This is a genomic window from Serratia sp. SA088 (assembly GCF_049065515.1).
Lineage (GTDB): Bacteria > Pseudomonadota > Gammaproteobacteria > Enterobacterales > Enterobacteriaceae > Serratia > Serratia nematodiphila.
The window spans coordinates 55,910-112,114 of the sequence record NZ_JBAKGW010000007.1 but is presented as its reverse complement, the minus strand read 5'-3'; the positions used below and the strand labels follow the sequence as shown (position 1 = coordinate 112,114).

Sequence of the window (56,205 nt, the reverse complement as noted above, 5' to 3'; positions counted from 1 at the left end):
ATCGATTCAGCGGTGAAAAAGTCCGGCGCGCCGTGCGGCCCGTACAGCACGCCGATGTGCCATTGATCGCCGTAGTGCGGGATCAGGCTGTCGTCCATCGCCTGCGGCGCGGCGATCGGCGCCGGGGTGGTGCTGGCCGCCAGCGCCGGTTGGGCGATCGCCAGCATGTCCGCCACGCGCAAGGTGCGCCCGGCGTGGCCGCCGAACTGCCCGAGCGCGAAGGTGGAGCGGCTGCCGAGATATACCGGCACGTCGAAGCCGTTACGCACCGCCAGATAGGTGCGGCAGCCGTGCGTAGCGCGCCCCAGCGTCAGCACCTGCCCGGCCCGCACCGTAATCGGCCGCCAATACGCAACCGCCTCGCCGTCCAGATCGGCCGGGCAGCTGGCGCCCGTCAGCGCGATGGTGGCGTCGCAGTGAAAGCGCAGCGTCGGCCCCTGCAGGGTAAACTCCAGCCCGGCCGCCGCCGGGTGGTTGCCGACGATGCGGTTGGCCAGCCGAAACGCGAAGTCGTCCATCGGGCCGGACGGCGGCACGCCGATGTCCCAATATCCGAGGCGGCCGGGATAATCCTGCACGCTGCTGTAGGTGCCGGGTTGCAGCACTTCGAGGCAGTGCGGCTGGAAACGCAAATCGTCCAGCAGGCGCGTCCAGACGTCGCCGCGCTGAAATTGCGGCGTGGCGATCACCTGCCGCAGATAGTCGAGGTTGGTGGCGATGCCGTGCAAACGGGTCGCCGCCAGCGCCACGCGCAGTTTTTCCAGCGCCTGCGCCCGGTCAGCGCCGTGCACGATCAGCTTGGCGATCATCGGGTCGTAAAACGCCGAAACTTCGCTGCCGGTCGCCACCCAGCCGTCGAGGCGCACGTCGTCAGGGAAATGCACCTCGGTCAGCACGCCGGGGCTGGGCTGGAAGTTTTTCAGCGGATCTTCGGCGTAGAGGCGCACCTCGATCGCCGCGCCCTGCGGCGCGCGTTGCAGCGCCGCCCAATCCAGCGCGTCGCCCGCCGCCACCTGCAGCATGCATGCGATCAAATCCAGGCCAGTGACCATTTCGGTAACCGGGTGCTCGACCTGTAAGCGGGTGTTCACTTCCAGGAAATAAAACTCGTCGCGCGCGGCGTCGTAAATGAACTCCACCGTGCCGGCGCTGCGGTAATTCACCGACTCGCCCAGCGCCACCGCCGCCCGATGCAGCGCCTGGCGGGTCGCCGCCGGCAGATGCGGCGCCGGGGTTTCCTCCACCACCTTTTGGTTGCGGCGCTGCAGCGAACAGTCGCGCTCGCCGAGCGCCGCCACCCGCCCCTGGCCATCGCCGAAAATCTGCACCTCGACGTGGCGCGCCCGATCGACGAAGCGTTCGATAAAGGCGCCGGCGTCGCGGAAGAACTGCTCCCCCAGCCGTTTGACGCTGTCGTACGCGTCGCGCAGCGCCGCCTCGTCGTCACAGCGCGTCAGGCCGATGCCGCCGCCGCCGGCGGTGCTTTTCAGCATCACCGGGTAGCCGATGCGCGCAGCGGCGGCGACCGCCTGCTCAACGCTCTCCAGCAAGCCGGTGCCCGGCGTCATCGGCACCCCGGCCAACGCCGCCAGCTCGCGCGCCCGGTGCTTGAGGCCGAACTCGCGCATCTGCGCCGCCGTCGGGCCGATAAAGGCGATGCCGGCCGCCTCGCAGGCTTCGGCAAACTCGGCGCTCTCGGACAAAAAGCCGTAGCCGGGGTAGATCGCCTGCGCGCCGGTGGCCGCTGCGACCGCGAGGATCTTGTCGATGCGCAGGTAACTGTCGGCGGCCTTGTCGCCGCCGAGCGCCACCGCCCTGTCGGCCTCGGTGACGTGCGGCGCATTGCGGTCGGCGTCGGAATAGACCGCCACGCTGGTGACGCCCAGGCGTTTCAGGGTGCGAATGGCGCGGCAGGCAATTTCGCCGCGGTTAGCGATCAGTACGGTAGTAAACATGTTCATGCCCCCTTAACGCTGGCGAGATAGTCGCGCCAGCCGCCAAACTCAGTGATATCCGTGGCGCCTTCCAGCGCCCAGGCTTCGCAGATAAATCCCTTCACCCGCCGGCCGTCCGCCAGCAGCAGCGTGCCGATGCCCAATGGCGCCGGGATTTCCGCCACAAACTCGCCGAAACGGGCCAGCGGGATGTCCCACAGCTCTACGCGGATCGCCGCCCCCTGCGCCGCGCGCGCCAGCCCCGGCTTCGGCGGATCGGTATCGGCCAGCGCGTAGAGGCGATAACAGGGGGCGGTGACGGTTTGCTCTACCCACACCGCGTCGCGCTGCGTCAGCTGGGCGTTGAGCGGCATGCCGCTAAGGTGAGCGCCTACTACCGCCAGACGCACGTGTCCCGAAGACGGGGCCGGCGCCGGCTGCGGCGGCAATGCCCGGCCGATAGCGCCGAGCGGCAAGGCGCTTTGCCGTTGCCAGCGCAGGCCAAACGCCGCCAGCGCCCGGTCATGCCAGGCGGGCGCAATCAGGGTGATGCCCGCCGGCAGACCGTCTTCGCGCAGCGGTCCCGGCAGCGCCAGCGCGCTCAGATCGGCCAGGTTGGTGAAATTGGTGTAAGTGCCGAACTGCGAATTGAACAGCACCGGTTCCTGCGCCATCTCCGCCAGGGTGCGGATAGTGGGCGCGGTCGGCACCACCAGCGCGTCGAACGGCGCCAGCCGCTGGGCGATCTGCCGCGCCAGCTCGGCGCGCAGGTATTCCGCCTTGTAGGCGTCGCAGGCGCTGTAGCCGAGGCCGTTACCAACGATGCCGCGCACCACCGGATCGATAGCCTGCGGGTTCGCTTCCAGCACCTGCTCAATGGCTACCGTGCGCTCCGCTACCCAGGGGCCGTAATACAGCTGTTCCGCCAGAGTGCGAAACGGCGCGAAATCGAGGGGTTCCAGCGTGGCGCCGCCCGCCTGCAGCTGCGCCAGCGCTCGGTGAAACGCCCGCTCGGCCTGCACGTCGCCGAAAAACTCCAGCTGGGCGGGAACGGCGAAACGCGGCGCGGCGGGGATATCCGCCGGCGCGGTATGCGGATCGGCGCGGGAATACGGATCTGCCGCGTCAAAGCCGCTCGCCAGCTCCGCCACCTGCGCGGCATCGGCCACCGTCAGCGCGAAGATCGAAACGGTGTCGTTCAACCGGCAGGCCGGCACCACGCCGCGATTGGACAACCGCCCTTTGGTCGGCTTCAGCCCGACGATGTTGTTGAACCCGGCGGGCACGCGCCCCGAACCGGCGGTATCGGTGCCCAGCGCGAACGGCACCAGGCCGCGCGCCACCACCGAAGCGGAGCCGGAACTGGAACCGCCGCTGACGTAGCGGCTGTCGAAGCTGTTGACCACCGCGCCATAAGGTGAGCGGGTGCCCACCAACCCGGTAGCGAACTGGTCGAGGTTGGTTTTACCGAGGGCGATCGCCCCGGCGGCGCGCAGGTGGGCGACCACGGTGGCGTCCGCCGCGGCCTGATAGGTGAACGCCGGGCAGGCGGCGCTGGTCGGCCAGCCGCCGACGTCGATATTGTCTTTGATGGCGAAGGGCACGCCGAACAGCGGCAGGCGGCTGAGATCGCCGGCGACAGCCTCGAGCCTCTGTGCCAACTGCCGATACTGCTGCTCGCGCTGCGCCGGCGTGGCGAGATACAGCCAGGCGTTATCGTCCGGGTTCAGGCCGGCGACCAGCGTTTCGATCGTCGCACTGACGCAGGCAAGGCGCTCGCCCGCCGGGCGGGTTTGATAATGGTGCTGCCATTCACTGAGGGTAAAACCGCACGCTTCAACAGGTTCGCTCATCGGCTGAATTCCATCTGGTACACAAGATGGGATCCAACAGAGCAACCGTCGTGCCAATTTTTAATCTCATGATTTCAATAAATTATAATTAAAACTTATGACAGCGGCGGCAAACGGGCTGCACCAGCGGTGCGCAGCGGGGGAACAAAAAGAGTGCAATGGCGGGATGACGCAGAGGAAAAAACGGGGCGGCGACACTCGCCGCCCCGGAAGGATGATATGGATAGGTCAGCCATCAGCCGCAAGTTCAGTACCTACCATGTGGTGAGCGCCACCCTTCTCCAGGTATTGGCCGCCGTGCAAACATAAAAGAATGCGGAGTCTGCCGACCATTGGCCTATTTTACCGGGCGCAACGGCCGAAGCGGGGACGGCAACTCTGACACCTACGGGATCTCCGTTCACATTCGCTGAATCATAAATATTCAACACTTTTATGTGGCCAGAGGAGAATTGGTTATTCGGCCCACCAATAGGGTAAGCGCCGTTACCGGCAGGATAAACGCCATTGTCAGCGACCGTTAACTGCTTAGTGTACAACCCGCTCCATTTGAATGAGGGCTGTCCTAAGGCGGTCGCGATATCCTTCTGCGGCGAAAAATCAGCAGGGGAGATGGATACGCCGCTGCTGGTCGTATTGTTATTCGCGCCAAGCGTAAACTTAGGTGCAAAACTAATGAAAGAAGCCCCGTCCTGAGCCAACCTGACGCCCGGTTCAAACCCCTGAAGGTTATTGCCTGGAGAAATACCGCCAAAGTAATGATAGTTGGTGCTTCCCCCTCTGGCTGCATAGAACAGGTTATCGGAGTCGCCCTTGATGCCATGGAAAATCGCCGGATAAGCGCCATTACTGGCCCTGTCCGCCAAGGACCACGGAAGCTGCCTTGGAGCCATATCGGCGATTGCCGCGTTGGCGAATCTTGTCGTATTGCTCATCATGTTATCAAACACAAATGCCGCCGCAATGCCGTTTACCGGTTCTGTCGCCACATTGTAAGTGGTAGTACTCACGTTATAGAAACCGCCTCGACATTCAAAAGTGCTTCCATCACTCTGAAGAATGGTTTCACCTTCGCAAGTAAACTGCCCCAGGATGTTATCGGTGTTGGTCCGGGTGAGTTTGATCGCCGTTGCGCCGACGCCGCCGAACAGGTGGATATAGCAGAAACCGTTGTACCAGGTTGCTCTGTTGGCGTTTCCTCTCAGCTCCAGCCCCACGCCGGCATCCATATTTGTGCCGCCATCGCCCGGATTGCCGGAAACTTTGATCTGACATTGAATTTCATGGAACCCCACGCCGTGGAAGGAGCTATCCCCGCCATTGCTTTCCATCAAGATGTTCGACAAGCCACGGTGGAACCGGCAAGAGTGAAAACTGACGAACTCGGTAAACGCACCGGCATAGCCGTTCAACAGATGTAGGTTCACAAAAAACTTCATAATAAGCAATCTTTCATGCCGCATGAAGCAGGAACCATTAATCCGATAGCCGGTGCCCGTATATAACGCGCCCTTGGCCGGCGTAATCGTCACGTCGCTGATATATCTGTTGGTATGGATCCCGGAACCGCCTTTCGACTCAAAACACGCATGATCATTAGACGTCGGCTTAAAGAAGAATTTTGTACTAATCCAATTTTCACCCTCTATCGCAATGCCTTTATCTCCGGTGTAGTTTTCCCCCCCTAAATTTAACGTATCCGTAATGTAATAGTTGCCGGCAGGCACATAGAGCTTCTTGCAGCCTTGGCTAATCGCATAAGCGATAGCCTGTTTAAACGCCTGCGTATCATCCGTACCAACGCCAGCGGTATCATTCCAATCACCCTTCGCGCCGAACATCTGCGGGGTAATGTGGGCCACGCCTTCATTCGGGAAGGTATACTGAATAAGTTGATTGCCCGTCACCCCAGCAATCGTAGAGAGAATAGGTTTAAAAGCGCAATCCCAGGCGTTCTTGCCAATGAGGGTCGTTTCGTCAAATTCCCCGCCTAACTCCAGCGCCCGAGCAGGCGCAGCCAGTTTAATCACATTCCCTTCAATAATGGCGTTTTTCCCATTCAAGAAACGGATATAACCAAACCCAGAGTCCGTCACCCGATTGCCGGAAAACACCGTACGGTCGCCATACAACTTGATCCATACCTGACTGGCGCCCCATCCGGAGTTGGTTATCTTATTGCCGGTCATCACGCAGCTATTAGCGAACAGGGCAACCTTGCAGTTATTGATAATATTGCCTGAAAGGGTCGCCTCCGTTGCGGCAATGCCATTGAAGGCCGACGTCGTGGAGGTACCACAGAAATTTAAAAAGTTATCTGCGATAACAGACTCCGTGACAGAAATATCATTGTTACCATGATAATCGATGCCATTCTCAACGGTATCTTCAACGTGATTCCCGATAATTCGGGAGTTATTCGTAGGAATTTTGGTGGGGTTATTTACTAAGGAATAGTCTATCTGAATGCCGAACCTTTCGATCGTCTTGATGTAGTTATTAGAGATATTAATGTCACTGATTCCACCCAGCGCGATGCCATAGCTGGTATTAACAATATGGTTATTGGCAACGGTCAGGTTAGTAAATGAATGAGGCGTGCCGGTCACCTCGTTATTGAGCGTCACCCCGCCCCCTCTTTGCGTGTGCCCCGCCCCTGCCGGTTTCGCAGGCTTGTGCCCATCGTGAATATGATTGTTCACGATTAAGATGTCATAAGCCTCTCTGTTCACACCCGTTTTAAGCAGGATCCCATCACCCTGGTGATTCGTCAGCTCGTTATTCTGGATCGTAATATGGCGGCCGCCACGAACCGCGATAGGTTCCTCTCCCAAATCTTTAAGTAAATTGTTCTCAAGGGTAACTGACGTACAGTCAGAAAGGCCCAAAGCATCAGTATGCATACTGATGACACAATTTCTCACGGTGAAGTTTTCACAACGGGTGAAAGCCATGCCGGTGCACGCGCGTGTGGCATACCACCAAATAGGATCTGTATCTTTCTGAGTCACCTTTCTCGTAATCCTCAGATCTTCCACGATGAAATTCGACTGTTCAACGGTATTAAAAATGTTGATTTGAGGCGTATCGTCATCCAGGTGAATTTCACCACCGCCATAAATATGGCAGTTGCTGGGGATCTGCAGAGGCTGCCAAGCCGAACCCAACGTCAACCGATAGACACTCGCTATTCTGACCTGGCGTTTTTTCATCGATTTACCGGCGTCAATCGCCACTTTAGCGAACATGGCGCTAACAGCATCTCGATCATCGGCCAGGCCATCGCCTACGGCGCCGAACTGTTCAGGGGTATATTCAGCGAATTCGCCACCGTCATTGACCTGAGCTGCGGCATTTTTTGTGTTGAACTGCGGATCTTCTTTTGACATTTGAGCCATTGAATTACTCCTCTGGATTTTACGTTTCAATCGACATTGAACGAACCCTGGAAAAGTAACCGGATAGGCGGCACGCCCTCCATCAATGGCGGATGGCTGAGGGCCAGTACAACAACGGCGGGCGGGAGAGCGGCAATAAAAAAGGCGCAACCTTGCGATTGCGCCTGATGTTCGGTGAACGCTGCGCGTTACTCGCCGCGAACGCGCTGCGCCAGCCCTTTGAGGAAGTAGCGCAGCATCTGATCGCCGCACGGGCGGTAGTTCTTGGTGCCCTCTTTGCGGAACAGCGCGCTCAGCTCCGGCTTGGAGATGCGGAAATCCACCGCGGTGAAAATCTGGTGCATGTCGGTGTCTTTCAGCTCGAACGCCACGCGCAGCTTTTTCAGCACCAGGTTGTTGGTGATTGGCAGCTCAACCGCCGGCGCCGGGAACTTGTCGTCCTTGCCGCGCTTGAAGAACACCAGGCCATTGAGGAAGTGCGCCATCACTTCGTCCGGGCACTTCTCGTAGCCCGGCTCGCCTTCTTTGATCACGTAAGCGTCCATCGCCGACACCGCCACCTCGAAATCGTCCAGTTTGATAATCTCGACCATTTTGGCGTTGTTAATGCTCAGCATATAGCGCACGCTGCGCAGCACGTCGTTGTTCATCATGGGATTGCATTGCCTTATTTGTCTAACGGGGACGTGCGCACATTGCGAAACGAAATGACTGCCACACACCTTGAATGTGCGGCAGTATAGGGATCGGCAAGGGGTTTCTCAATCGATTTGGCTTTTTTGCTGATACAGCGGGATGTCTTCGCCGATGATGTACTTGTTGCGCAGCAGCGACGAGACCTTGTCCATGATCATCACCACCACCACCAGGATCAGGGTGATGAACATCACCACGTCCCAGTTCCACAGCCGCATGTTCTCCGCGTACACCAGGCCGATGCCGCCGGCACCGACGAAGCCCAGCACCGCCGCAGAGCGGGTGTTGGATTCGATCTGGTACAGGCTGAGCGCCAGGAAGGTGGGGAACGACTGGGTGAAGATGCCGTAGCGGTGCTTCTGCAACCCGTTGGCGCCTACCGCCGTCAGGCCGCGGCTCGGGGACTTGTCCACCGCCTCGTGCCCTTCGGCGTACAGTTTGCCCAGCAGCCCGACATCCTGCATCACGATAGCCAACACCCCGGCCAGCGGCCCCATGCCGACGGCGCGCACGAAGATCAGCCCCCAGATCGCCATATCGATACCGCGCAGCACGTCCAGCATGCGGCGCACCAGCACGGAGATCGGCCGCAGCAGCGGCGTCGACATCACGTTGCGCGCGGCGAAGAACGACAGCGGCAGCGCGATCAGCGACGCGGTGATCGTCCCGGCGAATACGATGGCGATGGTGATGCCAATCTGCTGGAAGTAGTACATGAACGGCCAGTTGGCGAAGTCATGCCAGACGAACATGCGCAGGAAATAGCGCCCCAGCTGCTGGCAGCCGTTGATAAACTGCGGCCAGCTAATGCCGAAGACCAGGAAGAAGAACACGTAGTACAGCACGATCGCCAAGGCGATCAGGCCGACGGTGCGCAGGTAACGCCCCTGCTGCGCGAAGATCGCCGGATGCTGCTGTTTTAGCTGGCGCAGCGTTTCCGCCGACGCCGGAGTGCCCGCTGTCATTTTGCCCCCTCCACCACGCGCTTGCGCAGCTCGCCCGACACATAGTCGAGCACGGAAACCACCACGATGATCAGCAGCAGCGTCATGCTGACCTGATCGTAGCGGTCGAGTTTAATGTTGGTCATCAGCTCCTGGCCGATGCCGCCCGCCCCCACCAGCCCCAAAATGGTCGACTGGCGAAAGTTGATCTCCAGCCGCATGAAGCTGTAGGAGAGAAACACCGGCTTCACCTGCGGCCACAGGCCAAAGCGCATGCGCTGCAGCGGCGTGGCGCCGCAGGCCGCCAGCCCGCGCACCGGTTTGTTGGAGGCGGTTTCGATCGATTCGTAGAACAGCTTGGTCAGGCTGCCGATGGTGTGCAGCGCCAGCGCCAGGAAGCCGGGAATGGCGCCGATGCCGAACGCCATCACGAACATCACCGCCCACGCCAGCTCCGGCATGGTGCGCAGAAACGCCACCAGCGTGCGGATCGCCAGCCGCACCGAGGCCGGGGTATAGGTGTTGCCGGCCGCCAGAAACGCCAGCACGGTCGCCACCAGCACCGAAAAAATGGTCGCCGCCAGCGCCAGCTGCAGGGTCTCCCAGATCAGCGGCAACTGGATGTTCAGGCGATAGCCCCAATAGGCCAGCGAGCCTTCGGTGCGCCCGTCGGCGAACAGCAGGTGCCAGTGCAGCGTCGGAACGATTTCGGCCAGATAGTCGAAGAAGTGCGGAATAGACACCCAGACGGTGTGCAGGTTGAACTCGGCGAGGTTGCCGGCGCCCAGGTACAGCACCACCAGCCCGAGCGACCACAGCAGCGCTTCGCGCTTTTGCTTGCTGCGGATCCGTTGGTAATAGTGTGCGAAATCGGTATTCAAAACAGGTCTTCCATCGTTATGGAACAAGGGGTTCAGCATGCTGAACCCCTTCATTCGGGCGGCCGAGGCAGCCGGGAATCAACGGTCGCCTTTGGTCAGCTCGCGCTTCATATCGATGATGGTCTGGTATTCCGCCAGGGTGGTGTCGCCGATGTGCTGTTTGCCGCCCATCGCTTTGATAAAGCACGCGTGATCGTCTTTATCCAGCTTCTTGATGGCGGTGACCACTTTGGCCTTGAAGTCGGCCGGCAGCGAGTTGCTCACCAGGATCGGGCCGTTCGGGATCAGCGGCGACTGCCAGATGATGCGGATCTGCTTCATCAGGTCCGGGTGATCCATGCGGATCATGCGGGTGAACGCGCCGCTGGTGTAGCCGGTGTTGTAGTCGCCGATCATCGACGCCCAGGTCACCGCGCCTTCAAACTGGCCGTTCAGCACGCCGAGGATGTCCTGCTCGTGGCCGCCGGAGAAGGTGACGCTGGAGAAGGTGTTGTTGTATTTGTTGTCGACCGTGCCGCCGAACAGCTTTTTAAACGCCTGGTTCGGGATCAGGAAGCCGGAGGTGGAATCCGGATCGGCGAAGCCGATGGCTTTGCCCTTCAGGTCTTCCAGTTTCTGGTATGGGCTGCCGGCCTTCACCACCACCACCGAGTGGTAGCCGCGCGACTGGTCGACGTCATCGACCGCGATGCCGACGATGTCCACCGCTTTCGGATCCTTGATGTAGACCGAGGCGAACGACGACGGCGACATGCTCAGCACCAGGTCAATCTTGCCGCCCAGCAGGCCCTGGATCACGCCGGAATAGTCGGACGAGTTGCGCAGCTTGGTATCGACGTTCAGCTCTTTATCCAGGAACTGCTTCACGCACTGGTTATCGCCGATCTGCTGGGTGGCGTTCTGACCGCCGAGAATGCCCAGGTTCAGCTCTTTCGGCGCATCCGCTGCGGCAGCATTAAATACCATCATCGCGCCGGCCATCAGGGTGGTCAGACTCAATACTTTTTTCATTAGGTGTGCCTTGTGTGTAAAGGGTAAAGGTCAAAAGTGCTTCAATGGATCTGATTGGCTTCTTCGCCATACAGCTGGTGCAGGATCCGTTCGTTCAGTTGCGAAGGATGCCCGTCAAACACGATCTTCCCGTGGGCGATGCCGATCACCCGCGAGCAATACTCTTTCACCAGTTCGACCGAGTGCAGGTTCACCATCACCGCGATGCCGTCTTCGCTGATTTTCTGCAGCGCGTCCATGATGCGGCGGGTGTTTTTCGGATCGAGCGACGCCACCGGCTCATCGGCCAGCAGGATTTGCGGATTTTGCATCAGCGCGCGGCAGATGGCGACGCGCTGCATCTGGCCGCCGGAGAGGTGCTCGGCGCGCTGCAGCGCGTGCGGCAGCATGTTGAGCCACTGCAACAGCTCGATGGCGCGAGCGCGGTCGGCGTCATCGAACAGTTTGAAGAAGGATTTCAGGGTGGAGGTGTGGCTCAGGCGCCCCAGCAGCACGTTGGTCATCACGTCCAGCCGCGGCACCAGGCAGAAGTCCTGGAAGATCATGCCGCAGCGCGCGCGCCACTGGCGCATCTGGCGGCCGGCAAGCTGGGCGATATCCTGCGCCACGCCATCGTCTTCGAAGTGCAGCATCTCGCCGCAGCTGGAAGGAATAGTGCCGTTGAGGGTGTGCAGCAGCGTGGACTTGCCCGCGCCGGAACGGCCGATCACCGCCACGAACTCGCCGGCGTGCAGATCGAAATTGATGTCATCCAGCACGCGCTGCTGCGCTTTGTAGGCCTTGCCGAGCCCCTTTACCGATAACACTTTGCGGGATGCGGCGGCGTGCTGCCCTGGAAAGTCGTGCTGCGCCAATTTTAACAGTGCCTGAGCCATATGATTTCTCTGGTTTCAGTAGCTAATCATTATGGGCACCTATTAACGGATAAGTTTATGACAGTGGGATGATGGTTTTATGGCCGGGGCGTGACGCGTACCGCCCCGGCGTGCGCATCATTCCAGGCTAAAGAAGTCCAGCCCCAGCGCCGCCTTGACCTGCTGCAGCGTCTGCCGGCTGACCTGATGCGCGCGGCGGGTGCCATGCTGCAGGATGCGCGTCAGCTCGCCTTTATCGGCGATGAATTCGGCGCGGCGGGTGCGGATCGGCTCGAGCAGGCTCTGCAGGCAATCCTCCAGCAGCCGTTTGATTTTCACGTCCCCCAATCCGCCGCGCCGGTAGTGCGCCTTCAGCTCCGCCACCAGCGCGGCGTCGTCGCAGAAGGCGTCCAGATAGGTGAACACCATGTTGCCCTCCACCCGGCCGGGATCGCTGACGTTGAGATGACCGGGATCGGTGAACATGCTCATCACCGCCTTGTGCACCTCGTCGGCGCCGGCGCCAAGCGGGATGGCGTTGCCGCGCGATTTCGACATTTTGCCCTGCCCGTCCAGCCCCGGCAGACGCCCGACGTTGCTCAACAGCGGCTGGCACTCCGTCAGCACCGGTTGGCCGACGATGTGGTTGAAGCGCCGCACGATCTCGTTGGTTTGCTCCAGCATCGGCAACTGATCCTCGCCGACCGGCACGTGGGTGGCGCCAAAGGCGGTGATGTCCGCCGCCTGGCTGACCGGATAGATCAAAAAGCCGGCCGGCAGGCTGCGGGCGAAATCCTTCTCGGCGATTTCACTTTTCACCGTCGGGTTGCGTTCCAGCCGCGCCACGCTGACCAGATTGAGGTAGTACATCGTCAGCTCGGCCAACGCCGGCAGCGCCGACTGCAGGCAAATGGTGGTCTTGTGCGGATCGATGCCGACCGCCAGATAGTCAGCCACTACGTTGAGCACGTTGGCGCTGATTTTTTGCGGATTGTTGCCGTTGTCGGTCAGGCCCTGCAAATCCGCCACCATCACCGTTTGGTTATGCTGGTGCTGCAGTTCCACGCGCTGGCGCAGCGAGCCGACGAAGTGCCCTAAATGCAGTGGGCCGGTGGCGCGATCGCCGGTAAGAATGGTGTAGCTCATGACAGTGCTCCTGAAGGTCTGTAGACCGCCGGATCAACGCCACAAAAAATAATGCCGCCAAACCGGCGGCATTAAAAAGAGATGTGAATACTCGTGCCGCCTCAGAAGAGGCGCCACCATGACTGATTGTGGGTGGAGTGCATCGATATATTCATGGCATCAAGGTATACCCGCTGCGGCAGCGCGTCAATAACCCACCGCCGGTGCGTAAGACGACGTTACACTCCGGCATTTGCGTTCCTGGCCCGGCGCGCTAGGGTAAAACCTTCAACCTGAAAAAGGAGCGCATGATGAAGATCGGATTTGCCGGACTGGGTGGGATGGGCAGCGCCATGGCGGCCAACCTGTTGCAGGCGGGATTCGCCTTAACGGTATGGAACCGTTCGCCGCAGGCGGCGCAGCCGCTGGTGAGCGCCGGCGCGCGGCAGGCCGAACGGCCGGAACAGTTGGCCGATGCCGACGTGCTGATCACTATGCTGGCCGACGATGCCGCCACGCAACAGGTGGTGGTGAACAGCGGATTGCTGCAACAGATGAAACCGGGCGCGCTGCATATCAATATGGCGACCATCTCGGTCGAACTCGCCAAACGCCTGACGACGCTGCATGAGGAACACGGCATCGGCTATCTCGCCGCGCCGGTGCTGGGCCGGGTCGACGTGGCCGCCGCCGGCAAGCTGAATATTCTGGCGGCCGGCGATAGCGAGCGGCTGAAGCAAGCGCAGCCGCTGTTCGATGCCCTTGGCCAGAAAACCTGGCACTTCGGCGCCGATCCGGCGCAGGCCAACGTGGTCAAGATCGCCACCAACTTTACGCTGGCCAGCGCCATTGAAGCGATGGCGGAAGGCAGCGCGCTGGTGCGCAACTACGGCGTATCCGGCGCCGACTACCTGCAGATGCTGAGCAGCACCGTCTTCGCCGCCCCGGCCTATCAGGGCTATGGCGCGCTGATCGCCGCCGAGAAATATTCACCCGCCGGATTCCGGCTGGCGCTGGGGCTGAAGGACGTCGGGCTGGCGCTGGCCGCCGGCGCCGACAGCCATACGCCGATGCCGTTCGCCGGGGTGCTGAAAGACAACTTCCTCGACGCGATGGCGCAGGGGGATGCGGATCTGGACTGGGCGGCGCTGGCCAAGGTGGCGGCGCGGCGGGCGGGCCTGAAATAACGAACGGGGGCGTTGGCCCCCGTTTTCCGTTCTCAGAACACGATGTCCGCCGCGGGCACCGCGCGGATCGGCACGCCGAAGCTGTCGATGTTCGACAGCGTCTCGTTATGGTGGGTGCGGATCAGCAGGCCATCGGCATAGGATTTGTCGTGGCAGGTATGCGCATCCGCCGCCAGCGTCACCGGATAGCCGCGCGCCGCCGCGCTGCGCACCGTGGTATCGATGCAAAACGGCGTGGAGTAGCCGCACACCACCAGCTGCGATACGCCGTTGGCGATCAGTAACGCGCCGAGCGAGGTGCGCAGGAAGGAGTCCGGCGTGGTTTTCTCCACCCGATGGTCGCCCGGCGCCACCGTCAGCGCCGCGAGCACTTGCCAGGCGGCGCTGCCGTGCGGCAACTCATCGTCCGGCGTATGGTGCTGAATGACGACAACCGGCGCACCGGCCCGGCGGGCGCGCTCGCTCAGCTGATTGATGCGCGCAACGGTGCCCGCGGCATCCGCCGGCGGCGGCGTAAACAACCCTTCCTGCACATCGATAATCAACAGCGCGGTGGTCATGGCGGCTCCTGAAGAAAAGATAAGCGCGTCAGCACACCGGCTGGCGCGGGCGGAAAATATGGTCGACGCCCTGCTCGCGCAGCCTGTGCACCAGATCGTGCCCGCCATTCGGCGTGGCGTGCGCCAGCTGGCGCTCGGCGGTAAACACCGGGCTGGCCCAGAACAGGTTAACCGGATCGCCATACTGCTGCGGCAGAGCCAGGTGCGCGTGATGCGGGTAGAAGGACGACGATAAAATATAGCCCTCATAGCCCAGCGGCGCCACGTCGGACTCCAGCGTATGCCCTTCGCCGATCCAGGTCAGCCGCGCCCACGGCGCATGAGCGAAACCGGCCAGCGCGCTGGCCATCTGCACCGCGTTGTCTTCGGTCATGTATTGACTGTCGATGGCGATCGCCATCTCCATGCGGCGATAGCGCGAAGCCTCGTCGTTGAACAGGATCTCCACCCACGGCATCGGCCGGATGCTGACCCCCATGGTGAGGAAGTAATAGATGCCGTCGCGTTCGTGCTGGGTGATAGCCATCGGCGGCCACTTGCCCTGATCGATGGCGTAGTATTTTACCGAAGGGCCGAAATGCGGCTCATAGCGCGCCTGAAAATCGCGCTGCATCTTCGGCCACGGATTGCCCTCTTCACGCTGCCAGCTGCGCCAAAACTGGCGGGTGCTTTCCGCCAGCGCATATTGGGTGTTGGTCGAGGCCGAACCGAGCGGATAGGCCAGTGGGCTCTCCTTGATGCAGCTGGCCGAATAGCACACCGAATGATCGATATACAGGCTCCAGCCGGGGATCACCGCCAACAGTTGGCCGTAATACCACAGGGCCGCGCCGTCGTCGCTTTCACTCCACACCACCATCAGCCCTTCCGGGTTCAGCGGCGCTTCCCCTTCCAGGTTGCGGCAAAACTCCGCCGCCAGCATCGGCGGCTGCCCTTGTTCCAGCGCGGCGCGATCCTCCTGCAGCGGCGCGGCGGCCAGATTGCGCAGCCAACAGGCGCGCACCTGATAGCGATCGCTGTAGGCTTCGGCGGGATAGATGTAAAAATAGGCTGCCCGGTGATCTTGCTGAACCACCGCGACCAGCGTCTGGTTCTCATTGCTGACTTCAGCAAGTACGTATGACTCGTTCATATCACCTCAATAGGGTCAGGGCGCTGCAGAATCGGCTGCGCGCCAAAAATGGAATGTGGCTTTGCCCCAAGTGTAAAACGCATTACTGGCCGGATCACCCGTAAAAGTCTCAAAAACGGCCGTAAACGAAGATAAACAAAGGCTAATTATAGCGGCTGCGGCTCATGACGGCTGAGTGATGCGCCGCACCGCACGCTGATAGGAACCGTTGCGCATCGACGCGCCCAGCACCTTGCCCAAACCGGCGGCGCCCGTTCGCACCAGCCGCCGCCGCAGCGCGCCCGGATGAAAACCGAACTGCCGCTGCGCCCAATCGGGTAACAGATCGATGCCCGCCTGCATCACCAGCCCACCGAGGGGGCGCGCCAATGCGCTCGGCGCCGGCGCCTTCAGCAGAATGCGCGCCACCTCTTGCGTGCGTTCATCGCACACCAGCTGCGGCCGCATCGCCTGCAGGTATTCTTCGACCTCCGCGCAGGACTGAGGAATTGCCGTCGCCCCCAGCGCGGCGGCCACGCGCGCCGCTTCACGATAGTATTGATCCTGCAAATCGCGGGAAAGGTGCGGGTTGCGGTAGCGCAGGTGGCTGGCCAGAAAACGGCTGCTCTCCGCCACGTGCACCCAGGTCAGCAGCGCCGGATCGCTGGCGGCATAAGGCGTGCCGTCGCTGCCGACGCCGGTCACCCGCAGATGGATGGCTTTGACTTTGGCGATCAGCCGCTGCGCCTCGGCGGTCGGGCCGAAGGTGGTGACCGAAACGAACTGGCTGGTGCGGCGCAGGCGGCCGATCATATCTTCGCGAAAATTGGAGTGATCCCACACTCCGGCCAGCGCCAGCGGGTGCAGCATTTGCAGCAGCAAGGCGCTGACGCCGCCGCACAGCATCGGGGTGAAGTCGCGATGTACCTGCCAGATGACAGACTGCGGGCCGAACAAGCCCGGATCGCCCGGCGGGTTCTCAAAATCGACGCCGCCGAGCGCCAGCCCGGTCAGGCTGAGCACCTGTTTTTCTATCGCTGCGCGTACCGCTTCCATCCTGCCGCCCTCTTGCTGGTTCAGCGGCCAGTGTATCACGCGACGGGCGCCTCATTGCGCCCTGCGGCGGTTGAAAGCATTAACTTGCTGAATTACAGTTGTTATACCGCTTGCGAGAAGGCGGGCCTATTCGATCCACTGCAGAGGCGCTTTGCAGGGCGTTAACCCACGTTAATTCGGCACTAACCCCACAAAACCTCTATCTAGTTTCTTTTCCTTCAACTTAGATAGCAGAGAGTTCGATGATTACCATCAGAGCACGCGCGGCGGAAGACAACGCGCAATTGGCAGATATCTGGCTGCGTTCGGTGCGCGCCACCCACCATTTTTTAACCGAAGACAACATCGCGCAGCTGTTCCCGCTGGTGCTGAACGACTACCTGCCGGCGGTCAACGTTTGGGTGGCCGAAGACCGACCGGGGCATCCCTGCGGCTTTATCGGCCTGAACGGCAACAAGGTGGAGATGCTGTTTATCGACGCCGAACAGCGCGGCCAAGGCGTGGGCAAAGCGCTGTTGACCCACGCGGAAACGCTGCACGATGAGCTGCAGCTGGACGTGAACGAGCAAAATCCGCAGGCCAGCGGCTTCTACCGCCACTACGGGTTTGTCATCACCGGCCGCTCGCCGCTCGACGGCCAGGGCAACCCGTTCCCGCTGCTGCACATGAAGCTGGACAAACGTTAACCCTCCGCCGGCCGCCCTGCGGCTGGTCAGTCTATTGACAAAGAGGGGAAAAAGCGTGGTTTTTCCCCTCTTTGTGGTGATCAGCCGAAAATCAATAAATTGATTTTCCTTGTTTTTTATTCGGTGCTCTCTGCCAACCCGGCAAGGGTATAAGGTTTGTCATCAATCTCGCCGGCCACCCTGCGGCCGGTTTTCTTCCCCCCGCCTCCCCGGCCGCCTTATATATCAAATCAGAATAAGTAATAGATTTTACATTCTTCCTGTCACTATCAACCCTCGGTAGGATTGCCCGGTATTCACCCGCAACAGAGGTTCCGTCAGCCGAAAAGCCGAACGATCTCTGTCCGGCGCACCGCGCTCTGGACGGAATGCTGTGATGTATCGATAAGGATCCGCTTCGCTATGATCGTTCTTTCGAACGTTTGCAAAACTTTTGACAGCACACAGGGCCGCGTCGTAGCGGTAGACAACGTCAGCCTGGCGGTAGAGGCCGGGCAAATTTACGGCATCATCGGCTACAGCGGCGCCGGCAAAAGCACCCTCATCCGCCTGCTCAACGGCCTGGAAACGCCCACCAGCGGCCGCATCGACGTCGGTGGTTTCGATATCGCCCGCGCCAAAGGCAGCCATCTGCGCCAGGCACGGCTGAAAATCAGCATGGTGTTTCAGCACTTCAATCTGCTGTGGTCGCGCACCGTCAGCCAGAACATCGCGTTTTCCATGCAGATCGCCGGCGTGCCCAAGGCGCGGATTGCGCCGCGCGTGGCGGAACTGATCGCGCTGGTCGGTCTGCAGGGGCGCGAAAACGCCTACCCGTCGCAGCTCAGCGGCGGCCAAAAGCAGCGCGTCGGCATCGCCCGCGCGCTGGCCAATAACCCGAGCGTGCTGCTGTGCGACGAGGCCACCTCGGCGCTCGATCCGCAGACCACCGACGCCATTCTCGACCTGCTGTTGGACATCAACCGTCAGCTGAAATTGACCATCGTGCTGATCACTCACGAGATGCACGTGGTGCGCAAAATCTGCCACCGCGTGGCGGTGATGGAAAACGGCCGCATCGTCGAAGAAGGCCCGGTGCTCGATGTGTTCACCCGGCCGCAGCAGCCGATCACCCGGCAGTTCGTCAAACAGGTGTCGCAGTATGCGGACACCGAAGAGAGCTTCAACCCGCAGCTCACCGCCCACCTGCCGGGGGCGATTTTCAAGTTGACCTTCGTCGGCGTGCAAACCCATCAGGCGGTGATCTCTGAAGTGATCCGGCGCTACGCCCTGACCATCAACATTCTGCACGGCAAGATCAGCCACACCCTCAACGGTTCGTTCGGCGAACTGTACATCCACGCCGAAGGCAACGAACAACAAGTCGCCGACATGCTCAAGTTGCTGAACGAAAGAAACATCGCCGTCGAGGTTATCCAACATGATTGAATCCCTGTTCCCCCACCTGCGTCTGGACCAACTGTGGGACGCCACCTGGGAAACGCTGTACATGACCGGCATCGCCGGTTTGGCCACGCTGGTGCTGGGCATCGTGCTCGGCGTGCTGCTGTTTTTAACCTCGAAGGGCCAGCTGTTGCAGAACCGGGCGGTCTACTCGCTGATCTCCGTGTTGGTCAACGTCTTCCGCTCCATTCCGTTCATCATTCTGATCGTGCTGCTGATCCCGTTCACCAAGTCGCTTATCGGCACCATTCTCGGCGCAGATGCGGCCCTGCCGGCGCTGATCGTCGGCGCGGCGCCGTTCTATGCCCGGCTGGTGGAGATCGCGCTGCGCGAGGTCGACAAAGGAGTGATCGAAGCGGCGCGCTCGATGGGCGCCAAAAACCGCACCCTGATTTTCCGCGTATTGCTGCCGGAAAGCTCGCCGGCGCTGGTTTCCGGCATCACCGTCACCCTGATCGCGCTGGTGAGCTACACCGCGATGGCCGGGGTGATCGGCGCCGGCGGACTGGGCAACCTGGCCTATCTGGAAGGCTTCCAACGCAACCACAGTGACGTGACGCTGGTGGCGACGCTGACGATCCTGCTGATCGTTTTCGTCATTCAGTTCATTGGCGACACCCTGACAAGAACGCTCGATAAACGTTAATTAACCAAGGAAAACGATGATGAAAAAGCACCTACTGATGTTGGCTTTCGCCTCCGTCGCCACTCTGGCTTCTTTTGGCGCCGCCGCGGCGACCAAGCTGGTGGTCGGCGCCTCCAACGTGCCGCACGCCGAGATCCTCGAACAGGCTAAACCGATACTGGCGAAGGAAGGCATCGATCTGCAAATCAAGCGCTTCCAGGACTACATCCTGCCGAACACTGCGCTGGCCAGCCATGACATTGACGCCAACTATTTCCAGCACGTGCCTTACCTGAACTCGGTGCTGAAAGACCACGCCGACGACAAGAGCTACGACTTCGTCAGCGCCGGCGCGATCCATATTGAGCCTATCGGTATCTACTCGAAGAAGTACAAGAGCCTGAAAGATCTGCCGGAAAACGGCAAAATCATCATGCGCGACGCGGTGGCGGAAGAAGGCCGCATCCTGTCTATTTTTGAACGGGAAGGCGTGATCAAGCTGAAGCCGGGGGTGAGCAAAGTGGACGCGCGCATCACCGACGTGGTGGAAAACCCGAAACACCTGAAGTTCCAGGCCAACGTTGAGGGCGCGCTGCTGCCACAGATGTATAACAACAACGAAGGCGACGCGGTGGTGATCAACGCCAACTACGCCATCGACGCCGGGCTGAATCCGACCAAGGATCCGATCGCGGTCGAAAGCGGCGAAAACAACCCGTACGCCAACATTATCACCGTGCACAAAGCCGACGTGAACAAGCCGGAGATCGTGGCGCTGGTCAAAGTGCTGCACTCAAAACCGATTCAGGACTTTATTCGCGAGAAGTACCAGGGCGCGGTGATCCCGGTCAATCAGTAATGGGTTAAACGGCCCGGTAAAAGCCGGGCCGGTTGTCACACCTTATTGCCAATCTGGCTGAGCCGCGGCCACACCAGCATCAACGCCTCCAGCAACCGCAGCAGATCGCTGCGGCTTGCCCCTTCGCGCGCCTGCACCGACATGCCTTCAATGGTGCAAATGACGTATTTCGCCAGCAGCGCGGTGTCGGTCTTCGCCAGCAGTTCACCCTGCTGCACCTTGCGATCGAAACAGGCTTTCAGCGCCGCTTCCTGGGCATGATGTTTTTTGCGCAGCATCTGGGCGACGTCGTCGGACGCGGACGACAGCGCGGCGGAGGCGCACACCATAAAACAACCTGACGGCGTATCGGGATCGGTAAACACTTCGACGGAAGAACGCACGTAGGCCTCGACGATCTCGGCCACCGGCAACGCCTGTTCCAACAGTTGGTTGGTGCAGGTGGTGTATTTTTGCAGATAGCGTTCCACCGCCGCGCGGAACATCCCTTCCTTGTTGCCGAATTCCGCATACAGCGTCGGCGCTTTGGCGCCGGTCACTTCCACCAGATCGGCCAGCGAGGTGGCTTCATAGCCGTGCCGCCAGAACAGATCGAGCGCGCTTTCCAGCGCCCGGTCGCGATCAAATTGTTTCGGCCTGCCACGGCTCTTTTTGCCGCAGACCTCTTCATTGATGCTCATCATTCTCTCCTGTCCCGCTCCACAGCAGGGTTAGCACAAATAACTTAACGATCATTATAAAAAAATATTGCGCCCTCGTCGAGAACCGATTAGCATTTAGTTATCGATCGTTAAGATAATTTAGCGAAGCGGATTAAACCCCTCTATTCACCGTTATCGGAAAGGAATTAACATTATGAAAAACTTAAAATTAACCTTAGCAGTCCTCACTCTGGCCAGCATTTCCTTCGGCAGCTTCGCCGCTGATTTGGTCCAGAACCAACCGGCTGGCCAGCAGAAAGTGGGCGTCATTACCGTCAGCGGCGCATCCGATCTTACCTCGCTGGAAAGCAGCCTGGCCGCCAAAGCCGATCAGGCCGGTGCAAAATCCTTCCGTATCATCGGCGCCGGCGGTAACAACCAGCTGCACGGCACCGCAGAAATATATCAATAACAATGAATTAAACCAGCGGATCGCGATAAGTTTTGCTCCCGACGCCAGGGCGTCAAAAAAAATTAATTAACGAGTATTAAAAAAATACTTGCAATCCGTCAAACCGGCATCTAACATTAAATTATCGATCGTTAATTAATTTAACGACCTTACAAAACAAACATCGTAAAGAACAAAGATAGGAAATAAGACCATGAAAAACCTGAAAATGACCATCGCCGCCATCGCACTGGCTTCCGTCTCCTTCGGCAGCTTCGCCGCCGAACTGGTTAACGCACAACCCGCCGACCTGCAAAAAGCCGGCGTCGTCACCGTCAGCGGCGCGTCCGACCTGAGCAGCCTGGAAAACAAACTGGCGGCCAAAGCCGATGCGGCGGGCGCAAAATCCTTCCAGATCATCGCCACCACCGGTGACAATAAACTGCACGGCACCGCGATCATCTACAATTAATGGCCGGATCGGCAATCGTGCAAAAGGGCGGCTCAGGCCGCCTTTTGCTTGCTTTAACGCCAACGTTCTGTTGTAAGCTGTAGCGACCTTTTTCCGCTGAGCCGAGCAACGCCATGACTCCCCTGCTGTTCCACAAATATCACGGTCTGGGCAACGACTACCTGGTATGCCACCGTTCGGTCGCCGATCGGCTGAGCCATGAACAGATCCGCCTGCTGTGCCACCCGCATTACGGCATCGGTTCCGACGGCCTGCTGATCGACAGCGGCGACGCCGTCAATCCCACCCTGCGCATCATCAACCCGGACGGTTCCGAAGCGGAGAAGAGCGGCAACGGCCTGCGTATCTACGCGCGCTATCTGTTTGACAGCGGCCGCGTGGGCCATCAACCGTTTTTGGTGCACACCGCCGGCGGCGACGTGCGCTGCCAGGTGGCGCAAGACGCGCATCAAATAACGGTGGAAATGGGGCGCGCCAATTTCAGCCCGGCGGCGCTGCCGGCGTTGATCGATCTGCCGGAGGCGCTGAACTATCCGCTGCCCCTGAGGGAGGAGACGTTAAGCGTTTCGCTGGTGTCGATGGGCAACCCGCACTGCGTGGTGCCGGTGGAAAAACTGGATCTGGCGCAGGTGCATCGGCTCGGACCGCAGATTGAACGCCATCCGCTGTTCCCGAAACGCACCAATGTACAACTGGTGGAAGTGGTCGATCGCCAGACGCTGCGCATCGGCATCTGGGAGCGCGGCGCCGGTTTTACCCTCGCCTCCGGCAGCAGCAGCTGCGCCGCCGCCAGCGTGATGCGCAAGTTGGGACGAGTCGGCGATCGGGTTAGCGTGCGGATGCCGGGCGGCGAGCTGCAGATCGCCTTCAGCGGCGATTTTCAGGTCAGCATGCGCGGACCGGTGCATAAAATCGCCACTCTGACGCTGGACGAAGATTGTTTTGCCGGCGGCGCAGGGCTGTTTACGGGATCCACCCCAGCAGTCTGAACCACAGATAATCCAACGGCACCAGCAGCGCAAAGCTGAGCGCGGCCAACAGCAGGCACAGCTTCAGCCCCTCGCGCGCCGGCACTTTGCCCATCCCCATCGCCACCACGATCGGCGAAGCCTGATACGGCAGCAGCGGCGTGGCGTAACCGATTACCTGGGTCATCAGCACCGTCAGCAGCGGCAAGCCGCTGCCTGCGGACAACGCCTGCGCCAGCGGAGTAAACAGCGCCGGCACGCCGTTGGCGGTCACCACGAAATTCAGCAACGAGGTGATCCCCACCAGCGAACCGAACGCAGCGAACGGTTTGCCATGCAGATCCGGCATCATCGCCAGCAGCGCACCGCCCAACCGATCGCCGAGCCCCGAGTGGCTGACCAATGCGGTCAGCCCCAGGATCCCCGCCACGTAGATACAGGTGCGCACGTTAACCCCGGCGGCGAACTGCTCGCCGTTGAGAAACCCGATACGCGGCAACAGGCAGAAACACGCTGCCGCCAACCCCACCCAGGCGGGAGCGATGCCGTGCCAGCTGTCGGTCATCCACAACAGCACCGTGGCGCCCAACAGCGCGATCAGCCGCCATTCGGCGGCGCTGAGCGGGGTTTGCGCCGCCTCGGCCGCCACCGGCTGAGGTCGCGCACGGAACAGGCCGCAGATGCACAGCGTCAGCAGCGCGCCTTTGGCGATCCCGAGCACCGGGGCGTGCAACAGCAGGTAAGAAAGATAAGCGAAGTGGCTGCCATAGGCGCTTTCCGCCGCGCCGCTCATCACCAGATTGGGCACGTTGGCCGGCAGGATGCTGGCGGAGAGCTGGAAGGTGCCGAACCCCACCGCCAGCGCCAAACCGATGCGGCCGCGCGAGCCTTCCGCCAGACCGGCGCGATTGGCCAACGCCATAACGATCGGCATCAGCAGCGTAATCCGCCCCATATTGGATGGCATGACAAACGCCAGCGCGTAGCTTATCGCCACCACGCCGCCCACCAGCCGGGGCCAGGAACCGGCCAGATGCGGCAAGAGTCGGTTGGCCAGGCGATCCGCCAAACCGGTGCTGCGGATGGCGGAGCCCAGCACAAAACCGCTGAGCACCAGCCAGAATGCGGAAGACGCGAAACCGGAAAAGGTCACCGCGGCGGGCGCCAGCTGCAAGACCATCACCGCCGCAAAGAACAGCAGCGCGACCACATACTCCGGCAAGCGGGCGCTGGCCCATAGCGCGATGACCACCAGCGTGACCAGCGCGGGCAGCGCCATCGGATCCCCCAACATAGTTTCCTCCCTGATAAAACGTTGTGATTGTTATCAAACGGTTAACAGGGTGACACAAGGCGCGGGCGCTAACCTTGAAACCGCTCACATATCGTCGCTCTGGAGATTTTTCAGCATGCATACGTTGCAGCCGTGGTGGCCGGTATTGCCGCGCCGTTCCGTCAACAGCGTGAACCCCAGCGCATAGTACAACCCGATCGCCTCTTTCAACTGTTCGGTGGTTTCCAGGTAGCAGTAGCGATACCCCGCCGCCCGCGCCGCCTTCAGCGCCTGCACCACCATATGGCGCGCCATGCCCAGCCCGCGCGCGCCGGGTTTGAAAAACAGTTTTTGCAGCTCGCAATAGCCGGGCTCTTCGCCGGCCAGCGGCGCCATGCCGACGCCCCCCACCACCTGTCCGTCCCGCTCCAGCACCCAGTAGTGGCCGCCGTTGTCGCGATACAGACCGGTCAGCCGATCGAGATCCGGATCGTGCAGACTGACCCCTTCCATTTTGTCCATGCCGTACTCGCGAAACACGTCGCGAATGATCGCCGCCATCGCCGCATCGTCGCGCTCGGCGATCGGCCGCACCCGCAGATTGGCGTCGCGCTGTTTGCGCGCGCTGCGCAGCGCCGCGGTCATCTTTTTCATCGCCGCAGTGGTGCTCGCCAGCTCATCGTCGTCCAACTGCGCCAGCGCCGCCTGCATAAAACCGTCGGCGTCGCTCTCGATGCCGGCCAGCGTCTTGCCGCCCTGTTTACTCAGCCGATGCAGGTTGTGCCGCTTGTCATCAGGATGATCCACCGTTTCTATCACGCCGGCGGCCACCAGGCTGCGCAGCGCCCGGCTGGCGCTGGCCTTGTCGATGCAAAGCCGGGCCGCCAGTTCGGTGACGCCCAGCGGCTGCTCGCTGACTTCGATCATCAGATGGATCTGCAGCGGCGAAAAGCGCGAGCCGTTGCTCTGCTTGTTCAACATGCCGAACTCTCTGACCAAATTGCGCGCCAATGCTCTGAAATCCCTGATGTTCACGGCGTTATGCTCCCCTGTTCTCCCACCTTCAGGCTACGTTGGATGGGTTATTGGTTGATAGTGTTATCTAATTTTGAACATAACGATAACGCATAAACAATTGCGAATGAATAACCAATCCGGCACCTGAATATGTCAAAATATTTCATATGACAGCATTTAAATCCAATTTAAAACAAATTAATAAAATTAAAAATCATACTAAGATTTAAAGTTGAAATAAAAACCCAATAAAAGTGAGCATAAAAACGGCAAAAGTGGGTAAAACAAAAAATAAAATAAATATCCATTTGAAATTTAAAAGATAAAATTTAAAACGTAAAAACTTGATAGCAACAATTCAAGCGCTACCTCGTCAACGTCGGTTACATATTTACGCCTGCCTTCGCGCGCTTCCCTGCACCATTGTCCCTTTTGCCAAAAGTAGCCCATGCTTTAACTGCTTCTCTCCTTCTGGCTAACCGGGACGCTGGCTCATGACGAAAAAAACCACCCTGCTGCAATTCTTCCACTGGTACTACCCCGACGGCGGCAAACTGTGGCAGGAGGCCGCCGAGCGCGCCCCGCACCTGGCCAAACTGGGCATCACCGATCTGTGGCTGCCGCCCGCCTGCAAGGGCGCTTCCGGCGGCTACTCCGTCGGCTACGATACTTACGATCTGTTCGATCTGGGCGAGTTTGACCAGAAAGGCAGCGTGGCGACCAAATACGGCGACAAGGCGGCGCTGGAACATGCCGCCAATACGCTGCGCGAACACGGCGTGGGCGTGCTTTACGATGTGGTGTTCAACCACAAGCTCGGCGCGGACGAGAAAGAACGGGTGCACGTGTTCAAGGTGGACGCCAACAACCGCAACGACATTGACGATCAGGGCTTCGACGCGCTGGCCTACACCCGCTTCACCTTCCCCGGCCGCCAGGGCGTGCATTCCGAATTTATCTGGGATTACAAATGCTTCAGCGGCGTCGACTATGTTGAGCAGCCGGACGACAAAGGGGTGTTCAAAATCGCCAACGATTATGGCGACGACGGCTGGAACGATCAGGTCGACGACGAGAAAGGCAACTACGACTATCTGATGGGCGCCGACGTGGAGTTCCGCAATACCGCCGTGACGGAGGAGCTCAAATACTGGGCGCGCTGGCTGTTGGAAACCTTGCCGTGCGACGGCTTCCGCCTGGACGCCGCCAAACACATTCCCGCCTGGTTCTTCAAAGAGTGGGCGGATCACGTGCGCGGCAGCGCGCAACGCGACCTGTTTATCGTTGCCGAATACTGGTCGCACGATCTCGGCGCGCTGCAACAATACATCGAGTTGGTGGACGGCAAGGTGATGCTGTTCGACGTGGCGCTGCACCTGAAGTTTCATCAGGCGTCGAAACAGGGCGACGGCTTCGACATGGCGCAGATCTTCACCAATACCCTGACCGCCGCCGATCCGGCCCACGCGGTGACGCTGGTCGCCAACCACGATACCCAGCCGCTGCAATCGCTGGAAGCGCCGGTGGAACCCTGGTTCAAACCGCTGGCCTACGCGCTGATCCTGCTGCGCGAACAGGGCGTGCCCTGCGTGTTTTACCCCGACCTGTATGGCGCCAGCTACCGCGACAAGGGGCGCGACGGCGGTGAATACCAGATCGACATGCCGGCGATCCCGGAGCTGGAGAAGCTGATCGCCGCGCGCCAGCGCTTCGCCAACGGCCCGCAAACCGACTACTTCGACGACAGCCACTGCGTGGCCTTCAGCCGCGCCGGCACTGCCGAGGCCCCCGGCTGCGTAGTGGTGCTGACCAACGGCGGCGAGAGCGGCAAGACGGTCACGCTCGGCGCCGATCTCGCGCACACCGTCTGGCGCGATTTCCTCGGCAACCGCCCGGAGGAAATCACCGCCGACGACCAGGGCAGCGCCCATTTCCCGGTTAACGCCGGCAGCGTCAGCGTCTGGGTGCCGGCCGCCAGCCTCTGATCGCCCGCCGCCGCGTAATGATGACGCGGCGGCAAAACTAATGTTTGCCTTTCGGGTCTAACTTACGCTATCAACTGCGCAAGCCATTCACACCGGAGCCTAAATAGGGTACAAGGCTGCATGAAAATTCCAAAACGACTCCAGCCGCTGGTGGATGACGGGTTAATCGACGACGTCATCCGCCGGTTGAAAAGCGGCAAAGAAGCCGACGTGTTTATCGTGCGCTGCGGCGATGAGATCCGCTGCGCCAAAGTGTACAAAGAGGCCGAGAAGCGCAACTTCAAGCAGGCCGTCCACTATCAGGAAGGGCGCAAGGTGCGCAACAGCCGCGACGCGCGCGCCATGAGCAAAGGCTCCAAATTCGGCCGCCAGCAGCAGGAAGAAGCCTGGCAAAACACCGAAGTGGACGCGCTGTATCTGCTGGCCAAGGCCGGGGTGCGGGTGCCGCAGCCGGATATCTGCCTGGACGGCGTGCTGCTGATGGAGCTGATCACCGACGAAGAAGGCCTGGTGGCGCCGCGCCTGAGCGATGTCATCCTGACGCCGGAACAGGCGCGCGCCGATCACGCCCTGATGATGAACTACGCGGTGCGCATGCTGTGCGCCGGGCTGGTGCACGGCGACCTGTCGGAATTCAACGTGCTGATGGATAAAGACGGACCGGTGATCATCGATCTGCCGCAGGTGGTGGACGCCGCCGCCAACAACCACGCCAAAAGCATGTTCGAGCGCGATATCGGCAATCTGGCCGAATATTACGGCCAGTTCGCGCCGGAACTGCGCGACAGCCAATACGCCAAAGAGATTTGGGCGCTGTATCAGGAAGGCAACCTGACGCCGGACAGCGCCCTCAGCGGCCGGTTCAACGAAATCCAGAAGCGCGCCGACGTCGGCTCGGTGCTGGAAGAGATCCAGGCCGCCAGCGAGGAACACCAGCGCCGCCTCATGGCGCGCAACGCGGAAGAGTAACGGCCGCGCTATTCGACGCGAAACACCTCCGGCCGCTGCGGCGTGGCGGCCTCGTGATAAATATCCCCCAGATAGCCGGCGATCTCCTCTTCGCGCAGATCCGCCGGCAGCACGATATCGTAGCTGGGAGCATATTTGCGCTCCGGCAGCGTCACGCGGAACAGCCGCCATTCGTCCCCGATGCGCTTCACGCCCAGCAGACGGCCGAACACGTTAAAAATCATCATCCGCCATTCCCCCACTCGTCGCTTTCAGGCTATAACACTGTGATGCCGCCGCAGTGAAAAGGAAAGCGTATGAGTGAAAAAACGCCGCAGTTCTGGCGCGATCCGCAGTTGCCGTTCGTCGAAGCCCGCGCCATCGCGGATGGCCGCCAGGTGTGCTACAGCCTGCACAGCCACGAATTCTTTTCCATCGGCGCCATCACCGGCGGCGTCAGCACCTATGTCAACGGCGAACGACGCATGCAGGTCAGCGCCGGCGATCTGGTTGTCATCAACCCGCAGCAGGCGCACGCCTGCAACCCCATCGCCGATCGCCGTTGGTCGTACGTCATGTTCTATCTCGATCTCGCCTGGCTCGGCGCGCTGCAGCAGGAGCTGCTCGGCGGCGAGGGCGACCGTTTTGTTCCGTTCAGCCAGCCGCTCAGCCGCGATCCGGCGCTGTTCCACGGGCTGAACCGGCTTTATGCGCTGCTGACGGATCCGCTGTGCAGCACGCTGGAAAAACAGATCGCCATGGTGGAGTATTTCAGCGCCCTGCAGCTCGGGCTGGGCGATGTCCGCCAGCCGGAGACGCCACCGCATACCCGGCTGGAGGCGGCAGCGGCGTTTATCGACGCGCACTGCACCCGGCCGCTGACGCTGGACGACATTTGCCGCGCCGCCGCGCTGTCCCCTTCTTACCTGATCCGTGCCTTCCGCCAGCGTTACGGCATGACGCCGCACGCCTATCTGGTCAACCGCCGCGTACAGCACGGCCATCGGCTCTTGAAAAGCGGCCTGCCGATCGCTGCGGCCGCCAGCGAAAGCGGCTTTGCCGATCAGGCGCACTTTCAGCGCACCTTCAAACAGCTGTTGGCCGCCACGCCCGGCCAGTATCAAAAACCCTCTGCCAACAGATAGCAAGCGCTGGCCGCCAGCAACGCCGCCATCGCGCGATTAAAGCGCTGCACGTTGCGCGCCTGCCTGAGCAGGCCGCGCAGCATCGCGCCGACATAGGCCCAGCAGGCTACCGAGGCATAGCAAATCACGAAGTAGAGCCCGGCGAACTGCCACAGCAGCCGAATGTCACCGTCGCCGACAAAGGCGCCGAGGCTGGCCACCGACGCCAGCCATGCCTTGGGATTCAGCCATTGCATCAGCGCGCCGTACCAACAGGAAGGCGCCTGCGCCGCGCCGTTGCCCAGTCTGCCGTCGTCAAACGCCAGCCGATAGGCCATAAACAGCAGAAAGGCCACGCCGGCCCACTGGATCAAGCGGGTCAGCCCCGGCCACAGGATCAGCAGTTGGTGCATGCCCAATCCCAGCAGCACCAGCAACAGGGTAAACCCCAGCGTGGCGCCGAACACATGGCGCTGGGTTGCGCCAAAGCCGAATTGCGCCCCGGCGCTCAATGCGACGATGTTGACCGGGCCGGGAGTGATGGAGGCCGCCAGCGCAAACGCGGCCATGGAAAGGTAGATATTCATGATGGACACCTGAGAAAATATTCACAGGCACCAGAATGCCGACCGCCGCCGACAGCGTATTGAACAGAATTACCCTATTCGGTTTAGCGCACGGCGACGGCCCGGCGGCGCGGCAGCCCGAAGGTGTTGACCGCCATGCCGGCCAGCACCAGCAATGCGCCGCCGAACTGCGCCGGCGACAACGCTTCGTCCAGCAACAGCCAGGCGGCGAACAGCCCGACCAGCGGCACCAGCAGCGTCAGCGGCGCAACGCGCCAGGTTTCATAGCGCCCCAGCAGGCTGCCCCACACCGAATAACCGAACAGCGTGGCGGCGAACGCCAGATAGGCCACCGCCAGCCAGGTGCCAACCTGCACATGGCTCAGGCTGCTCAGCACCACCTCAGGGCCGTCGAACAGCCAGCTGCAGGCCAGGAACGGCACGACCGGGATCGGCGCGCTCCACACCACCAGCGATAAGATATTACGCTGCGGGAAACCGGCCAGGATCTTCTTGTTGGTCAGGTTGCCCAGCGCCCAGGAAAACGCCGCCGCCAGCGTCAACAGCAGGCCCGCCAGAGGGACCGCGCCGCTGCCCGGCTTATGCAGGCTGGCCTGCGCCAGCACCAGCATGCCGCCGCTGGCGATAGCGATGCCGACGAAATGGTTGATCCGCAGCTTTTCTCCCATCAGCACAACGCCCAACAGCAGGGTGAAGAACACCTGCGCCTGCAGCACCAGCGAGGCCAGCCCCGCCGGCATGCCCACCTTGATGGCGACGAACAAAAACGCGAACTGCGCGAAGCTCATGGTCATGCCGTACAGCAGCAGCCATTTCCACGGAATAGTCGGGCGCGGGATAAAGAAGATCGCCGGCAACGCCACCAGTAAAAAACGCATCCCGGCCAGCAGAAACGGCGGCATACCCAGTAAACCGAACTTGATCACGACGAAATTCACGCCCCAGATCACCACCACCAACAGCGCCAACAGCCGATCGCGCAATGTCATCCTCGCCCCGCTTATCCCATTGAAAATTCGCTTTGCCTTGCAGGTTACAACCAAACCGGGCGCATGGACACCGGCAAACGCCGGCGATTATTCAGGCATCAGGCCGATAAAGGTGGTCTTCTTGCGCGGGCCGGTCATCAGCGCTTCCAGCTTCTCCACGCACTGCAGGTAGTGCGGGGTCTGCTTGTGCGCCGCCACCGCCTGCTCGTCGCGATAGGCTTCGTAGATGTAAAACCGCGTCGGGATCTGTTCATCCTGCAGCACATCGAAGCGCAGGTTGCCCGGCTCTTCGATCGCGCCCAGGTGATTGGCGCGGAAAACATCGATAAATTCGTCGATTTTGTCTTGTTTAACGTTGATCTCAACCAATGTGACGTGCATGGCAACTCCTTGTTTAAACGGCGCGCCGTAACATGGCGCTTTCCAACCATAGGTTTATTCCCGTCGATTGCCCTGCCGCAACGGCAATTTTGCCGCCTGGCTCACAAATCGCGTCGGCGACGCCCACTCCTCCCCCGGCGGGGTAAGGCGGCGGCATCTATAGTTAACATTCCTCCCCCTGAGAGCATAGGCTATGGATAACTACTTGATGGCGCTGGACGCAGGAACGGGCAGCATTCGCGCGGTGATCTTCGATCTGGCGGGTAACCAGATCGCGCACGGCCAGGCGGAGTGGCAACACCTCGCGGTGCCGGGCGTGCCCGGCTCGATGGAGTTTGACCTCAGCCGCAACTGGCAGTTGGCCTGCCAGTGCATCCGCCAGGCGATGCAACGTGCAGGATTGAGCGCTCAGGCGATCCGCGCGGTGGCCTGCTGCTCGATGCGTGAAGGCATCGTGCTGTACGACCGCAACGGCGTGCCGATCTGGGCCTGCGCCAACGTCGACGCACGCGCCAGCCACGAAGTCAGCGAGCTGAAAGAGCTGCACAACCACGGCTTCGAACGCGAGGTGTACCAGCACTCCGGCCAGACGCTGGCGCTGAGCGCCATGCCGCGTCTGCTGTGGCTGGCGCACCATCGGCCGGACATCTACCGCCAGGCGGCGACGCTGACCATGATCAGCGACTGGCTGGCCAACATGCTGAGCGGCGAACTGGCGGTCGATCCTTCCAACGCCGGCACTACCGGCATGCTGGATCTGACCAGCCGCGACTGGCGGCCGGCGTTGCTCGACATGGCCGGCCTGCGCGCCGATATTCTGTCGCCGGTGAAAGAGACCGGCAGCGTGCTGGGGCGCGTCACCGAACAGGCGGCGCAGGAGAGCGGGCTGCTGCGCGGCACCCCGGTGGTGATGGGCGGCGGCGACGTGCAGCTCGGCAGCCTGGGGCTCGGCATCGTGCGCGCCGGGCAGACGGCGGTGCTCGGCGGCACCTTCTGGCAGCAAATCGTCAACCTGCCGGAGCCGGCCATCGATCCGGAGATGAACATCCGCATCAACCCCCACGTCATTCCCGGCATGGCGCAGGCAGAATCCATCAGCTTCTTTACCGGCCTGACCATGCGCTGGTTCCGCGACGCCTTCTGCGCGGAAGAAAAACTGCTGGCGGAGCGGCTGGGGGTCGACGCCTACAGCCTGCTGGAAGAGATGGCGGCCAGAGTGCCGCCGGGCGCCTACGGCGTGATGCCGATTTTCTCCGACGCCATGCATTTCAAAACCTGGTATCACGCAGCGCCGTCGTTCATCAACATGTCGATCGACCCGGAGCGTTGCAACAAACAGACGCTGTTCCGTGCGCTGGAGGAGAATGCCGCCATCGTCTCCGCCTGCAATCTGGAACAGATCGCCGCCTTCTCCGGCGTGCAGGCCCGTTCGCTGGTGTTCGCCGGCGGCGGGGCCAAGGGCAAGCTGTGGAGCCAGATCCTCAGCGACGTCACCGGGCTGACGGTGCGGGTGCCGGTGGTGAAAGAGGCCACCGCGCTGGGCTGCGCGATCGCCGCCGGCGTCGGCGCCGGGCTGTACGCATCGCTGGCCGAAACCGGCGAGCGCCTGGTGCGCTGGGAGCGCGAGCATCAGCCGGACATGACCCACCACGCGCTGTATCAGGAACAGAAAGAAACCTGGCGGCGGATCTACGCCGATCAGTTGACGCTGGTGGACAACGGCCTGACCACCTCGCTGTGGAAAGCGCCGGGGCTGTAAGCGCCTCGCGGCATTCGGTCATAACCTTATGCCGTTTTATTCCTTTCCCCTCGGCGCGGCGCAAGCCGCGCTTTAACTCACTGCCGCGATTGTTCCCCCTCAGAAACAGTGTAACCACCGCAGATGGATTTATCCGCGACTTGCACCTGCCGTAGATTGTGACTTCGGTCACACCGCGCCCCGCGCGCGGCCTGCTCATTCACCTGAGACGAGCGGCATTATGCTGAATAATAAAGATAACCCTGCATCATCCCCGTGGCCGGCGATCTTCTCGCTGACGGTCGCCTGTTTTGTCATGGTCACCACCGAGTTTCTGCCGATCGGCCTGCTGACCAACATCGCCCCTTCGCTCGGTGTCAGCACCGGCACCGCCGGGTTGATGGTCACCATGCCCGGCATCGTGGCGGCGGTGGCCGCACCGGTATTGAGCCTGGCTTCCGGCCGGCTGGACAGACGCCTGCTGATGCTGGGGTTGTCGCTGCTGCTGATGGTGTCCAACCTGGTGGCAGCGCTGGCCGTCAACTTCCCGATGATGCTGCTGGGCCGCGTGCTGCTGGGCATCTGCGTCGGCGGCTTCTGGTCGTTCGCCGCCAACTACGGCCGCCATCTGGTGCCGGAAGCCAGCCAGGGCCGCGCCACCGCGCTGATCCTCAGCGGCATCTCGGTCGGCGCGGTGTGCGGCGTGCCGGCCGGGGCGCTGATCGGCGATCTGTTTGGCTGGCGCGCCGCCTTCTTCGGCGGTGCGGCGCTGGCGGTCGGCGTACTGTTGGCGCAGCTGCGTTTGCTGACCTCGGTGCCACCGTCCCGGCCGGTCACACCGCGCGATCTGGTACTGCCGCTGCGCCTGCCGATGGCGCGCATCGGCCTGATCGCCATCGTGCTGTTGTTCATCGGCCACTTCGCCGCCTACACCTATCTGCGGCCCCTGCTGCAGCAGGTGTTCGTGCTCAGCCCGTCGGCCATCTCGCTGCAGCTGTTGGCCTATGGTGCCGTCGGCCTGCTGGGCACGTTCCTCGGCGAACGCCTGGGGGAATACAGCCTGCGCGCCACCTTTATCCTGATCGCCGCCATGTTGGCAGGCATCCTGATCGTCTCACCGCTGCTCAGCGGCCTCGGCGGCGCCACGCTGATGGTGATGGTCTGGGGGCTGGCCTTTGGCGCCGTGCCGGTGTGCGCCACCAACTGGATGTTCGCCGCGGTGCCGCAGGCGCCGGAGGCCGGCCAGGCGCTGCTGGTGTGCGTCGTCCAAATCGCGCTGGCCTCCGGCGCATTGCTGGGCGGCGAGGTGGTGGACTGGCAGGGCGTCAGCAGCGCCATGCTGTTCGGCGGCGCGCTGATCCTCTCCGCCACGCTGGTGTTCGGCCTCAGCTTGCGCTCCGGCGCGATTGGCGCTAAACAGTGTTAATCATTATCTATCTGCAGAAACATGCCCCGGTCACCGCCGGGGCATGGCGTTGAGAACCCTATGGACCATCATTTGCTCGCTATCCGGGTATTTAACCGCGTGGTGGAAACCGGCGGCTTTACCCGCGCCGCCGATTCGCTGGGCATGCCGAAAGCGACGGTCACCAAGCTGATCCAAAATCTGGAGGATCACCTGCAGACCAAGCTGTTTCAGCGCACCACTCGCAGCGTGTCGGTCACCCGCGAAGGCGAATGCTATTACCAAAATACGGTGAAATGGCTGGCGGATTTGGAGCAGATGGAGGGCTGCCTGACCGAGTCGCAAAGTTCTCCGCAGGGCGTGCTGCGCATCGACACCGGCAGCGGCACCGCTCGCCAACTGCTGTTGCCGGCGCTGCCCGGCTTTTTGGAATGCTACCCGCAAATCCAAATCGATCTCAGCATCGGCGATCGCGTTATCGATCTGATCAGCGACAGCGCCGACTGCGTGATCCGCAGCGGCCCATTAGCCGACTCCAGCCTGATCGCCCGGCGTCTGTTCGATCTGGACTGGGTCAGCTGCGCCACCCCGGCCTATCTGGCGCGCCACGGCACCCCGCGCCACCCGTGCGATCTGGAACAGGGCTTTCCGATGGTGCACTACCGCCATCCGGTCAACGACCGCATCCATCCGCAACGCTATGTCGAGCGCGGCAAAGAGATCGCCATCCAGCAGCGCTACCCGGTCAGCATCAATGAAGGCAACGCGCTGCTGGCGGCGAGCCTGGCCGGATTAGGCATCATCCAGATTTATCGGTTTATGGCGCAGCCACACCTCGAGCGCGGCGAGCTGGTCAGCCTGCTGCACGACTGGCAGCCGCCGCCGGAGCAGATGTACGTGGTCTACCCGTCCAATCGCCACCTCAGCGGCAAGCTGCGGGCGTTCATCGACTGGGCGGTGGAGACGTTTCATTAACCGATCGCCCCGGCTATAGTGGCTTCTCTTACGGACAATAAAAACGGGCAAACCATGCATATCGAACCGCTGCTTGCACATCGTCAGCGCATTGACGAACTGGCCGAATTACTGCATCAGGAATGGGGCGCCTTTGCGCAGTGGAGCAACCGCGACGCCATCAGCCGGCGGCTGGCTGAACGCTGTGCGCCCGAGAGCCAAGGCGTCGTGTTGCTGGCGCTGTCGCCGCAGCAACAGATCGTCGGCACCGCCAGTTTGACGCGGTATGAATTGACAGATAAACCGGAGCGCCAATACTGGCTGAGCGAAGTCTTTACCCACCCGCAGCACCGCGGCCAAGGCATCGCCCGCAACCTGATCGCGCGCTGCATCGAGCACGGCCGAACCCAGGGCATCAGCGAACTGTATCTGTATACGCCCGACCAGCAGACGCTGTATCAGAAACTCGGCTGGCGCCCTCTGGAGCAACGCCAGGTCGCCGGTGAAACCGTCACGGTGATGAGCCGCACGTTGTAGCCGCACGCACTGTGGTATTATTGGCCGCATATTGATTCCCGACGGACAACCACCATGGCCTATATCCCCAAAAACTATGCGAAGCTGGAAACCGGCTACCGCGAAAAAGCGCTGAAACTGTTCCCCTGGGTGTGTGGGCGCTGCTCACGCGAATTCGTTTATTCCAACCTGCGCGAGCTGACGGTGCACCATATCGATCACGATCACAGCAACAACCCGGAAGACGGCAGCAACTGGGAAATGCTGTGCCTGTATTGCCACGACCACGAACACTCGAAATACACCGAGGCCGATCAATACGGTTCGACGGTGGTGGCCGGTGAAGATGCGCAAAAAGATATCGGCGTCGCCACCCACAACCCGTTCGCCAACCTGAAGGCGATGATGAAGAAATAATGTCTACAACAGCCTAATGAGCCACTAGCTTATTAAGCTGTTAAATTAATAAAATCCCCCTCCGCATCGCCACTTCCCAGAGAATTCCTACTTACCCATCCGGGCCATCCAGCGCAAAATAAGCTGCACAGTTAACGACATACTGGCTTGGCAAGCCGCCGCAGTTGGTGCATATTGTTCGCGAGTTGTTCTTGTTAACCTGTTTGATTATCAACCTAATAAGCGCATTAACTTAATAAGTTACCTGCTTAATAACTTGAGAGATGGCAGCATGATTGTTCTGATTGGCTCGCAAAAAGGCGGTGTCGGCAAGTCGACGAAAGCGGTGAATATCGCCGGGTATCTGATTCTTAAGCAAGGCAAGACGGCGATCATCGTCGATGCCGACGACCAGAAATCGATCATGACCTGGTACAACGACCGTCAGAACGTCGAGGGGCTGCCGCACATTCCGGTGGTGGCCGCGTCGGGCAAAATCAAGGAAACGCTGCTGGAGCTGGATCGCCATTACGACTACGTGATCGTCGACACCGCCGGCCGCGACAGCGCCGAACTGCGCTCCGGCCTGCTGGCCGCCGATCTGTTCCTCTCGCCGCTGCGCCCTTCGCAGATGGATCTCGACACCATCGGCTACCTGTCGGAGATGTTCTCCACCGCGCAGGAATACAACGAGAAGGTCAAAGGCTACATTGTGCTGAACATGTGCCCGACCAATATCTTCATTAATGAAGCCAACGAAGCGGCGCAGGTGCTGAGCGAATACCCGGAGTTCACCCTGGTGAGCCACCGTCTGTGCGATCGCAAAATTTACCGCGACGCCTGGGGCGAAGCCATCACCGTGCATGAGGCGAACAACGAAAAGGCGCAGGCCGAGATCGAATGCCTGGTGAAAGAGGTGATCCTGTGAAGAAGCGCACTCCCACCCACCGCATGTCGGAAGACGAATTCATCAACAGCGCCACCTCGCATACGTTGCCGGTTGCGGCGCCCGCGCCGGAAGCCAAGCCGGCCGGCCGCAAGCGCACCTACAAAGCGATTTCCGTCAGCCTGACGGACAACCACATCGAAGCTATCGATGAGGTGATCGTGCAGGCGGCGCGCAGCGGCATCGTGCGCATCACCCGCTCAGACATCATCAAGCTGGCGATCGACGGGTTGGCAGAAAAAAGCGAAGCGCAACTGCTGGCATTGCTGAAAAAGCTCTGACCGCACGGCAGCCGCCGGCTGACCAGGCCGGCGGGCCGTTAAACGGATGAAAACCGGCGCGGGAACGGCATAGTACGATAGGTTTTGCCTGTAGCCTTATGCAGCGCGCTGGCCATCGCCGGGGCGACCACCGCAGTCGACACTTCCCCGCATCCCTGCGGCGCACGCGCGCTGTCGAGCACGACCACTTCCACCCTCGGCATTTCAGCGAGCGCAAGCAGCGGATAACGATCGAAATTCCCTTCCACCACGCCGCCCCGTTCGAAATGCAGTTCGCTGTGCAGACAGGTGGTCAACGCGAAACCGATGCCCCCCTCTACGTTGGCGCGCACCAGATTCGGGTTTATCACTTTGCCGCAGTCAATCGCACATATCGCACGGAGCACCCGCAGTCGCCCTTCCTGAATGGCGATTTCAATCACCAAACCGACGTAGGTGGTGAAAGCGTTATTGCGGCCGACCCAAATATTGCACGACATACCGCGATAAACGCCCGGCGGCGGTTCGTGCTGCCAACCTGCCGCCGCCGCGGTAGCGTCCAGTACACGCAACGCTTCCGGGTTGTCCTGCAACAGATGCCGCCGATATTGGTACTCATCCCGGTTGGCCTTATAGCTGAGTTCGCTGATGAAGCTTTCCAAAAAAAACAGGCTGGCGACGCTGCCGACGCCGCGCAGATAGCTCAGGGAGATCGGCTGTTCGACGATGCCGGCCTCTACCTTCAGGTGAGGGATGCGATATGGCGTGCTGTAAACGCACTCCACCATACTTTCATCCCATCCACCGGCCTCGTTTACCGTTTCGCGCCGCATTTGCCAGAAGAGCGACTGCCCGGCATAGCGCGCCCACAATGCCTGCGGGTAGCCGTTTTCATCCAACAGCGCCCGATAATGGCTGATGCAGGCCGGACGATAGTATTCATGCCGCATGTCGATCTCGCGCGGATAGATCACTTTGACCGGTTTTCCTACCGCCCGTGAGGCGGCGGTAGCATGCATCACGGCATCCGGCAGATATTTGCGCCCAAAGCTGCCACCCAGGTAGGTCGTATTCACCACCACATCCGAGGGCGTCAGCCCAAACATTTTCGCCAGAACGTTGCGCACCATATCCTGTCCCTGGAAAGGGCCCCAGGTTTCGATACGGCCCTCGCCGTAATGACTGGTGGCGTTGCAAGGCTCCATAGTGGCATGCGCCACATAAGGCGCGCTGTAACGAGCCTCATGCAGGCACGCCCCCCGCTCAGCGTCGTGGATCAACGCCAACGCCTCACCGCGATCGACCGCCGACACCAAGGTATCGCCGTCCAGCATCGCCAGATTTTCCGCCGCAATCACATTGTCGGTCAGCGCTTGTCCTGCCCCCGGCAACCAGTCGACCTCCAGCAAATCCGCCGCCTTTTTGGCCTGCCAGTAGCTCGCCGCCACCACGATCACCGTATTGAGCGACATATCGTGATCCAAACCGACCATATTGTTCATCGACCACTGCCGGGTCAGCACCAGATCCACCACGCCCGGCATGGCCCGAACCTGTCGTTCATTACGCACGGCAACCAGCTTTCCGCTGAGGTCGGGCACCATCCAGGGAACGCCGATCAGCATCTCAGGCAGGTCGATATCAATACCGTAAATCGCGCTGCCGTCCACTTTTTCCGGCGTATCGACCCGCAATAGCGGCTGACCAATAAAGCCATCCCGCTCTTGCGCCTCGCTCTTCAATCCCGGCTGCGGATCCAACGGCAGCTCGGCGGCATAGCGCACCAGATCGCCATAGGCGACCTTGCGTTGCCCGCCCTCTTCAATCACCCAGCCTTTCTCCGTGCGGCACTGCTGCGGTGAGAGCGCAAAATGTTTTGCGCCGGCACGCAGAAAGAAATCTCTCGCCTGCGCGCCGGCCAACCGGGCGCGCTGATAAAATTTGGTCATTGAGGTTGAGGCGGCGACAAACTGTGCAAAAGCCTCGCCCCCGGCAACCTGACGGTAGGCGTCACGACCGGTGACGAATTTCACCGTCACCTGCGCCCAATCGGCATCCATCTCCGCCGCCACCACCTCGGCCAGGCCGGTATAGATCCCCTGCCCGACCTCGCATTGCGACACGCCGATGACGATGCGCCCTTCACGATCGATCCAGATCCAATCGTTCAATTCATACTGGTTGTCCGGAGGCGCCGCGTCCTGCGAAACCACGGCCGCCACGCTGCGCGTCGATATCGGCAACAGCATGGCGGCCACCGCCAACGCGCTGCCTTTAATCAAGGTTCTGCGGGTGATCGCCATGCTTAGGGTTCTCCCTTGTCGGCGGCGCGATGCACCGCCGCGCGGATTCGATGGTAGGTGGCGCAGCGGCACAGATTGGTCAGGCCCGTATCTATCAGCCGGTCGTCCGGCCTCGGGTGCTCCGCCAGCAGTGCGCTGACCGCCATGATCATGCCCGATTGGCAGTAGCCGCACTGCGGCACATCCTCCGCAATCCAGGCCTGCTGCACCGGATGACTGCGATCGGTGGACAACCCTTCGATGGTGGTCACCTGCCGATCGCGCACCAATTGCAGCGGATAGCAACATGAACGCACTGCCTTACCGTCGACATGTACCGTACAGGCACCACAGGCGCCGATACCACAGCCGAACTTGGTGCCGGTTAACTTAAAATGTTCCCGGATCACCCACAGCAGCGGCGTATCCGGCTCGCCGTTAAATTCGACCGCCTGGCCGTTCAGATTGAACTTCATGCCATCCTCCCCCCAATCAATGCTTCATCCGACGTTTCACCCACGCCCCGATGACGATCAATGTCAGCAATACACCGCCCCAGAACACATAAGGCAGTGACGCGATCAACAGCGGTTTCTCACCGCCAGCCCGCAGCTGACCCACCTGCTCCGGCGTTATCCTGACTGCCGGATTGCCGAATTGCTGCAATACATAGTTGCCCAACTCAGCCAGTTGCCGATCATCCAGGCTATCGGCGAATCCCGGCATCCAGGTTTGCAGCGTCTCTCCCTGGCGCTGCACGCCATGCAGCATTACCATGACCAGGTTATTGGCCCGCTCGCTGCCGACGGTGGAATTGTGAGTCAAAGAAGGGAAATGGCCGTCGTAGGCGCCTTCGCCGCCCAGGCGATGACAGCTGGCGCAGGCAGCGGCATACAGCGCCTGCCCGGCTGCACGGCCTTCACCACCGCCCCCCTGGTATTGATAGGCCGCTTTCGTTCCTTGCACGGTGACGATCGGCGGCGTCTGTTTAAGCCAGTCGGCGATGGCGTCGAGGTCGTCGTCACTCAGGAAACGCAGGCTATGCTCCACCGCTTCCGCCATGCCGCCGGCCGCCTGGGCTTTGTCATTGCGCCCGGTGCGCAGATACTGCACCAATTCTTTCTGGCTCCAGCCGCCGATGCCGCTGACGGGATCCGAGGTGATATTCGGCGCGATCCAACCGCCGGCCTCCCCTCCAGCCAGATAGCGATCGCGGCGTTCCGCCATCAGCCCGTTACGCGGGCTGTGACACGCCGAGCAATGCCCCAAAACATCTACCAGATAGCGACCACGCGCCTTCTTCTGCTCTTCATCGATGGGCGTTTTTTCCAGAAACAGCCAGTTCCAGCCGTGAATCGCATAACGCCAGGAAAAAGGGAACGCCAGTTGGCTCTCAGGCACCGCACGATCGACCGGGGCAACCCCGGCCATAAAATAGCGATACAGCGCGTGCAGATCGTCATCGCTCAATCCCCGATAAGCGGTATAGGGCATGGCGGGATACAAGGGTTGGCCGTCCCGCCGGATACCCTGCGTCAACGCGCGGCGAAACTCTTGCTCACTGTAGTCGCCAATGCCGGTCCCCTTGGCGGGCGTGATATTGCTGGCGATGATATCGCCCATCGGCGAAGCGATGGCATAACCGCCGACATAGGGGGCGTCCTGTTGGGCGCTGCCGCGGTGACAAGCCGCGCAATCTGCGGCGATAGCCAGATATTTTCCGCGTGCGATGAGCTGTTGGTCATTGTGGCTGGCGAAGACCGGGCAGGAAAAGATCCCCAACACGATAACGCACAGCTGTCGTGCTCTCCGCCAGCGGCCGTTCACGCTTCACCCTCCGGTTTCATCGCATCCGCTCGTTCCTCCGCCAACAGCGCAAACTCGTCCGGCAACAGATTTTCCTGTTCGAGCATCGCGACCGCGTTATGCTTGATGCCAAACAATACGCGGTAAAAAGCCTCCAGATCGCCGGCCGAAATGCCGTTAAGCAATTTTTGGCGCGCTTGTTGGCTGGAATGATCCAACTGCGCCAGCATCTCCTGCCCGGCCTCGGTCATTCTCACCCCTTTGGCGCGTTTATCTTCGGACAGGGCATCGCGAGCGATAAGCCGGTTTTTTTCCAGAAACAGCAGCGCGCGCGACATCGTCGAGACTTCGGCGTTCAAATGCTGCGAAACGTCTTTCAACGTGCAGCCATCACCCAGATCGGCAATCGCACTCAGCGCCAGCCAATGCGGGCGCGTCAGATTGGTCATTTTCACCGACTGGTCCATCGCCGTGCGCCATAGACGGTTGGTGACATCCAGATGGATGCCCAATGCAGCAGGAAGTTTACGTGGTTGAGACATATCGGATGGCTCTCGATTATTTATTTGCTTGTGCAAACAAATAGTAGATCGAACGTTCTGATGGGATCAAGCAGATGTCGCAGAATAAAATAAAATGTAATTAATACAGATCGATATAACGTATTTTAACGGATTCACTCCCCGACAACGGGGAGCGATAAGAAAACTCAGTTCCCCGCCACCGCGCAGTGGTAGTCCTGAATTTCACCGGCCGAGCCCAGATTCAGGTCGGTCAGCTTCAAACGGTTCGCCAACAGCAGCATCTCGCCCTGTGGGCTGACCGCCAGCGCCAGGCCATAGTTACCGATGCTGTCACCCTGTTCGACCACATAGTTGTTCAGCAAACGGAAAGGATCTTCCTGGGTTAAATCGGTGCCCGCCAATTTTCTGGCCAGGTATTGATGGCCGACCAATTTCACCGCCAGCGGCCGCCACTGTTGATCTAATTGCTGCACCTGCTCACCCAACGCGTTATAGACATCCTGGCGCAAACAGGCAACGTGAATATGCAGCTGATCCTGAGAGCGACCATATTTCGAATTGACCGCCAGAGACATCCACGCATCTTTTAACGGTTTACCCAGCTCGCCGGATATATGTTCACGGTTATTCCAGGCCTGAGCGAAATAAGGCGGTGCGTGCTCCGTCTGCAATGCCGGGCTCTCGATACCGCTGACCTTTTCAGTCGGCATCACCAGATCGTGGTAAGGGCCTTTGCTATCCTTGAAAAGCACATAACCCTCGGTTAAATCAACCTTTAAGCAAGGCGCCGGATCGTTGTTCTGCTGCTGATTAGGCACGCACTGTTGGCTGACGATTTGCCACAGCGCATTCGGATTGCCGCGCCCGAAAAACCACCACAGCACCGCCGCCAGCAGCAAAATGGCAAGCAAAATAATTAATAGTCTGAAAAGTCTTTTCATCGCGACGTCCTGTTTATCTATTCCATACCGAAAGGAGCGCCAGCATAAACCAAGGCGCTTATCGTCACCAGAATATTATCCTTAGCGTCACCTTTCATTGACGTCTTGTTATCAAGAGAAATTAAAAATAAGGGTTTACCTAAGTAATTTAAGGTAAATTAATACCGCAGGTTGAATATGAGTGTGATATAAGCAGCCGAACTCTCTTTATATAAGGAACCGACAAGATGCCAACGATGGGCAAATCCCTGCATTATCTCGACGTGGGCTCAGGCTTTCCGTTGCTGCTGGGCCACAGCTATCTGTTCGATCTGAACATGTGGGCACCGCAGTTCGAGGCACTGGCCAAACGTTACCGCCTGATCGTGCCTGATCTGTGGGGCCACGGCGACTCCCCGGCGCTGCCGCCTGAGCGAAACAGCCTGTCGGATATCGCCGCCGATCATTTGGCGCTGATGGATCATTTGGATATCGCAGAGTTCGGCATCGTCGGCCTGTCCGTCGGCGGCATGTGGGGCGCGGAACTGGCGGCGCTGGCACCGGAGCGGGTGAAAGTGTTGGCGCTGCTGGACAGCTACCTGGGCGACGAAACGCCGGAGGCACGGCAGCGCTATATGGGCATGCTGGCCGCCGTGGAACAGGCCGGTGCCATCACGTCGCCTCTGCTGGAATATATCGCCACGCAGTTCTATTCCGACGAGGTGCCCGATGCGCTGTCACAGCCATTGCTGGCCCATCTGCAGAACCTGCCCGCCGATCGGCTGCGCGACAGTATCGTGCCGCTGGGCCGGATGATCTTCGGTCGCCCCGACAAGCTGGCGCTGCTGGAAAACATCACCGCCGCCAGTATCGTCATCACCGGCGCGCAGGATAAACCGCGTCCACCGACGGAAGGCCAGCGCATGGCGGATCTTCTCGGCTGTCGGCATGTGCTGATCCCCAACGCCGGCCATATCAGCAACAAAGAAAACCCGACGGCGGTCAACGAAACGCTGCTGGCGTTTTTAGCTGAAAACACCACTCCGCTGTTTTGGTGAGATTCTCCGGGCCGTCAGGCCCGGCGAGTCATGCCTGGCGCCGCATAAACCCGTGCCGGCTCAATATTTCCTGCCCCTGTTCGCTCAAGATAAATGCGGCCAACCGCTGCGCTTCTTCATCCAGCAGGCATAGGCCGTAATCCGCCTCGATGTCCAGCGGCGGCGGCAACGTTCGCACCACCAACGTCGGGTAGGCCGCCAACGCCGGGGCATAGCTGGCGTAGCCGAGAAAAATGTCCGCCTGCCCGCTGGCTATCAGATACTCCGCCGCCAGTCGGCCCGCCGGTACCGGTGCGGAATCTATCCCGCCAACCAGCGGCAACGCCCGCCGGCGCAGCGCTTCCCCTTGCCCCGGCCAGGATTGTTCACAGCGTTCGAAAAGCCGCTGCGCATAATCGCCGGAGGGATCGGCTCCCGGCGTCGAGGTGGCAAGCCGCCAGCGCGGATCGCACAACACCTCAGGTAGCGGACGCTCGGTTAATGTCGGCACGTTGCGCACCGTGGCGCATAGCCGATTGTGCGCAAAAATCTGCACCGCGCCCGCGATACCGAGATCCGCCAACCTTTGCGGATGCGCCACGTTGGCCGAGGCGAACAGCTGCGGCCGCTCACCGTTCTCTATCCGTTGGCGCAATAGCCCCGCCGGGCCGAATTCCGCCGAGACCTTTTGCCCGGTGTCGCGCTGAAACGCCGACAGCAGCGGCGCAAACGCCAGCCGCAGGCTGCCGGCGGCAAACAGCAGGATATCACTCATCATGTCGCTCCAATTGGCTGCGATACAACGGCACCAGCGTCGCGTAACGGCGGCCCGCCACCGTCAACGGCACCCGTTCGATCGCCAGTTCAAACAAGGGCGACAGGGATTGCGCCGTTAACACCTCGCGGCAGGCACCGAGCTGGCTACGCCCTTCCTTGCCCAGCAGCAAAGCCCGATCGGCCACCGCGTGAGCATGGTTGGGCTGATGGGTGGAGAACGCCACCGCCAACTGCTGCTCCCGCGCCAGGCGCGCCATCAGGCTCAACACCCGATCCTGGTAATGCAGATCCAGCGCCGAAGTCGGTTCATCCAAAATCAACACCTCGCAGCGCATCGCCAACGCGCGGGCGATCATCACTAATTGACGTTGACCGCCAGATAGGCTGCCGAACTCTCGCGCCGCCAGCTCTTGTAAACCCAACGTTTGCAACGCTTCTCTCGCCAGTCGATGATCTTTGGCTGACGGTGAACGGAACAGGCCGACATGGCGCGCCCGCCCCATCAATACGATATCCAGCACCCGATAGGCAAACGGCGGCGAAAAGTGCTGCGGGACAAAGCCAATCTCACCGTAGCGCTCAATCTCGCCGGATTGCGGCGTCAGGCTGCCTAACAACAGCTGCAGCAGCGTGCTCTTGCCGCGCCCATTGGGGCCCAATACCGCCAGCACTTCGCCGCGCCGCAGCTGAATGTCCAGGTGTTGGAACAGCGGTGCCTCACCCGGCCAGGCGAAGCTCACCCCCCTGGCGGCCAATAAGGTGTCAGTCATGCCAGCCTCTCACTTGCGCGCGGCGCAGCAGCAGCGCGAACAGCGGCGCGCCAATCAGCGCGGTCAGAATGCCCAGCGGGATTTCACCGCTGCTCAGCGTGCGCGCCAAATCGTCGATCAACAGCATGTACAGGGCACCCAGGCAAAGCGAAGCCGGCAGCAGACGCCGGTGATCCGGCCCCACCAGCCGCCTCGCCACGTGCGGTATCACCAGACCGACCCAACCGATGCTGCCGCTGACCGCCACTTGGGCGGCCACAATGGCGGCGCACAGCGTCAAAATCAGCCAGCGGGTACGCTCAACGTTGATGCCCAATGCACCGGCATCCTCATCGCCCAACGACAGCAGATTGATGCGCCAACGCAGCGCCAGCAGCAAACCGCCGGCCAACAGCAAAGGCACAAACAGCATCAGCAGCTTTTGCCGATCGGCGGTGGCAAAGCTGCCGAGCAGCCAGAACACGATGCTCGGCAGCTTTTCTTCGGTATCCGCCAGATATTGCATCAGGCTGACGCAGGCGGAGAAAAAGCCGCTGAGGATCACCCCCGCCAGTACCAAAGAGAGAATATTGCGCCGCGCAATGGCGCTGGTGAGAGTGAAAATCAGCAGCAGCGCCGCCATGCCGAAAACAAAAGCCGACAACAGCAGCGCCGCCAACGGCAGGCTGAGCAGGATAGCCAGCGTGCCGCCAAAGGCGGCGCCGGACGACACGCCGATAATATGCGGATCGACCAGCGGGTTGCGAAAGACGCCCTGCAAAGTCGCGCCGCACAGGGCCAGCGCCGCGCCGGCGCCCATCGCCAACAGCACCCGCGGCACGCGCACCCCGAGGATCACCTGGCGCTGAATGGCGTCGATGCCTGCATAATGCTGCCCAGTGAACGGCTCCAGCAGGATCATCAGGCTGTGCGTCATCGGCACCTGAAAGCGGCCGACGCCAAGCGAAAACAGCGCGCAGCACAGCGTTAGCAGCGCCAGCCACCCCAGCCTCATTGCCCGCTCTGGCAGCAGGTGGCGCGATAATAGCGTTGATAATAAGCGTCGACCCGCTGCTGCAGATTGATATCGGCAAAACGCTGCGGGTAAAGCTTTTTCGCCATCCACAATTCACCCAGCGCCATCGCCTCCGGCATCGGATATCCCCAGGCTTTGGCGTACTCCGGCATCAGGTAGACCCGCTTATTCTTCACCGCGTCGATCGGCTGCCACTGCGGCTCCGTCAGGATCTGTTTCACCACGTCCGGGTAACGCTCCTGCACGAAGATCACCGCCGGATCCCAGCGCAACACATCTTCGATAGAGACCTGCTTAAACCCCTGAATATCTTTCGCCGCCACATTGAGCGCACCGGCGTGCCGCATCATCAGCCCGGTATATTTACCGGCGCCGTAGGTGGTGAGATCGGGGTTGGCCATATACACCCGCACCCGCTGGTCTTCCGGCAGATCGCGCAGCCGTTCGGCGACCAACGCGCGCTGTTGAATGACGTCCTTGATCAGCGCTTCAGCCTGAGGCTGCCGCTCCATCACCTCGCCAATCAGGCGAATTCCGTCCTGCAGGCCCAACGTATAGGCCCGATCCTCATCGCTCAGCTGTGGATTCATTTTGCCCGCCTGATCGGCCGCTTCGCGACGCAGCGAGATCGCCACCACCGGAATCCCCGCCCGTTCGATCTGCGCAATCATTTCCGGCGGCGCATAGTTGGCCACGAACACCACCTGCGGATGCAGGCCGAGCAGGCTTTCGATATTCACCGAAGTCAGGTCGCCCGGCATCGGCAAGGTTGCCAACGTCGGTGCCAGCCGTAGGTAGTTTGGCCCCAGCTGCTTTTTCCAACTGCTGAGCACGCCGACCACCTGCGGCATCGCATCAAGCTGCACCAGCAGGTTCAGCGTCTGATGTTGCAGCACCACGGCGCGGGTGATGTGATCGGGCAGCGTGACCTGGCGGTTGAGCTGATCGGTGACCTGGCGATCCGCCAGGGCGGCGGTGGAAAACAACGCAAGCGCCAACAGCAGGCGCGGGAGAGAGTTAAACATGGCAGTGACCGGTTGACTATCGTTATATAGCTAATGATATAGCGATGAGCATGGCGAAACAATCAGCGAGATCAAGCCTCACGCCATGTGTACAGGAAGAAAAGTGAGGGGGAACATTGACTAAAGCAGCGCTCCGCCGTAACGCCGGCGGAGCCTGAGAGCGCAAAGAATGCGTGAAAAACGCTTATTGGCCGATAGACGTCAGACCCTGGCGGATCCCTTCGTCAGCCTGCTGGCACCATGTCTGCAGACCCTGTGGCGCTTCCTTTTCCAACGCAACCACTTTGCCGTCGTCGTTCAGCACATTGCCTTCACGGCCCATCGCTTCACGCTTGTCACCGTCACGGGTGTCGACACCGCCGGGAATGGCGGCCACGTAGGCCACCATTTTCTTGGCGTTGTCGATACTGTCCGCTTTCAGAAAACCTTTATCGACGCAGTAAGACATCAGCCCGCTGGTATTACGCGTAATGTCATAGACGTTTTTCAATGCAGCAGGGTCCATCCCTTCGGCATTAGCGGTATTGAACAGGCCCAGAGTCGCGGCAATCATGCCGGTCAGAATGCTCTTTTTCATTGTTATCTCGTTTTAATAATGAATTATTTAGCTTTGAATTATTCACAAAAAATAATGTGAATGTCGGTACGGTATAACGGCGGCTCAGATTAACACAACCCTAACGCGTTAATAACTGTGATTAAGTTAACCTCCAGTAAAATAAAAATGCATGATGGGGTTATTACTCCGCCCGACGTCAGTTTTTACGTTCGACATTAACCGTACCCAATTCAATTTTAAAATAGTATCACCAGGGAATTATTTACAACGTAAGCGTTGGCCTGCGGTCAATCGCGCCCCCGCCCTTTGCTAAAACCACAGGCGTAACATAGCCTGTTAAGACGCGCCATGCCTTAGTGGGAGGGGATTCACATGAACCATTCCGTCCGGCCGCCGCCATGCGACGACAAAACCATTCTCGATATCACGATGAATTTATATCTCTATCCGGCGGCGCTTATTGCGCACCGCCTGGGCATCTTTGAATTTATTGCATTGCGCCCCCGCAACCTGACCGATATATGCGCTCAGGCCAATGTGGAAAGACGCCCGGCAGAGACGCTGGTCATGGCGCTAGTGGCATTGAAATTGATAGACAGAGACGGCGAAACATTCTCTCTGACGCCGGAAGCGGAAACCTTTTTGATAAAAAACAACCCGCATTATTTCGGCTATTTTTGGGATTTGATGATTGAAAACAGCGAGATTTTCACGCTGAAAAACCTGGAAAGCGCCATCAGAAAGAATGCCTCGCAGGTGTACGGCGAGCAGGAGCTGTTTGAAACCCATACGCTCGACGCCGACAGAATGCGGCTGTTTACCCACGCCATGCACAGCCTGAGCATGGGCTCGGCCAGCGTTTGGCCTACGCTGTTGCCCCTCGGTGCCTGCCGCACGGCGCTGGATATCGGCGGCGCCTCCGGCGCCCATGCCATCAGTCTGGCGACCCACTGGCCGGCGCTCACGTGCACCGTGTTCGATCTGCCGGAGGTGTGCCCGCTCGCCGCCGACTACGCGCACGATCACGGCCTCAGTCAGCGCATCGGCACCCACAGTGGCGATATGTGGCGCGATCCCTACCCGGCGGCGGATCTGCACCTGTACTCCAATATTTTCCACGACTGGCCGATGAACAAGAACCGCTTCCTGGCGCAAAAGAGCTATGCGGCCCTCCCGCCCGGGGGCAGGATCGTGATCCACGAAGTGCTGTACAACGATGACGGCGACGGCCCGCCTGCCGCCGCGGGGTACAGCCTGATGATGATGGGATGGACGCAGGGCCGCCAATACTCCGGCAAGGAAATCGGCGACCTGCTGCGCGACGTCGGCTTCGGGCCCGCTCAGGTGCTGCCGTCGCTCGGCTATTTCAGCATCGTCACGGCGCAAAAACCCCAGGCTTAGCGGTTCACCGATCTCGCCATGCGGCTGTAGGTGTGGCGCACGCCGCGGATCGCCACGCTGTAGGCGAAGATGTTTTCCGGCAGCGCCAACCCCAGATAGCCGGTATCGCCGATATGGTGCAGATCCGCCCCGGCCATTTTGCTCATCAGCGCAATCTGCCGCACGGTCTGCACGTCGGCCCCCTCTTGCGAGGTGCCGATCGCCGTCATCGCCAGCGCCCCCTGCCGCTGGGCAAAGGCGATCAGCGCCGCCACTTTCTCCTGCGACATGCCGGGAATGGTGCCCGGAGCAGGCAACAGCACGATATCCGCGCCGTTCTCCACGAACAGCGCGATGTCCTGCTCGCCGATCAGTTGGCTGCCGCTTTCGCGCACGATGCCGGCGCCGTGCATTTTGCCGGTCACCAGCACCATCTCGTCGCCCACTTCCTCGCGGATCGCTTTCAGCGCGGCGGCGATCGCCTGATTGCTGACGCCGTTGTTCGGGTTGCCGGTCAGCACCAGCATGCGCGCGCCGAGCTGATACAGCTTGCGCGCATTCTCGGCGGTGGCGGCGCGGCCCGCCGTCATCTGCCAGAAGTCGTTATGTTCGATGGCGAAGGCCGGATCGACGGCCTCCAGATTCACCCCGATCACTCGCCCGGTCAGCCGCTGCAGCGTGCGTAGCGCCTCCTGCGGCGGCACGTCGGCGGGCAGGCCCGCGATATGCGGATGATCGACGTCGAACAGGTTCAACAGCAGCAGATCGGCGCCCTGGCTGGCCGCCAGCTCGGCGTTGGTGACATTATTGAGCAGCGGCTGAGTGACCGCAATGGTTTCGCTGACCAGAATGCGCCCTTCACTGGCGCGGATGGCATAGAGCAGATCGGCTTTGCCGATATCGGCCAGATCGCTGGCGCTGCAGTCCAGATACCGTTTCATGAGGCAAGCTCCGGTGACATGAGCGGAAAGGGATAGTGCCCCTCTCCCACCGCAGTGAAAGAGGGGGAAAAAGTTACTTCAGGGTAAAACTTTGCGCCTGCACGTTGTCGGAATCCAGGCCGACGAACACGTTGAATTTGCCCGGCTCCGCCCCCCATTTCAGGCTGGCGTTGTAGAACTTCAGATCCTCTTCGCTAATCGGCAGCTCAACCTGCTGCGACTGGCCGGCCTTCAGCGTCACTTTCTTGAAGTTGCGCAGCTCTTTCACCGGCCGGCTGACCGACGCGGTGACGTCCTGCAGATACAGCTGCACCACCGTGGCGCCGTCGTACTTGCCGGTATTCTTCAGCGTAACGCTGGCGGTTAGCTTGCCGTTGCGCGCCATCGTCGGGCTGGATAATTTCAGATCCGACAGGCTGAAGGTGGTGTAGCTCAGGCCGTAACCGAACGGATACAGCGGGCCGTTCGGCGAATCGAAGTAGCGTGAGGTGTACTTGCCCGGATTCTCCTTGCCGAACGGACGGCCGGTGTTCAGGTGGTTGTAGTACATCGGGATCTGGCCGACCGAGCGCGGGAAGGTCATCGGCAGCTTGCCCGACGGGTTATAGTCGCCGAACAGCACGTCCGCCACCGCGTTGCCGCCCTCGGTGCCGCTGTACCAGGTTTCCAGCATCGCGTCCGCCTGCTCGCTCTCCCAGCTCAGCGCCAGCGGCCGGCCGTTCATCAGCACCAGCACCAGCGGCTTGCCGGTGGCTTTCAGCGCGGCGATCAAATCACGCTGGCTCTGCGGGATCGTGATGTCGGCGCGGCTGGAGGCCTCATGCGCCATGCCCTGCGATTCCCCCACCACCGCCACCACCACGTCGGCCTTGTTCGCCGCCTGCACCGCTTCGTCGATCATCTGCTGCGGCGAGCGGGTGTCGAACGCCACCGCCGGCTCATACTCGTTGAGATAGTCGATGATGCCTTTATCCTGCGTGACGTTGGCGCCCTTGGCGTACAGAATGCGCGCCTTGTCGCCCACCGCCCGCTCCAGCCCTTCGCGCAGGGTGACCGACTGCTTGACCACCCCGGCGGCTGACCAACTGCCCATCACGTCGCGCTGGCTGTCGGCCATCGGCCCGACCAGCGCAATGGTCGCCTGCTTGCTCAGCGGCAGCGTCTGTTTATCGTTCTTCAGCAGCACCATCGTCTTGCGCGCCACCACCCGCGCTTCGGCGCGGTGCAGACGGCTTTCGGCGTTGGTGTCCTGCGGATCGGAACCCGCCGGGCCCAGATGCACGTAAGGATTGGTGAACAGCCCCATGTCGTACTTGGTGTTCAGTACGTCTCGGCAGGCACGGTCGATATCGCTTTCAGACACCAGCCCGTCTTTCACCAGACCCGGCAGGTATTTGTCGTAGAACTCGTCGCTCATGCTCATGTCGACGCCGGAGGTGATCGCCAGGCGCACCGCGTCGCGCGCATCGGCGGCCACGCCGTGTTTAATCAGCTCTTTAATTGCGCCATGGTCGCTGATGGTGATGCCTTTAAAGCCCCACTGCTCGCGCAGCAGATCTTTCAGCAGCCACGGGTTGGCGGTGGCCGGCACGCCGTTGATCGCGTTGAGCGACACCATCACCCCGCCGCTGCCGGCGTCCACCGCCGCTTTATAAGGCGGCAGATAGTCCTGATGCATGCGCAGCGGGCTCATGTCGACCGTGTTGTAATCGCGGCCGCCTTCGACGGCGCCGTACAATGCAAAGTGCTTGACGCTGGCCATCACCGAACCGGGTTTGGCCGGATCGCCGTTCTGGAAACCGTCAACCATCACCTTGGCGATTTTCGAGACCAGCCAGGTGTCTTCGCCGAAGCCTTCGGAGACCCGGCCCCAGCGCGGATCGCGGGTGATATCGACCATCGGCGCGAAGGTCATGTTCAGGCCGTCGTCGCTGGCCTCCTGCGCCGCCACGCGGGCGCTGAGCGCGATGGCTTCCAGATCGAAGCTGGCCGCCAGCCCCAGGCTGATCGGGAACACGGTGCGCTGGCCGTGCACCACGTCATAGGCAAAGAACAACGGGATTTTCAGGCGGCTGAGCTGCATCGCCTGATCCTGCATCACCCGGATATCCGGCCGAGTGACGGTATTGAAGATGGCGCCGATCTGCCCTTTGCGGATCCCCTCGCGGATCGCTTCTTTCGGGTTATCCGGCCCGACGCTGATCAGCCGCAGCTGGCCGATCTTCTCTTCCAGCGTCATCTGCTTCATCAAATGGGACACGAAGGCGTCGCGCTGCTGGGCGTGAATGCCCTGCGTTATCGGCGTTTCCTGCGCAAAAGCCGGGCTGAGGGCCAGACCGGACAACATACTCACCACACAAAGCCATTTCATCTTGTTTTATCTCAGGCGTCTTTCCGCCGCCAACGCCGCGGAGTTTAATCGGAGTGAAGAAACAGTTTGCCACACTCTGTTTCATCGCCAAGAGAATTCGCATCGCTAATGTTTACAAAGCATTACAGGTTATCGGCAGATAATTCTGCAGCCGGGCGCGGCTGTCGGCGGCCTCCGCCGCCAGAAAATCGACCAGCGCGGTTAACGTCGGCGGCGCCACCGTGCGTTCAGGATAGACCAAATAATAGGCCGCGCCGCTGCTGACGCAGAGCGGGAACGGCGTGACGATGCGCTGCGCCTGAATATCCTCCTCCAGCAGGCACAGATCGCCGATGGCGATGCCGAATCCCTGCAGCGCGGCGCTCATCGCCAGATCGAGGGTATCGAAATGCTGGGCCTTACCGGACGGCAGCGCATCGGCGCCCGCCGCCTTCAGCCAGCGCAGCCAGTCGCGCCGATCGCGCGTCGGGTGCAGCAGAGTTTTGTCCGTCAAGTCCGTCAACCGGGCCGCCGCCGGCAGGAACGTCGGCGTGCAGACCGGCGTGAGGATTTCATCGAACAGCAAGTGCGCGGTCAGCTTTTTACCCGGCGGCCGGCCGAATACCACCGCGGCGTCAAACTGCTCAGTACTGAAATCCAGGCCGTGCGACACCGAGGCGGTCAGCTCGATATGCATGTCCGGCCGTTCATTTTGCAGGCGAATGATGCGCGGCAGCACCCAGCGCATGGCGCAGGTCGGGCATTTGATGCGCAGCGCCCCCGGCGGAGCGGCGGCCCGCGTCAGGGCTTCATCCAACTGCCCCAGCGCCTGCTGTACCGGCGCCAGCAGCTGCGCGCCCTGCGGCGTCAGCGCCAGACCGCGCGCCTGGCGGCTGAACAGCGGATAGCCCAGACGCTGTTCCAGCCCGAGGATTTGCCGACTGACCGCCCCCTGCGTCAGGTGCAGCTGCCGGGCGGCATGGGTAAAGTTAAGGCGTTGCGCCACCACCACAAAGGTTTTCAATACGTCGAGCGACGGCAGGGATATCGGCATAGCGTGCCTCGATTAGCTATGATCACAGTGCATGGCAAGTATGACAAACTTTCCCTTGTCCGCCTACGCCGGCTGATGCTTAATCGCTCAACACTTCCCTGTTTGCCTGGAGCCCATCATGCAGAGCGCCTGCTCATCCCGCTCGAAGCTGCCGGACGTCGGCACCACTATCTTCACCGTCATTGGCCAACTCAGCGCCGAATATCAGGCCCTCAATCTGTCGCAGGGCGCGCCCAACTTCGCCGGTGACCCGCAGCTGATCGAGGCAACGGCGCAAGCCATGCGCACAGGTCATAACCAATACGCGCCGATGAGCGGCGTGGCGGCGTTACGTGCTGCCCTGGCGGAAAAAGCTGAACGATTGTACGGCGCGCGCTATGACGCCGACGAAGAAATCACGGTGATCGCCAGCGCCAGCGAAGGGCTGTACTCGGCGATCAGCGCGCTGGTGCACCCCGGCGACGAGGTGATCTATTTCGAACCGGCATTCGACAGCTATGCGCCGATCGTGCGCCTGCAGGGCGCCACGCCGGTGGCGATCAAACTGTCGCTGCAGGATTTTCGCGTCGACTGGGACGAAGTGGCCGCCGCCATCAACGGCAAAACGCGCATGATTATCGTCAACACGCCGCACAACCCGACCGGCGCGGTGTTTGACGCGCAGGATATCGACCGCCTGACCGCCCTGACCCGCGACACCGACATCGTGATCCTGTCCGACGAGGTCTACGAGCACGTGGTGTTCGACGGCGATATTCACCACAGCATGGCGCGCTACCCGCAGTTGGCGGAACGCAGCGTGATCGTGTCGTCGTTCGGTAAAACCTACCACGTCACCGGCTGGCGCGTCGGTTACTGCCTGGCGCCGGCGGCGTTGATGGACGAGATCCGCAAGGTGCACCAGTTCATGGTGTTCTCCGCCGATACGCCGATGCAGCACGCCTTCGCCGCCGCGCTCGCCAACCCGCAGAGCTACCTGGGGCTGGCGGCGTTTTACCAACAAAAGCGCGATCTGCTGGCCAGCGCCCTGCTGGATTCGCGCTTTGAGCTGCTGCCCAGCCGCGGCAGCTTCTTCATGCTGGCCCGCTTTAGCGGCTTCAGTCACGAAAGCGACAATGATTTCGCCGTGCGCTTGATCCGCGAAGCGAAGGTGGCGACGATCCCGCTGTCGGCGTTCTACAGCGACGGCACCGATACCGGCCTTATTCGGCTGAGTTTTTCCAAAGATAACGAGACCCTGCTGGAAGGCGCGCGCCGCCTGAACCAGGTGTAATTTTTTGTTCGACCATGGGAAAGGGGCACTGCCTATGAAAGCTTTGAAAACGCTGTTCGCCGCCGGATGCCTGCTGGCCGCCGGCTCTTCTCTGGCGGCGGAAAACAGCCTGCGCTTCGGCCTGGAAGCGCTGTATCCGCCGTTCGAATCCAAATCCGCCAGCGGCAAACTGGAAGGGTTCGACATTGAACTGGGCGACGCGGTGTGCGCCGCCGCGCAGTTGCAATGCAGCTGGGTGGAAACCTCGTTCGACAGCCTGATCCCGGCGCTGCAGGCGCGCAAGTTCGACGCCATCAACTCGGCGATGAACGTGACCGAACAGCGGCGCCAGGCGATCGCCTTTACCGACGCCATCTATCAAGTGCCGAACCGCCTGATCGCCAAGGCCGACAGCGGCCTGCTGCCGGACGCCAAAGCGCTGGCGGGCAAACACGTGGGCGTGCTGCAAGGCTCAATTCAGGAGATCTACGCCAAAACCCATTGGGCGCCGGCGGGCGTGGATGTGGTGTCTTACCAGGATCAGAATCAGGTTTATCTCGATCTGGCGGCCGGTCGGCTCGACGCCACGCTGGTAATGGCGCCGTCGGGGCAAAGCGGCTTCCTGTCGCAGCCGGACGGCAAGGGCTTCGCCTTCGTCGGCGAGGCGGTGCGCGACGACAAAATCCTCGGTGAAGGCATTGCCTTCGGCCTGCGCAAAGGGGATGAGGCGCTGAAGAAGAAACTGGATGCCGCCATCGCCAAAGTGAAACAGCAAGGCACGGTGGCGGCGCTGTCGAAGAAGTATTTCGGCGACATCGACGTGACGGTGAAGTGATGGACGGGGGCGGCACCGCCGCCCCCTGCCGCGTTTAGCGATCGAACACCGAGCTGTTCAGCGCGCGATCCTGCTGGTGGCGCTCCAGCGCCAATTCGATCAGGCGCGTGATCAGCGCCTGATAGCTGACACCGCTGGCAGCCCACAGCTTGGGATACATGCTGATGTTGGTGAAGCCCGGCAGCGTGTTGATTTCGTTGATTACCACCTGGTTGTCCGGCGTCAGGAACACATCCACCCGCGCCAACCCGAAGCACTCCAGCGCGCGGAACGCCTTCAGCGCCACCTCGCGGATGTGGTCGCTTACTTCCGGCGCGATCGCCGCCGGCACCACCACCTGAGCGCCCTGCTCATTGATGTATTTGGTGTCGTAGGAGTAGAAAGCGTCGCTCAGCACGATCTCG

The 56,205-nt window shown here is 60.9% G+C and carries 55 protein-coding genes (2 of these 55 only partly in view); 22 read left to right on the top strand and 33 right to left on the bottom strand.

The genetic code is table 11. The features are described 5' to 3' along the window. The 9 genes from uca to trpS form a co-directional block, all read right to left on the bottom strand. On the bottom strand, positions 1-1,955 hold the 5' portion of the coding sequence (gene uca / locus ACOWVD_RS18090) for an urea carboxylase (RefSeq protein WP_421105715.1). The gene continues 1,666 nt to the left of window position 1, outside the view; only the first 1,955 of its 3,621 coding nucleotides appear in the window; its start codon is at positions 1,953-1,955; the stop codon falls past the left edge of the window. Between the two features lie 2 nt (positions 1,956-1,957). Beyond that, entirely contained in the window at positions 1,958-3,787 is a 1,830-nt protein-coding gene (atzF, locus tag ACOWVD_RS18085; protein ID WP_197800332.1) for an allophanate hydrolase, read from the bottom strand. A 254-nt stretch (positions 3,788-4,041) separates the two neighbouring features. Beyond that, entirely contained in the window at positions 4,042-7,185 is a 3,144-nt protein-coding gene (locus ACOWVD_RS18080; RefSeq protein WP_421105714.1) for a right-handed parallel beta-helix repeat-containing protein, read from the bottom strand. A gap of 188 nt (positions 7,186-7,373) precedes the next feature. Further along, the gene (locus ACOWVD_RS18075) at positions 7,374-7,838 is read right to left on the bottom strand and encodes a DUF1456 family protein (RefSeq protein ID WP_004939471.1); all 465 of its coding nucleotides are present in this window, start codon (positions 7,836-7,838) and stop codon (positions 7,374-7,376) included. Positions 7,839-7,946: 108 nt separating this feature from the next. Continuing rightward, positions 7,947-8,846, bottom strand: a complete 900-nt coding sequence (gene phnE / locus ACOWVD_RS18070; RefSeq protein WP_103085798.1) for a phosphonate ABC transporter, permease protein PhnE — start codon at positions 8,844-8,846, stop codon at positions 7,947-7,949. Further along, complete coding sequence (gene phnE, locus ACOWVD_RS18065; protein ID WP_421105740.1) at positions 8,843-9,706, bottom strand: phosphonate ABC transporter, permease protein PhnE; 864 nt, start codon at positions 9,704-9,706, stop codon at positions 8,843-8,845. The genes phnE (ACOWVD_RS18070) and phnE (ACOWVD_RS18065) overlap by 4 nt, the downstream gene beginning before the upstream one ends. Before the next feature lie 78 nt (positions 9,707-9,784). After that, entirely contained in the window at positions 9,785-10,717 is a 933-nt protein-coding gene (gene phnD / locus ACOWVD_RS18060; protein WP_004939482.1) for a phosphonate ABC transporter substrate-binding protein, read from the bottom strand. A 41-nt stretch (positions 10,718-10,758) separates the two neighbouring features. Next, the gene (gene phnC, locus ACOWVD_RS18055) at positions 10,759-11,592 is read right to left on the bottom strand and encodes a phosphonate ABC transporter ATP-binding protein (protein ID WP_019454697.1); all 834 of its coding nucleotides are present in this window, start codon (positions 11,590-11,592) and stop codon (positions 10,759-10,761) included. A 117-nt stretch (positions 11,593-11,709) separates the two neighbouring features. After that, positions 11,710-12,717: a tryptophan--tRNA ligase gene (gene trpS, locus ACOWVD_RS18050; RefSeq protein ID WP_021503955.1), complete on the bottom strand. Its 1,008-nt coding sequence runs from the start codon at positions 12,715-12,717 to the stop codon at positions 11,710-11,712. 290 nt (positions 12,718-13,007) lie between these two features. Between trpS and ACOWVD_RS18045 the strand changes: the two genes are divergently transcribed. Continuing rightward, complete coding sequence (locus ACOWVD_RS18045; protein ID WP_197763655.1) at positions 13,008-13,883, top strand: NAD(P)-dependent oxidoreductase; 876 nt, start codon at positions 13,008-13,010, stop codon at positions 13,881-13,883. A gap of 32 nt (positions 13,884-13,915) precedes the next feature. Here ACOWVD_RS18045 and ACOWVD_RS18040 read toward each other — a convergent pair whose 3' ends face one another. The 3 genes from ACOWVD_RS18040 to ACOWVD_RS18030 all read right to left on the bottom strand — a co-directional run bounded on the left by ACOWVD_RS18040 (position 13,916) and on the right by ACOWVD_RS18030 (position 16,610). Further along, positions 13,916-14,443 carry a cysteine hydrolase family protein gene (locus tag ACOWVD_RS18040; protein WP_015377091.1) on the bottom strand — a complete coding sequence of 176 codons (528 nt, stop codon included), beginning with the start codon at positions 14,441-14,443 and terminating at the stop codon, positions 13,916-13,918. 28 nt (positions 14,444-14,471) lie between these two features. Beyond that, complete coding sequence (locus ACOWVD_RS18035) at positions 14,472-15,575, bottom strand: suppressor of fused domain protein (RefSeq protein ID WP_021503957.1); 1,104 nt, start codon at positions 15,573-15,575, stop codon at positions 14,472-14,474. A gap of 162 nt (positions 15,576-15,737) precedes the next feature. Then, positions 15,738-16,610 carry an oxygenase MpaB family protein gene (locus ACOWVD_RS18030; protein ID WP_197763676.1) on the bottom strand — a complete coding sequence of 291 codons (873 nt, stop codon included), beginning with the start codon at positions 16,608-16,610 and terminating at the stop codon, positions 15,738-15,740. Positions 16,611-16,852: 242 nt separating this feature from the next. Between ACOWVD_RS18030 and ACOWVD_RS18025 the strand changes: the two genes are divergently transcribed. From ACOWVD_RS18025 to ACOWVD_RS18010, 4 genes are all read left to right on the top strand, one after another. Beyond that, positions 16,853-17,296, top strand: a complete 444-nt coding sequence (locus ACOWVD_RS18025; protein ID WP_049239832.1) for an acetyltransferase — start codon at positions 16,853-16,855, stop codon at positions 17,294-17,296. A gap of 402 nt (positions 17,297-17,698) precedes the next feature. Next, positions 17,699-18,724, top strand: coding sequence for a methionine ABC transporter ATP-binding protein (locus tag ACOWVD_RS18020; protein ID WP_118892321.1), 1,026 nt, complete (start codon positions 17,699-17,701; stop codon positions 18,722-18,724). Further along, positions 18,717-19,385 (top strand): methionine ABC transporter permease, encoded by a 669-nt coding sequence (locus tag ACOWVD_RS18015; protein WP_004939505.1) that lies wholly within the window; start codon positions 18,717-18,719, stop codon positions 19,383-19,385. Before ACOWVD_RS18020 ends, ACOWVD_RS18015 begins: the two co-directional genes overlap by 8 nt. A 19-nt stretch (positions 19,386-19,404) precedes the next feature. Next, entirely contained in the window at positions 19,405-20,223 is an 819-nt protein-coding gene (locus tag ACOWVD_RS18010) for a MetQ/NlpA family ABC transporter substrate-binding protein (RefSeq protein WP_004939506.1), read from the top strand. Positions 20,224-20,258: 35 nt separating this feature from the next. Here the strand turns inward: ACOWVD_RS18010 and ACOWVD_RS18005 are convergent, their stop codons facing one another. Continuing rightward, a complete protein-coding gene (locus ACOWVD_RS18005) occupies positions 20,259-20,903 on the bottom strand; it encodes a TetR/AcrR family transcriptional regulator (protein WP_004939509.1) in 645 nt (214 codons plus the stop codon). Positions 20,904-21,078: 175 nt separating this feature from the next. On the opposite strand from ACOWVD_RS18005, the gene bhsA (ACOWVD_RS18000) reads away from it, so the two are divergent. The 3 genes from bhsA (ACOWVD_RS18000) to dapF all read left to right on the top strand — a co-directional run bounded on the left by bhsA (ACOWVD_RS18000) (position 21,079) and on the right by dapF (position 22,776). After that, entirely contained in the window at positions 21,079-21,336 is a 258-nt protein-coding gene (gene bhsA / locus ACOWVD_RS18000) for a multiple stress resistance protein BhsA (protein WP_049239923.1), read from the top strand. Positions 21,337-21,529: 193 nt separating this feature from the next. Further along, the gene (gene bhsA / locus ACOWVD_RS17995; protein ID WP_004939517.1) at positions 21,530-21,787 is read left to right on the top strand and encodes a multiple stress resistance protein BhsA; all 258 of its coding nucleotides are present in this window, start codon (positions 21,530-21,532) and stop codon (positions 21,785-21,787) included. A gap of 113 nt (positions 21,788-21,900) precedes the next feature. Continuing rightward, a complete protein-coding gene (dapF, locus tag ACOWVD_RS17990; protein WP_015377084.1) occupies positions 21,901-22,776 on the top strand; it encodes a diaminopimelate epimerase in 876 nt (291 codons plus the stop codon). Here the strand turns inward: dapF and ACOWVD_RS17985 are convergent. Together ACOWVD_RS17985 and ACOWVD_RS17980 are read right to left on the bottom strand one after the other, a co-directional pair. After that, positions 22,751-24,049 (bottom strand): SLC13 family permease, encoded by a 1,299-nt coding sequence (locus tag ACOWVD_RS17985; protein WP_015377083.1) that lies wholly within the window; start codon positions 24,047-24,049, stop codon positions 22,751-22,753. The genes dapF and ACOWVD_RS17985 overlap by 26 nt on opposite strands. 84 nt (positions 24,050-24,133) lie before the next feature. Beyond that, positions 24,134-25,039 (bottom strand): bifunctional helix-turn-helix transcriptional regulator/GNAT family N-acetyltransferase, encoded by a 906-nt coding sequence (locus ACOWVD_RS17980; RefSeq protein WP_041922195.1) that lies wholly within the window; start codon positions 25,037-25,039, stop codon positions 24,134-24,136. A gap of 500 nt (positions 25,040-25,539) precedes the next feature. Between ACOWVD_RS17980 and amyA the strand changes: the two genes are divergently transcribed. Continuing rightward, the gene (amyA, locus tag ACOWVD_RS17975; RefSeq protein WP_421105713.1) at positions 25,540-27,030 is read left to right on the top strand and encodes an alpha-amylase; all 1,491 of its coding nucleotides are present in this window, start codon (positions 25,540-25,542) and stop codon (positions 27,028-27,030) included. Between the two features lie 120 nt (positions 27,031-27,150). Further along, positions 27,151-27,999 (top strand): PA4780 family RIO1-like protein kinase, encoded by an 849-nt coding sequence (locus tag ACOWVD_RS17970; RefSeq protein ID WP_004939540.1) that lies wholly within the window; start codon positions 27,151-27,153, stop codon positions 27,997-27,999. Positions 28,000-28,007: 8 nt separating this feature from the next. Here the strand turns inward: ACOWVD_RS17970 and ACOWVD_RS17965 are convergent, their stop codons facing one another. After that, entirely contained in the window at positions 28,008-28,226 is a 219-nt protein-coding gene (locus tag ACOWVD_RS17965; RefSeq protein ID WP_015377079.1) for a DUF7661 family protein, read from the bottom strand. Positions 28,227-28,295: 69 nt separating this feature from the next. Here ACOWVD_RS17965 and ACOWVD_RS17960 point away from each other — a divergent pair, with 69 nt between their 5' ends. Beyond that, positions 28,296-29,123 carry an AraC family transcriptional regulator gene (locus tag ACOWVD_RS17960; protein ID WP_049239928.1) on the top strand — a complete coding sequence of 276 codons (828 nt, stop codon included), beginning with the start codon at positions 28,296-28,298 and terminating at the stop codon, positions 29,121-29,123. Here the strand turns inward: ACOWVD_RS17960 and ACOWVD_RS17955 are convergent. The 3 genes from ACOWVD_RS17955 to lsrG all read right to left on the bottom strand — a co-directional run bounded on the left by ACOWVD_RS17955 (position 29,099) and on the right by lsrG (position 31,059). Beyond that, on the bottom strand, positions 29,099-29,689 hold the full coding sequence (locus ACOWVD_RS17955; RefSeq protein WP_015377077.1) for a LysE family translocator: 591 nt from the start codon (positions 29,687-29,689) through the stop codon (positions 29,099-29,101). The genes ACOWVD_RS17960 and ACOWVD_RS17955 overlap by 25 nt on opposite strands. Positions 29,690-29,772: 83 nt before the next feature. After that, the gene (locus ACOWVD_RS17950) at positions 29,773-30,678 is read right to left on the bottom strand and encodes an EamA family transporter (RefSeq protein ID WP_049239929.1); all 906 of its coding nucleotides are present in this window, start codon (positions 30,676-30,678) and stop codon (positions 29,773-29,775) included. Between the two features lie 87 nt (positions 30,679-30,765). Continuing rightward, the gene (lsrG, locus tag ACOWVD_RS17945; protein ID WP_004939559.1) at positions 30,766-31,059 is read right to left on the bottom strand and encodes a (4S)-4-hydroxy-5-phosphonooxypentane-2,3-dione isomerase; all 294 of its coding nucleotides are present in this window, start codon (positions 31,057-31,059) and stop codon (positions 30,766-30,768) included. Between the two features lie 193 nt (positions 31,060-31,252). Between lsrG and lsrK the strand changes: the two genes are divergently transcribed. The 7 genes from lsrK to ACOWVD_RS17910 all read left to right on the top strand — a co-directional run bounded on the left by lsrK (position 31,253) and on the right by ACOWVD_RS17910 (position 37,295). Then, entirely contained in the window at positions 31,253-32,818 is a 1,566-nt protein-coding gene (lsrK, locus tag ACOWVD_RS17940; RefSeq protein ID WP_015377075.1) for an autoinducer-2 kinase, read from the top strand. Between the two features lie 220 nt (positions 32,819-33,038). Next, entirely contained in the window at positions 33,039-34,223 is a 1,185-nt protein-coding gene (locus tag ACOWVD_RS17935; RefSeq protein ID WP_164095283.1) for an MFS transporter, read from the top strand. Positions 34,224-34,283: 60 nt separating this feature from the next. Next, positions 34,284-35,177 (top strand): LysR substrate-binding domain-containing protein, encoded by an 894-nt coding sequence (locus tag ACOWVD_RS17930; RefSeq protein ID WP_197763656.1) that lies wholly within the window; start codon positions 34,284-34,286, stop codon positions 35,175-35,177. Positions 35,178-35,231: 54 nt separating this feature from the next. Further along, positions 35,232-35,693 (top strand): GNAT family N-acetyltransferase, encoded by a 462-nt coding sequence (locus ACOWVD_RS17925; RefSeq protein WP_015377072.1) that lies wholly within the window; start codon positions 35,232-35,234, stop codon positions 35,691-35,693. 54 nt (positions 35,694-35,747) lie between these two features. After that, on the top strand, positions 35,748-36,089 hold the full coding sequence (gene yajD, locus ACOWVD_RS17920; protein WP_004939576.1) for an HNH nuclease YajD: 342 nt from the start codon (positions 35,748-35,750) through the stop codon (positions 36,087-36,089). A 271-nt stretch (positions 36,090-36,360) separates the two neighbouring features. Beyond that, complete coding sequence (locus ACOWVD_RS17915) at positions 36,361-36,996, top strand: AAA family ATPase (RefSeq protein WP_015377071.1); 636 nt, start codon at positions 36,361-36,363, stop codon at positions 36,994-36,996. After that, complete coding sequence (locus ACOWVD_RS17910) at positions 36,993-37,295, top strand: hypothetical protein (protein WP_161764973.1); 303 nt, start codon at positions 36,993-36,995, stop codon at positions 37,293-37,295. The genes ACOWVD_RS17915 and ACOWVD_RS17910 overlap by 4 nt, the downstream gene beginning before the upstream one ends. 38 nt (positions 37,296-37,333) lie before the next feature. Here ACOWVD_RS17910 and ACOWVD_RS17905 read toward each other — a convergent pair whose 3' ends face one another. The 5 genes from ACOWVD_RS17905 to ACOWVD_RS17885 form a co-directional block, all read right to left on the bottom strand. Then, positions 37,334-39,577, bottom strand: coding sequence for a xanthine dehydrogenase family protein molybdopterin-binding subunit (locus ACOWVD_RS17905; RefSeq protein WP_049239932.1), 2,244 nt, complete (start codon positions 39,575-39,577; stop codon positions 37,334-37,336). A gap of 2 nt (positions 39,578-39,579) precedes the next feature. Further along, entirely contained in the window at positions 39,580-40,032 is a 453-nt protein-coding gene (locus tag ACOWVD_RS17900; RefSeq protein WP_019453919.1) for a (2Fe-2S)-binding protein, read from the bottom strand. A 16-nt stretch (positions 40,033-40,048) separates the two neighbouring features. Continuing rightward, positions 40,049-41,383 carry a c-type cytochrome gene (locus ACOWVD_RS17895; RefSeq protein ID WP_197763657.1) on the bottom strand — a complete coding sequence of 445 codons (1,335 nt, stop codon included), beginning with the start codon at positions 41,381-41,383 and terminating at the stop codon, positions 40,049-40,051. After that, positions 41,380-41,904: a MarR family winged helix-turn-helix transcriptional regulator gene (locus tag ACOWVD_RS17890; protein ID WP_025160011.1), complete on the bottom strand. Its 525-nt coding sequence runs from the start codon at positions 41,902-41,904 to the stop codon at positions 41,380-41,382. The genes ACOWVD_RS17895 and ACOWVD_RS17890 overlap by 4 nt, the downstream gene beginning before the upstream one ends. A 167-nt stretch (positions 41,905-42,071) precedes the next feature. Then, on the bottom strand, positions 42,072-42,827 hold the full coding sequence (locus tag ACOWVD_RS17885; protein WP_421105712.1) for a CDP-diacylglycerol diphosphatase: 756 nt from the start codon (positions 42,825-42,827) through the stop codon (positions 42,072-42,074). A gap of 236 nt (positions 42,828-43,063) precedes the next feature. On the opposite strand from ACOWVD_RS17885, the gene ACOWVD_RS17880 reads away from it, so the two are divergent. Beyond that, complete coding sequence (locus ACOWVD_RS17880) at positions 43,064-43,864, top strand: alpha/beta fold hydrolase (protein WP_164095337.1); 801 nt, start codon at positions 43,064-43,066, stop codon at positions 43,862-43,864. A gap of 28 nt (positions 43,865-43,892) precedes the next feature. Here the strand turns inward: ACOWVD_RS17880 and ACOWVD_RS17875 are convergent, their stop codons facing one another. The 5 genes from ACOWVD_RS17875 to ACOWVD_RS17855 form a co-directional block, all read right to left on the bottom strand. Then, positions 43,893-44,618, bottom strand: coding sequence for a substrate-binding domain-containing protein (locus ACOWVD_RS17875; protein WP_154746739.1), 726 nt, complete (start codon positions 44,616-44,618; stop codon positions 43,893-43,895). Further along, complete coding sequence (locus tag ACOWVD_RS17870; RefSeq protein ID WP_063918967.1) at positions 44,611-45,390, bottom strand: ABC transporter ATP-binding protein; 780 nt, start codon at positions 45,388-45,390, stop codon at positions 44,611-44,613. The genes ACOWVD_RS17875 and ACOWVD_RS17870 overlap by 8 nt, the downstream gene beginning before the upstream one ends. Then, entirely contained in the window at positions 45,383-46,384 is a 1,002-nt protein-coding gene (locus ACOWVD_RS17865; protein WP_164095282.1) for a FecCD family ABC transporter permease, read from the bottom strand. The genes ACOWVD_RS17870 and ACOWVD_RS17865 overlap by 8 nt, the downstream gene beginning before the upstream one ends. Further along, a complete protein-coding gene (locus ACOWVD_RS17860) occupies positions 46,381-47,430 on the bottom strand; it encodes an ABC transporter substrate-binding protein (protein ID WP_049239938.1) in 1,050 nt (349 codons plus the stop codon). The genes ACOWVD_RS17865 and ACOWVD_RS17860 overlap by 4 nt, the downstream gene beginning before the upstream one ends. A 184-nt stretch (positions 47,431-47,614) precedes the next feature. Beyond that, positions 47,615-48,007, bottom strand: a complete 393-nt coding sequence (locus ACOWVD_RS17855; RefSeq protein WP_004939596.1) for a hypothetical protein — start codon at positions 48,005-48,007, stop codon at positions 47,615-47,617. Between the two features lie 354 nt (positions 48,008-48,361). Here ACOWVD_RS17855 and ACOWVD_RS17850 point away from each other — a divergent pair, with 354 nt between their 5' ends. Beyond that, on the top strand, positions 48,362-49,390 hold the full coding sequence (locus ACOWVD_RS17850) for a methyltransferase (protein ID WP_015377067.1): 1,029 nt from the start codon (positions 48,362-48,364) through the stop codon (positions 49,388-49,390). On the opposite strand, the gene ACOWVD_RS17845 is transcribed toward ACOWVD_RS17850, so the two are convergent. The 3 genes from ACOWVD_RS17845 to ACOWVD_RS17835 form a co-directional block, all read right to left on the bottom strand. After that, positions 49,387-50,310 (bottom strand): hypothetical protein, encoded by a 924-nt coding sequence (locus ACOWVD_RS17845; protein WP_004939601.1) that lies wholly within the window; start codon positions 50,308-50,310, stop codon positions 49,387-49,389. The two genes, ACOWVD_RS17850 and ACOWVD_RS17845, sit on opposite strands and share 4 nt — an antisense overlap. A gap of 73 nt (positions 50,311-50,383) precedes the next feature. Further along, entirely contained in the window at positions 50,384-52,681 is a 2,298-nt protein-coding gene (bglX, locus tag ACOWVD_RS17840; RefSeq protein WP_015377065.1) for a beta-glucosidase BglX, read from the bottom strand. 112 nt (positions 52,682-52,793) lie between these two features. After that, the gene (locus ACOWVD_RS17835; RefSeq protein WP_044031695.1) at positions 52,794-53,714 is read right to left on the bottom strand and encodes a LysR substrate-binding domain-containing protein; all 921 of its coding nucleotides are present in this window, start codon (positions 53,712-53,714) and stop codon (positions 52,794-52,796) included. 118 nt (positions 53,715-53,832) lie between these two features. Here ACOWVD_RS17835 and ACOWVD_RS17830 point away from each other — a divergent pair, with 118 nt between their 5' ends. Next, entirely contained in the window at positions 53,833-54,987 is a 1,155-nt protein-coding gene (locus tag ACOWVD_RS17830) for a methionine aminotransferase (RefSeq protein WP_197763659.1), read from the top strand. A 34-nt stretch (positions 54,988-55,021) separates the two neighbouring features. Next, positions 55,022-55,801 carry an ABC transporter substrate-binding protein gene (locus tag ACOWVD_RS17825; protein ID WP_015377062.1) on the top strand — a complete coding sequence of 260 codons (780 nt, stop codon included), beginning with the start codon at positions 55,022-55,024 and terminating at the stop codon, positions 55,799-55,801. 34 nt (positions 55,802-55,835) lie between these two features. Here ACOWVD_RS17825 and ddlA read toward each other — a convergent pair whose 3' ends face one another. Continuing rightward, positions 55,836-56,205, bottom strand: partial view of a D-alanine--D-alanine ligase gene (ddlA, locus tag ACOWVD_RS17820; protein ID WP_325994827.1) — the final stretch only. Its footprint extends 734 nt past the window's final position; the window shows 370 of its 1,104 coding nt (coding positions 735-1,104); its start codon lies off the right edge, out of view; it ends in the stop codon at positions 55,836-55,838.

Bases quoted from the DNA above. Each gene is read 5' to 3' on its own strand.
- ACOWVD_RS17950 (WP_049239929.1), bottom strand. From the start codon at position 30,678: ATGACATTGCGCGATCGGCTGTTGGCGCTGTTGGTGGTGGTGATCTGG.
- bhsA (WP_004939517.1), top strand. From the start codon at position 21,530: ATGAAAAACCTGAAAATGACCATCGCCGCCATCGCACTGGCTTCCGTC.
- ACOWVD_RS18015 (WP_004939505.1), top strand. From the start codon at position 18,717: ATGATTGAATCCCTGTTCCCCCACCTGCGTCTGGACCAACTGTGGGAC.
- ACOWVD_RS17860 (WP_049239938.1), bottom strand. From the start codon at position 47,430: ATGTTTAACTCTCTCCCGCGCCTGCTGTTGGCGCTTGCGTTGTTTTCC.
- atzF (WP_197800332.1), bottom strand. From the start codon at position 3,787: ATGAGCGAACCTGTTGAAGCGTGCGGTTTTACCCTCAGTGAATGGCAG.
- ACOWVD_RS17825 (WP_015377062.1), top strand. From the start codon at position 55,022: ATGAAAGCTTTGAAAACGCTGTTCGCCGCCGGATGCCTGCTGGCCGCC.
- amyA (WP_421105713.1), top strand. From the start codon at position 25,540: ATGACGAAAAAAACCACCCTGCTGCAATTCTTCCACTGGTACTACCCC.
- yajD (WP_004939576.1), top strand. From the start codon at position 35,748: ATGGCCTATATCCCCAAAAACTATGCGAAGCTGGAAACCGGCTACCGC.
- ACOWVD_RS17870 (WP_063918967.1), bottom strand. From the start codon at position 45,390: ATGACTGACACCTTATTGGCCGCCAGGGGGGTGAGCTTCGCCTGGCCG.
- ACOWVD_RS17835 (WP_044031695.1), bottom strand. From the start codon at position 53,714: ATGCCGATATCCCTGCCGTCGCTCGACGTATTGAAAACCTTTGTGGTG.
- ACOWVD_RS17960 (WP_049239928.1), top strand. From the start codon at position 28,296: ATGAGTGAAAAAACGCCGCAGTTCTGGCGCGATCCGCAGTTGCCGTTC.
- ACOWVD_RS18030 (WP_197763676.1), bottom strand. From the start codon at position 16,610: ATGGAAGCGGTACGCGCAGCGATAGAAAAACAGGTGCTCAGCCTGACC.
- ACOWVD_RS18005 (WP_004939509.1), bottom strand. From the start codon at position 20,903: ATGAGCATCAATGAAGAGGTCTGCGGCAAAAAGAGCCGTGGCAGGCCG.
- phnC (WP_019454697.1), bottom strand. From the start codon at position 11,592: ATGGCTCAGGCACTGTTAAAATTGGCGCAGCACGACTTTCCAGGGCAG.
- ACOWVD_RS18040 (WP_015377091.1), bottom strand. From the start codon at position 14,443: ATGACCACCGCGCTGTTGATTATCGATGTGCAGGAAGGGTTGTTTACG.
- ACOWVD_RS17880 (WP_164095337.1), top strand. From the start codon at position 43,064: ATGGGCAAATCCCTGCATTATCTCGACGTGGGCTCAGGCTTTCCGTTG.
- ACOWVD_RS17925 (WP_015377072.1), top strand. From the start codon at position 35,232: ATGCATATCGAACCGCTGCTTGCACATCGTCAGCGCATTGACGAACTG.
- ACOWVD_RS17935 (WP_164095283.1), top strand. From the start codon at position 33,039: ATGCTGAATAATAAAGATAACCCTGCATCATCCCCGTGGCCGGCGATC.
- ACOWVD_RS17965 (WP_015377079.1), bottom strand. From the start codon at position 28,226: ATGATGATTTTTAACGTGTTCGGCCGTCTGCTGGGCGTGAAGCGCATC.
- ACOWVD_RS17900 (WP_019453919.1), bottom strand. From the start codon at position 40,032: ATGAAGTTCAATCTGAACGGCCAGGCGGTCGAATTTAACGGCGAGCCG.
- ACOWVD_RS18080 (WP_421105714.1), bottom strand. From the start codon at position 7,185: ATGGCTCAAATGTCAAAAGAAGATCCGCAGTTCAACACAAAAAATGCC.
- bglX (WP_015377065.1), bottom strand. From the start codon at position 52,681: ATGAAATGGCTTTGTGTGGTGAGTATGTTGTCCGGTCTGGCCCTCAGC.
- lsrG (WP_004939559.1), bottom strand. From the start codon at position 31,059: ATGCACGTCACATTGGTTGAGATCAACGTTAAACAAGACAAAATCGAC.
- dapF (WP_015377084.1), top strand. From the start codon at position 21,901: ATGACTCCCCTGCTGTTCCACAAATATCACGGTCTGGGCAACGACTAC.
- ACOWVD_RS17970 (WP_004939540.1), top strand. From the start codon at position 27,151: ATGAAAATTCCAAAACGACTCCAGCCGCTGGTGGATGACGGGTTAATC.
- ACOWVD_RS17875 (WP_154746739.1), bottom strand. From the start codon at position 44,618: ATGAGTGATATCCTGCTGTTTGCCGCCGGCAGCCTGCGGCTGGCGTTT.
- ACOWVD_RS18020 (WP_118892321.1), top strand. From the start codon at position 17,699: ATGATCGTTCTTTCGAACGTTTGCAAAACTTTTGACAGCACACAGGGC.
- ACOWVD_RS18025 (WP_049239832.1), top strand. From the start codon at position 16,853: ATGATTACCATCAGAGCACGCGCGGCGGAAGACAACGCGCAATTGGCA.
- ACOWVD_RS18035 (WP_021503957.1), bottom strand. From the start codon at position 15,575: ATGAACGAGTCATACGTACTTGCTGAAGTCAGCAATGAGAACCAGACG.
- ACOWVD_RS17905 (WP_049239932.1), bottom strand. From the start codon at position 39,577: ATGGCGATCACCCGCAGAACCTTGATTAAAGGCAGCGCGTTGGCGGTG.
- ACOWVD_RS17855 (WP_004939596.1), bottom strand. From the start codon at position 48,007: ATGAAAAAGAGCATTCTGACCGGCATGATTGCCGCGACTCTGGGCCTG.
- bhsA (WP_049239923.1), top strand. From the start codon at position 21,079: ATGAAAAACTTAAAATTAACCTTAGCAGTCCTCACTCTGGCCAGCATT.
- ACOWVD_RS17985 (WP_015377083.1), bottom strand. From the start codon at position 24,049: ATGTTGGGGGATCCGATGGCGCTGCCCGCGCTGGTCACGCTGGTGGTC.
- ACOWVD_RS18045 (WP_197763655.1), top strand. From the start codon at position 13,008: ATGAAGATCGGATTTGCCGGACTGGGTGGGATGGGCAGCGCCATGGCG.
- ACOWVD_RS17830 (WP_197763659.1), top strand. From the start codon at position 53,833: ATGCAGAGCGCCTGCTCATCCCGCTCGAAGCTGCCGGACGTCGGCACC.
- lsrK (WP_015377075.1), top strand. From the start codon at position 31,253: ATGGATAACTACTTGATGGCGCTGGACGCAGGAACGGGCAGCATTCGC.
- ACOWVD_RS17850 (WP_015377067.1), top strand. From the start codon at position 48,362: ATGAACCATTCCGTCCGGCCGCCGCCATGCGACGACAAAACCATTCTC.
- ACOWVD_RS17885 (WP_421105712.1), bottom strand. From the start codon at position 42,827: ATGAAAAGACTTTTCAGACTATTAATTATTTTGCTTGCCATTTTGCTG.
- ACOWVD_RS17845 (WP_004939601.1), bottom strand. From the start codon at position 50,310: ATGAAACGGTATCTGGACTGCAGCGCCAGCGATCTGGCCGATATCGGC.
- ACOWVD_RS17865 (WP_164095282.1), bottom strand. From the start codon at position 46,384: ATGAGGCTGGGGTGGCTGGCGCTGCTAACGCTGTGCTGCGCGCTGTTT.
- phnE (WP_103085798.1), bottom strand. From the start codon at position 8,846: ATGACAGCGGGCACTCCGGCGTCGGCGGAAACGCTGCGCCAGCTAAAA.
- ACOWVD_RS17955 (WP_015377077.1), bottom strand. From the start codon at position 29,689: ATGAATATCTACCTTTCCATGGCCGCGTTTGCGCTGGCGGCCTCCATC.
- ACOWVD_RS17930 (WP_197763656.1), top strand. From the start codon at position 34,284: ATGGACCATCATTTGCTCGCTATCCGGGTATTTAACCGCGTGGTGGAA.
- phnD (WP_004939482.1), bottom strand. From the start codon at position 10,717: ATGAAAAAAGTATTGAGTCTGACCACCCTGATGGCCGGCGCGATGATG.
- ACOWVD_RS18010 (WP_004939506.1), top strand. From the start codon at position 19,405: ATGAAAAAGCACCTACTGATGTTGGCTTTCGCCTCCGTCGCCACTCTG.
- ACOWVD_RS17890 (WP_025160011.1), bottom strand. From the start codon at position 41,904: ATGTCTCAACCACGTAAACTTCCTGCTGCATTGGGCATCCATCTGGAT.
- ACOWVD_RS17915 (WP_015377071.1), top strand. From the start codon at position 36,361: ATGATTGTTCTGATTGGCTCGCAAAAAGGCGGTGTCGGCAAGTCGACG.
- ACOWVD_RS18075 (WP_004939471.1), bottom strand. From the start codon at position 7,838: ATGATGAACAACGACGTGCTGCGCAGCGTGCGCTATATGCTGAGCATT.
- trpS (WP_021503955.1), bottom strand. From the start codon at position 12,717: ATGAGCTACACCATTCTTACCGGCGATCGCGCCACCGGCCCACTGCAT.